The organism is Dyadobacter flavalbus (genome assembly GCF_006149045.1).
Taxonomy (GTDB): domain Bacteria; phylum Bacteroidota; class Bacteroidia; order Cytophagales; family Spirosomataceae; genus Dyadobacter; species Dyadobacter flavalbus.
In genome coordinates, this window is record NZ_VBSN01000027.1 from 173015 (window position 1) to 230685 (window position 57671).

Annotated in this window: 54 protein-coding genes, 2 tRNA genes and 2 pseudogenes (2 of these 58 running past the window's edge); 25 read left to right on the plus strand and 33 right to left on the minus strand. The window is 43.5% G+C overall.

All coding sequences use genetic code 11. The features are described from left to right. On the plus strand, positions 1-775 hold the 3' end of the coding sequence (locus FEM33_RS05970) for a fumarate reductase/succinate dehydrogenase flavoprotein subunit (protein ID WP_139011181.1). The gene continues 1214 nt to the left of window position 1, outside the view; only the last 775 of its 1989 coding nucleotides appear in the window; its start codon lies off the left edge, out of view; the stop codon is at positions 773-775. Positions 776-882: 107 nt separating this feature from the next. Further along, entirely contained in the window at positions 883-1647 is a 765-nt protein-coding gene (locus FEM33_RS05975) for a succinate dehydrogenase/fumarate reductase iron-sulfur subunit (protein WP_138283743.1), read from the plus strand. A gap of 50 nt (positions 1648-1697) precedes the next feature. Here the strand turns inward: FEM33_RS05975 and FEM33_RS05980 are convergent, their stop codons facing one another. The 5 genes from FEM33_RS05980 to FEM33_RS06000 all read right to left on the minus strand — a co-directional run bounded on the left by FEM33_RS05980 (position 1698) and on the right by FEM33_RS06000 (position 7832). Beyond that, a complete protein-coding gene (locus FEM33_RS05980) occupies positions 1698-3353 on the minus strand; it encodes a hypothetical protein (protein WP_139011182.1) in 1656 nt (551 codons plus the stop codon). A gap of 170 nt (positions 3354-3523) precedes the next feature. Next, positions 3524-4147 carry an OmpH/Skp family outer membrane protein gene (locus FEM33_RS05985; RefSeq protein WP_139011183.1) on the minus strand — a complete coding sequence of 208 codons (624 nt, stop codon included), beginning with the start codon at positions 4145-4147 and terminating at the stop codon, positions 3524-3526. Positions 4148-4242: 95 nt separating this feature from the next. Then, positions 4243-4599, minus strand: coding sequence for a hypothetical protein (locus FEM33_RS05990; RefSeq protein WP_139011184.1), 357 nt, complete (start codon positions 4597-4599; stop codon positions 4243-4245). Positions 4600-4609: 10 nt separating this feature from the next. Next, positions 4610-7066, minus strand: a complete 2457-nt coding sequence (locus FEM33_RS05995) for a penicillin acylase family protein (RefSeq protein WP_139011185.1) — start codon at positions 7064-7066, stop codon at positions 4610-4612. Positions 7067-7100: 34 nt separating this feature from the next. Beyond that, complete coding sequence (locus FEM33_RS06000; RefSeq protein WP_139011186.1) at positions 7101-7832, minus strand: copper homeostasis protein CutC; 732 nt, start codon at positions 7830-7832, stop codon at positions 7101-7103. Positions 7833-8237: 405 nt separating this feature from the next. On the opposite strand from FEM33_RS06000, the gene FEM33_RS06005 reads away from it, so the two are divergent. Both FEM33_RS06005 and FEM33_RS06010 read left to right on the plus strand, forming a co-directional pair. Beyond that, complete coding sequence (locus FEM33_RS06005) at positions 8238-8459, plus strand: DUF2795 domain-containing protein (RefSeq protein WP_013927448.1); 222 nt, start codon at positions 8238-8240, stop codon at positions 8457-8459. Positions 8460-8645: 186 nt separating this feature from the next. Further along, complete coding sequence (locus FEM33_RS06010; RefSeq protein ID WP_139011187.1) at positions 8646-9299, plus strand: AlbA family DNA-binding domain-containing protein; 654 nt, start codon at positions 8646-8648, stop codon at positions 9297-9299. Between the two features lie 8 nt (positions 9300-9307). Here FEM33_RS06010 and crcB read toward each other — a convergent pair whose 3' ends face one another. From crcB to FEM33_RS06025, 3 genes are all read right to left on the minus strand, one after another. Continuing rightward, entirely contained in the window at positions 9308-9691 is a 384-nt protein-coding gene (crcB, locus tag FEM33_RS06015) for a fluoride efflux transporter CrcB (RefSeq protein ID WP_139011188.1), read from the minus strand. 38 nt (positions 9692-9729) lie between these two features. After that, on the minus strand, positions 9730-10089 hold the full coding sequence (locus tag FEM33_RS06020; protein WP_139011189.1) for a DUF3127 domain-containing protein: 360 nt from the start codon (positions 10087-10089) through the stop codon (positions 9730-9732). Between the two features lie 80 nt (positions 10090-10169). Next, a complete protein-coding gene (locus FEM33_RS06025) occupies positions 10170-11312 on the minus strand; it encodes a cystathionine gamma-synthase (RefSeq protein WP_139011190.1) in 1143 nt (380 codons plus the stop codon). Between the two features lie 189 nt (positions 11313-11501). Between FEM33_RS06025 and FEM33_RS06030 the strand changes: the two genes are divergently transcribed. The 3 genes from FEM33_RS06030 (at position 11502) to FEM33_RS06040 (ending at position 14920) form a co-directional block, all read left to right on the plus strand. Beyond that, positions 11502-12179: a TVP38/TMEM64 family protein gene (locus FEM33_RS06030; RefSeq protein WP_229214108.1), complete on the plus strand. Its 678-nt coding sequence runs from the start codon at positions 11502-11504 to the stop codon at positions 12177-12179. Positions 12180-12311: 132 nt separating this feature from the next. Continuing rightward, complete coding sequence (locus FEM33_RS06035) at positions 12312-13895, plus strand: sodium:solute symporter family protein (protein WP_139011191.1); 1584 nt, start codon at positions 12312-12314, stop codon at positions 13893-13895. 56 nt (positions 13896-13951) lie between these two features. Next, a complete protein-coding gene (locus FEM33_RS06040) occupies positions 13952-14920 on the plus strand; it encodes a dihydrodipicolinate synthase family protein (protein WP_139011192.1) in 969 nt (322 codons plus the stop codon). A gap of 129 nt (positions 14921-15049) precedes the next feature. On the opposite strand, the gene FEM33_RS06045 is transcribed toward FEM33_RS06040, so the two are convergent. From FEM33_RS06045 to FEM33_RS26970, 7 genes and pseudogenes are all read right to left on the minus strand, one after another. Continuing rightward, positions 15050-15484 carry a DoxX family protein gene (locus FEM33_RS06045; protein ID WP_139011193.1) on the minus strand — a complete coding sequence of 145 codons (435 nt, stop codon included), beginning with the start codon at positions 15482-15484 and terminating at the stop codon, positions 15050-15052. A 109-nt stretch (positions 15485-15593) separates the two neighbouring features. After that, entirely contained in the window at positions 15594-16883 is a 1290-nt protein-coding gene (locus FEM33_RS06050; protein WP_139011194.1) for an MFS transporter, read from the minus strand. Between the two features lie 23 nt (positions 16884-16906). After that, positions 16907-17683: an alpha/beta fold hydrolase gene (locus tag FEM33_RS06055; RefSeq protein WP_139011195.1), complete on the minus strand. Its 777-nt coding sequence runs from the start codon at positions 17681-17683 to the stop codon at positions 16907-16909. Positions 17684-17695: 12 nt separating this feature from the next. Then, positions 17696-18079 (minus strand): annotated as a pseudogene (locus tag FEM33_RS26655) (type II toxin-antitoxin system VapC family toxin). Then, a complete protein-coding gene (gene vapB / locus FEM33_RS06070; RefSeq protein WP_161597074.1) occupies positions 18076-18285 on the minus strand; it encodes a type II toxin-antitoxin system VapB family antitoxin in 210 nt (69 codons plus the stop codon). Before vapB ends, FEM33_RS26655 begins: the two are co-directional and overlap by 4 nt. Positions 18286-18378: 93 nt before the next feature. Further along, positions 18379-19453 (minus strand): peptide chain release factor 2 gene (gene prfB / locus FEM33_RS06075; protein ID WP_139011199.1). Its coding sequence is split into 2 segments (ribosomal slippage): positions 18379-19392 and positions 19394-19453, totalling 1074 coding nucleotides; the frame shifts between segments, so codons are not numbered across the junction. 108 nt (positions 19454-19561) lie between these two features. Then, positions 19562-19983, minus strand: a pseudogene (locus FEM33_RS26970) (four helix bundle protein). 342 nt (positions 19984-20325) lie between these two features. Between FEM33_RS26970 and lpdA the strand changes: the two are divergent. Together lpdA and FEM33_RS06090 are read left to right on the plus strand one after the other, a co-directional pair. Continuing rightward, positions 20326-21723, plus strand: coding sequence for a dihydrolipoyl dehydrogenase (gene lpdA, locus FEM33_RS06085; protein ID WP_139011200.1), 1398 nt, complete (start codon positions 20326-20328; stop codon positions 21721-21723). 320 nt (positions 21724-22043) lie between these two features. Further along, complete coding sequence (locus FEM33_RS06090) at positions 22044-22523, plus strand: DUF6036 family nucleotidyltransferase (protein WP_139011201.1); 480 nt, start codon at positions 22044-22046, stop codon at positions 22521-22523. Positions 22524-22557: 34 nt separating this feature from the next. Here FEM33_RS06090 and FEM33_RS06095 read toward each other — a convergent pair whose 3' ends face one another. Further along, positions 22558-24330, minus strand: a complete 1773-nt coding sequence (locus FEM33_RS06095) for a DUF4153 domain-containing protein (RefSeq protein ID WP_139011202.1) — start codon at positions 24328-24330, stop codon at positions 22558-22560. Between the two features lie 132 nt (positions 24331-24462). On the opposite strand from FEM33_RS06095, the gene FEM33_RS06100 reads away from it, so the two are divergent. Further along, complete coding sequence (locus tag FEM33_RS06100; protein WP_139011203.1) at positions 24463-25443, plus strand: DUF6268 family outer membrane beta-barrel protein; 981 nt, start codon at positions 24463-24465, stop codon at positions 25441-25443. 23 nt (positions 25444-25466) lie between these two features. Here FEM33_RS06100 and FEM33_RS06105 read toward each other — a convergent pair whose 3' ends face one another. Genes FEM33_RS06105 through FEM33_RS06115 form a run of 3 tightly spaced genes read right to left on the minus strand, consistent with a single transcriptional unit; the run spans position 25467 to position 28167 of the window. After that, positions 25467-26444: a bifunctional heptose 7-phosphate kinase/heptose 1-phosphate adenyltransferase gene (locus FEM33_RS06105; protein WP_139011204.1), complete on the minus strand. Its 978-nt coding sequence runs from the start codon at positions 26442-26444 to the stop codon at positions 25467-25469. Positions 26445-26494: 50 nt separating this feature from the next. Continuing rightward, positions 26495-26923, minus strand: a complete 429-nt coding sequence (locus FEM33_RS06110; RefSeq protein ID WP_139011205.1) for a GNAT family N-acetyltransferase — start codon at positions 26921-26923, stop codon at positions 26495-26497. Beyond that, positions 26920-28167, minus strand: a complete 1248-nt coding sequence (locus FEM33_RS06115; RefSeq protein WP_139011206.1) for a bifunctional 3,4-dihydroxy-2-butanone-4-phosphate synthase/GTP cyclohydrolase II — start codon at positions 28165-28167, stop codon at positions 26920-26922. The genes FEM33_RS06110 and FEM33_RS06115 overlap by 4 nt, the downstream gene beginning before the upstream one ends. A 185-nt stretch (positions 28168-28352) precedes the next feature. Here FEM33_RS06115 and FEM33_RS06120 point away from each other — a divergent pair, with 185 nt between their 5' ends. The 4 genes from FEM33_RS06120 to FEM33_RS06135 all read left to right on the plus strand — a co-directional run bounded on the left by FEM33_RS06120 (position 28353) and on the right by FEM33_RS06135 (position 33833). Next, positions 28353-30296, plus strand: coding sequence for a T9SS type B sorting domain-containing protein (locus FEM33_RS06120; RefSeq protein ID WP_139011207.1), 1944 nt, complete (start codon positions 28353-28355; stop codon positions 30294-30296). Positions 30297-30468: 172 nt separating this feature from the next. Further along, positions 30469-32394 carry a T9SS type B sorting domain-containing protein gene (locus tag FEM33_RS06125; protein WP_229214110.1) on the plus strand — a complete coding sequence of 642 codons (1926 nt, stop codon included), beginning with the start codon at positions 30469-30471 and terminating at the stop codon, positions 32392-32394. Positions 32395-32448: 54 nt separating this feature from the next. Beyond that, positions 32449-32796 carry a YbaB/EbfC family nucleoid-associated protein gene (locus FEM33_RS06130; RefSeq protein ID WP_139011208.1) on the plus strand — a complete coding sequence of 116 codons (348 nt, stop codon included), beginning with the start codon at positions 32449-32451 and terminating at the stop codon, positions 32794-32796. 11 nt (positions 32797-32807) lie between these two features. Further along, the gene (locus FEM33_RS06135) at positions 32808-33833 is read left to right on the plus strand and encodes a glycosyltransferase family 2 protein (RefSeq protein ID WP_139011209.1); all 1026 of its coding nucleotides are present in this window, start codon (positions 32808-32810) and stop codon (positions 33831-33833) included. On the opposite strand, the gene FEM33_RS06140 is transcribed toward FEM33_RS06135, so the two are convergent. Beyond that, the gene (locus FEM33_RS06140) at positions 33817-34038 is read right to left on the minus strand and encodes a PspC domain-containing protein (RefSeq protein WP_138283716.1); all 222 of its coding nucleotides are present in this window, start codon (positions 34036-34038) and stop codon (positions 33817-33819) included. The genes FEM33_RS06135 and FEM33_RS06140 overlap by 17 nt on opposite strands. A 351-nt stretch (positions 34039-34389) precedes the next feature. On the opposite strand from FEM33_RS06140, the gene FEM33_RS06145 reads away from it, so the two are divergent. Continuing rightward, positions 34390-34584, plus strand: a complete 195-nt coding sequence (locus tag FEM33_RS06145) for a cold-shock protein (RefSeq protein WP_026629450.1) — start codon at positions 34390-34392, stop codon at positions 34582-34584. Positions 34585-34646: 62 nt separating this feature from the next. Here the strand turns inward: FEM33_RS06145 and lysS are convergent, their stop codons facing one another. Continuing rightward, positions 34647-36362: a lysine--tRNA ligase gene (gene lysS / locus FEM33_RS06150; RefSeq protein WP_139011210.1), complete on the minus strand. Its 1716-nt coding sequence runs from the start codon at positions 36360-36362 to the stop codon at positions 34647-34649. 220 nt (positions 36363-36582) lie between these two features. Between lysS and FEM33_RS06155 the strand changes: the two genes are divergently transcribed. Then, entirely contained in the window at positions 36583-39075 is a 2493-nt protein-coding gene (locus FEM33_RS06155) for an AsmA family protein (RefSeq protein WP_139011211.1), read from the plus strand. A 1-nt stretch (position 39076) separates the two neighbouring features. Here the strand turns inward: FEM33_RS06155 and FEM33_RS06160 are convergent, their stop codons facing one another. Together FEM33_RS06160 and FEM33_RS06165 are read right to left on the minus strand one after the other, a co-directional pair. Then, complete coding sequence (locus tag FEM33_RS06160; protein WP_139011212.1) at positions 39077-39784, minus strand: response regulator transcription factor; 708 nt, start codon at positions 39782-39784, stop codon at positions 39077-39079. Positions 39785-39871: 87 nt separating this feature from the next. Next, positions 39872-40711, minus strand: coding sequence for an SdiA-regulated/phytase-like domain-containing protein (locus tag FEM33_RS06165; protein ID WP_139011213.1), 840 nt, complete (start codon positions 40709-40711; stop codon positions 39872-39874). On the opposite strand from FEM33_RS06165, the gene FEM33_RS06170 reads away from it, so the two are divergent. Continuing rightward, on the plus strand, positions 40710-42041 hold the full coding sequence (locus FEM33_RS06170) for an AI-2E family transporter (RefSeq protein WP_139011214.1): 1332 nt from the start codon (positions 40710-40712) through the stop codon (positions 42039-42041). The two genes, FEM33_RS06165 and FEM33_RS06170, sit on opposite strands and share 2 nt — an antisense overlap. Before the next feature lie 7 nt (positions 42042-42048). Here FEM33_RS06170 and FEM33_RS06175 read toward each other — a convergent pair whose 3' ends face one another. The 4 genes from FEM33_RS06175 to FEM33_RS06190 all read right to left on the minus strand — a co-directional run bounded on the left by FEM33_RS06175 (position 42049) and on the right by FEM33_RS06190 (position 45405). Further along, positions 42049-42528, minus strand: a complete 480-nt coding sequence (locus FEM33_RS06175; protein ID WP_139011215.1) for a gliding motility lipoprotein GldH — start codon at positions 42526-42528, stop codon at positions 42049-42051. Positions 42529-42572: 44 nt separating this feature from the next. Continuing rightward, on the minus strand, positions 42573-43073 hold the full coding sequence (locus tag FEM33_RS06180) for a hypothetical protein (protein ID WP_139011216.1): 501 nt from the start codon (positions 43071-43073) through the stop codon (positions 42573-42575). Between the two features lie 163 nt (positions 43074-43236). Further along, on the minus strand, positions 43237-44034 hold the full coding sequence (locus FEM33_RS06185; protein WP_139011217.1) for a (Fe-S)-binding protein: 798 nt from the start codon (positions 44032-44034) through the stop codon (positions 43237-43239). A gap of 27 nt (positions 44035-44061) precedes the next feature. Continuing rightward, positions 44062-45405: a 4Fe-4S dicluster domain-containing protein gene (locus tag FEM33_RS06190; RefSeq protein ID WP_139011218.1), complete on the minus strand. Its 1344-nt coding sequence runs from the start codon at positions 45403-45405 to the stop codon at positions 44062-44064. A 241-nt stretch (positions 45406-45646) separates the two neighbouring features. Between FEM33_RS06190 and FEM33_RS06195 the strand changes: the two genes are divergently transcribed. Continuing rightward, positions 45647-45719 (plus strand) — tRNA-Phe (locus tag FEM33_RS06195). 134 nt (positions 45720-45853) lie between these two features. Here the strand turns inward: FEM33_RS06195 and FEM33_RS06200 are convergent. Beyond that, positions 45854-46408, minus strand: a complete 555-nt coding sequence (locus tag FEM33_RS06200) for a dihydrofolate reductase family protein (protein ID WP_229214111.1) — start codon at positions 46406-46408, stop codon at positions 45854-45856. Between the two features lie 451 nt (positions 46409-46859). Here FEM33_RS06200 and FEM33_RS06205 point away from each other — a divergent pair, with 451 nt between their 5' ends. Further along, entirely contained in the window at positions 46860-47231 is a 372-nt protein-coding gene (locus FEM33_RS06205; protein ID WP_139011219.1) for a hypothetical protein, read from the plus strand. 138 nt (positions 47232-47369) lie between these two features. Here FEM33_RS06205 and FEM33_RS06210 read toward each other — a convergent pair whose 3' ends face one another. Then, the gene (locus tag FEM33_RS06210; protein ID WP_139011220.1) at positions 47370-47951 is read right to left on the minus strand and encodes a DJ-1/PfpI family protein; all 582 of its coding nucleotides are present in this window, start codon (positions 47949-47951) and stop codon (positions 47370-47372) included. Positions 47952-48489: 538 nt separating this feature from the next. Here FEM33_RS06210 and FEM33_RS06215 point away from each other — a divergent pair. Continuing rightward, positions 48490-50343 (plus strand): alkaline phosphatase, encoded by a 1854-nt coding sequence (locus tag FEM33_RS06215; protein WP_139011221.1) that lies wholly within the window; start codon positions 48490-48492, stop codon positions 50341-50343. Positions 50344-50427: 84 nt separating this feature from the next. Here the strand turns inward: FEM33_RS06215 and FEM33_RS06220 are convergent, their stop codons facing one another. After that, the gene (locus tag FEM33_RS06220; RefSeq protein WP_139011222.1) at positions 50428-51015 is read right to left on the minus strand and encodes a hypothetical protein; all 588 of its coding nucleotides are present in this window, start codon (positions 51013-51015) and stop codon (positions 50428-50430) included. Positions 51016-51282: 267 nt separating this feature from the next. Here FEM33_RS06220 and FEM33_RS06225 point away from each other — a divergent pair, with 267 nt between their 5' ends. Beyond that, positions 51283-52005 carry a hypothetical protein gene (locus FEM33_RS06225; RefSeq protein ID WP_139011223.1) on the plus strand — a complete coding sequence of 241 codons (723 nt, stop codon included), beginning with the start codon at positions 51283-51285 and terminating at the stop codon, positions 52003-52005. Between the two features lie 37 nt (positions 52006-52042). On the opposite strand, the gene FEM33_RS06230 is transcribed toward FEM33_RS06225, so the two are convergent. Then, on the minus strand, positions 52043-52813 hold the full coding sequence (locus tag FEM33_RS06230; RefSeq protein ID WP_139011224.1) for a hypothetical protein: 771 nt from the start codon (positions 52811-52813) through the stop codon (positions 52043-52045). Between the two features lie 141 nt (positions 52814-52954). On the opposite strand from FEM33_RS06230, the gene ubiE reads away from it, so the two are divergent. From ubiE to FEM33_RS06245, 3 genes are all read left to right on the plus strand, one after another. Next, complete coding sequence (ubiE, locus tag FEM33_RS06235) at positions 52955-53677, plus strand: bifunctional demethylmenaquinone methyltransferase/2-methoxy-6-polyprenyl-1,4-benzoquinol methylase UbiE (RefSeq protein ID WP_139011225.1); 723 nt, start codon at positions 52955-52957, stop codon at positions 53675-53677. Next, a complete protein-coding gene (gene porT / locus FEM33_RS06240) occupies positions 53650-54360 on the plus strand; it encodes a type IX secretion/gliding motility protein PorT/SprT (protein WP_229214112.1) in 711 nt (236 codons plus the stop codon). Before ubiE ends, porT begins: the two co-directional genes overlap by 28 nt. A gap of 108 nt (positions 54361-54468) precedes the next feature. Next, a tRNA-Val gene (locus FEM33_RS06245) sits at positions 54469-54543 on the plus strand. Between the two features lie 493 nt (positions 54544-55036). Here FEM33_RS06245 and FEM33_RS06250 read toward each other — a convergent pair. Next, a complete protein-coding gene (locus FEM33_RS06250) occupies positions 55037-55936 on the minus strand; it encodes a sugar phosphate isomerase/epimerase family protein (RefSeq protein WP_229214113.1) in 900 nt (299 codons plus the stop codon). A 65-nt stretch (positions 55937-56001) separates the two neighbouring features. Continuing rightward, the gene (locus FEM33_RS06255) at positions 56002-57159 is read right to left on the minus strand and encodes a Gfo/Idh/MocA family protein (protein ID WP_139011227.1); all 1158 of its coding nucleotides are present in this window, start codon (positions 57157-57159) and stop codon (positions 56002-56004) included. Between the two features lie 119 nt (positions 57160-57278). On the opposite strand from FEM33_RS06255, the gene FEM33_RS06260 reads away from it, so the two are divergent. Beyond that, positions 57279-57671: the start of a bi-domain-containing oxidoreductase gene (locus tag FEM33_RS06260; protein ID WP_139011228.1), read on the plus strand. Its footprint extends 1713 nt past the window's final position; the window shows 393 of its 2106 coding nt (coding positions 1-393); the start codon lies at positions 57279-57281; its stop codon lies off the right edge, out of view.

Genomic DNA, 57671 nt, shown 5'->3' on the forward strand with positions numbered 1-57671 from the left:
GTACAAGCAGATTACCGGAGAAGATCCTTATGAAGTGCCGATGCGGATTTATCCGGCGGTGCATTATACGATGGGCGGACTTTGGGTTGATTATAACCTGATGACGACAGTGCCGGGATTGTACTCGCTTGGAGAAGCCAACTTTTCTGATCACGGAGCAAACCGCCTGGGAGCATCTGCGCTGATGCAGGGACTTGCAGACGGATATTTCGTTATTCCTTACACAATCGGTGCTTATCTGGCAAGTGAAATCCGTACCGGGAAGATTTCCACGGATCATGAAGCTTTTGTAAGAACTGAAAAAGAAGTAAAAGACCGGATTGACCGATTGCTGAGCATTCAGGGAAAAACATCTCCTGAAACGTTTCACCGCCGTCTGGGCAAAATCATGTGGGACAAATGCGGAATGGCAAGAAACGAAAAAGGCCTTAAAGAAGCCATTGCTGAAATCCGGCAGTTACGCGAAGAGTTCTGGAAAGATGTGAAGGTAATGGGCACGGCCGGATACTTTAATCCCGAGCTGGACAAAGCCAACCGCATTGCAGATTTCATGGAGCTTGGTGAGCTGATGTGCATTGATGCGCTGGATCGCAACGAATCGTGCGGCGGCCATTTCCGTGAAGAATACCAGACAGAAGAAGGAGAAGCTTTACGTGATGACGAAAACTACATGTATGTTTCTGCTTGGGAAAATTTAGGTAACAACAAATGGGAACTTCACAAAGAAGAACTCGTTTACGAAAATATAAAGATTGCACAAAGAAGTTATAAGTAAGCGCTTGAATCAAAGCTGCATAATTGTGCAGCTTCGGAAAAGTAATCTTGCTTGCAGCAGTAAATTGGTAGTTTGTAGAAAAGTAATCTTAGTAAAAGAATATAGGTATGGAAGGAAATATGAATTTGTCGCTCAAAGTGTGGAGACAAAGTAATAAAGATACAGCGGGCGGTTTTGAAAATTACAATCTCGATAGCGTTTCTCCTGATATGTCGTTTCTTGAGATGTTCGATGTATTGAATGAAAAGCTTGTCGTTGAAGGAAAAGAACCCATTGCATTTGATCATGACTGCCGGGAAGGAATATGCGGTTCCTGTGCCATGTATATTAATGGCCGCCCGCACGGCCCGTTGAAGGGCGTTACAACCTGCCAGCTGCACATGCGTTCTTTTAACGACGGAGATACGATTGTTGTGGAACCATGGCGTGCAAAGGCATTTCCGGTATTAAAAGATCTTGTTGTTGACAGAGATGCATTTGACCGGATTATGTCATCCGGAGGCTTTATATCTGTAAACACAGGAAATGCGCAGGATGCAAACAGCTTACCGGTTCCGAAAGAAGCGGCGGATGATGCGTTTTCTGCGGCTGCATGTATTGCATGCGGAGCTTGCGTGGCAGCTTGCAAGAATGCTTCGGCAATGCTTTTTGTTTCTGCCAAAATTTCCCAGCTGGCATTGCTGCCGCAAGGACAGGCAGAACGCAGCATCAGGGCAGAAAAAATGGTTGCGCAGATGGATGCAGAAGGTTTCGGAGCTTGTACCAACACAGGCGCATGTTCAGCTGAATGTCCGAAGGAAATCAGCATGTCCAACATAGCGCGTATGAACCGCGAATACATTGGTGCGAAGTTCTCATCGACTGCGGTGTAATTAACTAATTTATATTATAAATGCCCTATAATATTTCTTAATCAGGAATGTTATAGGGCATTATTATCATTAAACCATCGAAAAGAAAGCCATTGTGGGGCATTCTTGTCAATAACCAAATTATTCTGAATCGGAACCATCGTTTTTTTACCAGGAAAATATACACAAGCGTTATAACTTCCTTTTGGAAGCCAGTCAAAGAAAATACTTACTTGTTTGATGCCTGAATAAAACTGACCTTTATGCCTTACAAATGTAATAACATCATTTGTAACATTTCTGACCGGAAATACAGCACTTCCATTACCTGATTTAAAAACCAGATAGGACTCACTATCATTGAAAGAATCTTCCTTCCAGGTAACAGTATACTTATTATTTACTTCGGAAATCTTTAACTGCGGCAGGATTAAATCTTTCTTTAAAGTACTTGTTACAAATGTCTCTTGAATCAATGAATCATCAAGAGAATTTATTCCAAGTTCATCCAAATTGTTGAATCTGTATTGAAATGATGACTGAGCTTTGGAAGGATTATTTACAATAGAAAGGTATTCTGCTCTTCTGGCATAATTATAAGCCAACATTTCAGGGTAATAGCTCCAAAAAAACAATAGCCACAAGCCAAGACAAACCGCATTGATAAAATTTATCCGGACTATGTTTTCCCGGTATGTAGAATAAACCAAAACTGAATTGTATGTGGCAAGAAGACATAGTGTTGATACGATTTTATATCGGTTTTCGATATAAGAACTTCTGCCAACGCCAATGGTCATAGCTAAAAGAAATCCAAAAGCAAATGCTCCAAGTAAAAACAGCATTGCAGGATTTTTACGAAGATTGCTTATTCCCATTCTCCACAAGCAACAGCTGAATATTGCCGTAAGAATAAATCCTGCCAGAACCGGCCACAAATAATTTTCTTTTTCCTGAATATCAAAAGTTCCGCCAATTACTCCAAATATAACTTCAGGTAAATTGAAGAATTTTTCTGTTAAGCTAGTATTACTGGTTAAGGTAATATGATAATTATGGAAGTATAGAAAAAGGGAGCATATGCTTATTAGCAAGGCAATGAAGCATTTGGTAATATTACCCTTTGCAACTGCAATAAGTAATACTACCAACCATATTACCGGTCCCGAGCCACTTGAAAAGTTGGTAAGAAATGCAAAGACAAGTCCTGAAAATTGAAAAAAGGTATTTTCTTTTGTTAACAACCAAATAGTCAGACAAGCAAGTGCAATAACACCTATATTCTGAAGAGAACTTGTTGTCCAAAGCAGGTTATTGATATGCTGAAAATTAAATGTCAGAAGAATGACAGGAACAATTGCTAAAAGATTTTTTCTGACCTTATATGCTTCTATACTGAAAATACCTGCAATTATGATCAGATTGATACTGCCAAGTAAAGCCAGATGCCGAAAGCTAATGCTATTGCTGATATAATAATTCAGCAAAACGATCAACCGGGCAAAAGCAATTCTGTGTTCATTGTGTTGCCTGAATATGAAATGTATTTTCTTCTGTATAGATTCAGCCTTTGCATACTGAATGATAAAGTCTATCAAACCATTATAATCATCAATAAAAGGAACATTAATAGCTGATTTAAACGTATAATAAAAGAGTGTTCCCGTACAAAGAAAGGCAATGAACAACCAGATAAAAGGGCGAATGTATTTCAGGCAAGCAAGCATTAACGTCTAATTATAAGTATTTACAATTCATAATGAGACGCTATTAACAAAACATCAAGGCATAAGATACAAACGGATTATTGAACGACGAGTTTGATTTAGCAAGAGGGAAACACAAAACAGGCGGCCCATTAATGAGCCGCCTGTTTAGCTTTTTGATATTATATAAGTTACTTCTTCTTCGTAGAATCAGCAGCAGCAGATTTGTTTGAGCCTTTGTATTCTTTGTTCAGGCCGTCGATGATTTTCTGGGTTACGTCCAGAGAAGGATTGGCAAACAGGATTCCGCCGCCGAGTGAATAGCCCAATACATATTCGTAGCCGTTTTCCTTGTTGTATTTTTCAATATACGAACGGATATTTTTATACAGCTCTTCATTTTTCTTCGCTTCTTCCATCCCCAGCGCCTGTGCCGACTGATCTCTGTATGCAACAAGGTCCTGCTGTTTTTTCATCAGCTGAGCCTCTGTGGAACGTGCCTGTTCCGGAGTCATGGTTTGTGCTTTTTGCTGAAAGAAAGCAACTTCGTTTTGCAGTGAACGGCCTTTTGTAGTCAGTTCATTTTCCAGTTGGAAGTTCTTGTTTTCAAGTTCTTTTCGGGTATCCTTGAAAAAATCGTAATTTTTTAACAGCGAATCAACCTGAACATAAACGGTACGACGGCCGGGAACCACATTTCCGTCTGCTGCCACGCCTGCATCTGCCGAAGGTTTGCTTGAAAAATGTAAAAAGAATAACACCGCAACTGCAAGCGTAAGCACGATGTTCCAAATTAACGAAGTATTGTTATTCACGTTTGTAAAGTTTTATTGTTTTTTGAACGAGCCGCAAAGATAATGATTTGTGTTTAAGTACCATGAATATCGGCAACGCGCTGTCAATTACATAATTAATTTAGAGAAGAAGCACGCGATAAGCTCCCCGGCAAAAGCCCTTTTACCAGAAATCCGGATAATCCCGACAATCCGCCAACCAGTCCGCCGATGAATGCAGTAACGAACAACAGTATATATCCGTTTGAAAGTGAGAATATTTCTGCAATTCTGTTTGACATGGCGCCGTCGGAAATCAGATGAAGATAAAATCCGTACGCCAGCCATACGAATGCAACCGCAGCAAAACTGACCAGAAAAGGAGATTTGCCCGGGCGCCAGAAATAAACAGCAAACGGAACAACGGCCACAATCCACCACGGCATAAAAAGCTGCATTACAGCTGATATAATAACAATGATAATGAAATTCATATCCGGAAATTTATTTCTTGTGTAAAGTCAGGCGTGTGGTCAAACGCGGATCCGTCTGGTCCGGGGAAGACAGAAAAACCAGTTCATTCAATTCGCCGTTTTCCCATTTTTTCAGCAAATTCATGTAATAAGGACTTCCCGGATTTCCCGATTGCCCGCCGGGATAAATGCCATATGCTTTTGGTTCCGGTCCCAGTTCCACAACCATCCGCCACGACGGGCCGTGCCTTTTTGTAGTTGCATTGACTACGCTGCTTCCGCCGCCGGTTGTAAGCAGAGGCGCGTTGAAAGGTTTCAGGCTTCTGCTCAAATGCCGGATTTCCGCTGCTTTTACTTTCGACCATTGCCACGCAGGGCTCATAGCGCCATGTCTGTTGTTCAGCGTATCCAAAGCAGCCTTGAAGCTCGAAAAAGCAACATCGGGCAATGTTTCCTTTTCAGGCGTATTTACGTTGTCAAACCACTTTTCGCCGGGCTGTTTCAGGATCAGATACATCGTACGGTCGCGGGAAGGAAGTTCCAGCGGCTTGCCGGCAGAACTGAATTCGTCGTTCCAGATTGCACTGCGTAGTGCCGGCATCCATTCCTCGAAAATAGAAGCTGCAATGGATTCAGGATCGTTCTGATAATTCCAGTTTGCCAGTGTAATGAGTGAAGCCTTTTGTGACGGGGTCAATGCAGCCGTATTCAGAATACGCAAAAGTTCAGGTAAAATCGTTCGGGCCGTTACATTGTAATTGTCATTCTGAAGTTTTCTCAAACTGTCCGCATTGGCTTTTGACATGGCAGACAAACGTTCATTAATGCGTATGGCGCGTTCAGAAGGCGAGAAAACCCAGTTGATATAATAAGGATACGACGGATCGGTTGAGGATTGATTGGCGCTGCTTACAAAGCCTCTTTTCGGATTTTTCACAAACGGGTTCTGCCCGGCAGGAATCCAGCTTTGCCAGTCATCCGTTGCTTTACTTCCGTCCAGCAGAAATTTTCCCTGGTCTTTGTATTTCAAAGGAAGTTTTCCGCTTACCGTAATGGCAATATTTTTACTGTTGTCGGCAAAAACAAAGTTCTGCGCCGGGCCAACGAAATAAGTCATTGCTTTTCGGTAATCGTCGTAATTTCTGGATTTGTTCAGTTCATAGAAAGTCAGGAAGCTGTTTCCCGGCTCATGTCCGATCCATTTGACAGCCAGCGTAGGAAATTTCCCGGAAGTGTTGTCAGAATCCGTTACCGGGCCGTGATGCGTATAAACGACTTCTTCGCGAACCGGCTCTTTTTCTCCTTTGACATAAATCAGTTCTTCCCGCTTGCGCGTAGGCTTCCATTGATTTTCATACCAGTAAAAATTGCGGGAATCATCTTTAAACCGGATTTTATAGAGGTCAAAAACATCCGCGTCCACGTTGGTTACGCCCCATGCAATGTCTTTGTTAAAACCGATAATAATGGCAGGAACGCCCGGCAAAGAAACGCCGTAAACGTTTGTTTCAGGAGAATGCAGCTGCACCTGATACCAGATGGAAGGCAATGAAAGATCAAGATGCGGATCGTTGGCAAGTACCGGATAGCCGGTTATGGATTTTTCCGGCCCGATCGCCCAGTTGTTGCTTCCGATTCCTTCTATTTCAGGCTCCCGTTCGGGAAGGGAATTTTTGGGTTTTTTAAAATTTGATAAAGAATCGGAGAATTCAGTTACAGAAGCTGCTGCCGGAACCGGAAGCCGTTTGAAATCCCATTTGGTTCCTGCCGGGATAACCGGACTTTCCTGCAGCATGGGGTAATCCGGGAAAAGCTGGTCTGTTATTTCTTTCCCGTATTTTTCCAGCAAATTGGACATATTAACTTCGTTGGATCTTCCGGCGAGGTTAAGCGTCATCTGTTCCAGCATATACATCGTATTGATTGGCTCCCAGCGTTCGGGTTTATAGCCGAGTAACTTGAATTCCACCGGATAATCTTTGCTTGAAAGCTGCTGAATGTAAGCATTTACACCGGCCGTATAGCCCAGCAAAGCTTCCCGTGAGCGCGGATCGCTCATGGCCAGTTTCAGATTGGCCTCGGCGCCGTAACCCATTCCAAGCCGGCGGCTTTGCAGATCTATTTCCAAAGTTGCTTTTCCCAGTATTTCCGAAAGCCGGCCGGAAGCTGCGCGGGTCTGCAGGTCCATTTGCCATAAGCGGTCCTTTGCCGTTACATATCCCTGCGCATAATAAAGGTCAAAATCGTTCTCGGCAAAAATGTGCGGCACACCCGTATCGTCGTAGCGGACTACAACGTCTTTTTTCAGGCTGTCAAGCTTCAGAACCTGTTCACTTTCGGGATCAACCGGTTTTTCGCCATTCTGCCAGACACCGGTGAACGGGCTTAGAAAAGGACCCAATGCCGGTGCCGGGCCAAGCGGCCTGTTGAGAACGTAGACGAGAGTAACAGTTGCCAAAAAGCAAATCAGCGCCTTTGCCATTTTCATAGAGAACGGGTTAAGTCAGGTTAAAAGCAGGGATTTATGCCGAGACTACTTGTACAATGGCTTCCACCAGTCCCAGATCGCTGTAAAGCACGGAGCGTTCGTCCGGAATTTCACCTGCCATGGATATTTCGGCAGGAAAATATTTCTGACGGCCGGGCCTGAAAGCCTTGGCTGTAAGATGCAGCGCATGTACGCCGGTTTCTGCAAGCTGTTTTGCATTGGTGTGATTTACGCCGCCTCCGGCCATGATTTCAATGGATTGTCCGGCTTCTTTTGCCAGTTTTTTCAAAAGCTCGGTTGCTTCAATGGCGGAAGGTTTCTGACCCGATGTAAGGATTCTTTCGGCGCCGGTTGCAATCACTGCTTTCAATGCTTTCACGGGGTCCGGCGTTAGGTCAAAAGCCCTGTGGAATGTAACTTTCATCGGATAGGCATAATCGACAAGTGCTTTGGTCCTGGCGACATCCACTTGCCCGTCTGCCGAAAGAACGCCGAGTACCACGCCGTTTGCACCAAGCTGTTTGGCAAGATTGATGTCTTTTCTCATGATTTCTTCTTCAAAAACATCGTATACGAAATCGCCGCCGCGCGGCCGGATCATCACATATACCGGAATCTGAACGTGCTTTCTTACTACTTCGATCAGTCCTGCACTGGGTGTAGTTCCGCCTTCTCCCAATCCGCCGCACAGTTCGATTCTTCCTGCTCCGCCCGCCTGCGCATTAATGCAGGACTCGAGGGAATAGGCACAAATTTCAATGGTCATAATCTAACTTTTAAAATGATTGGGGAAATTACAAAAAGGTTTTGCTGTAAAGAATCCGAATTTGAATAATTCATGAAACTACGGCCATTGCAGCACCGGGATTTTAAAGGGAAAATAGTTTGCGGACAGATTCAAAGCCTGTTCTGTAAATACGCAGGAAATTTCAGTCCTCCGTTTTCAATTTGTACAAACTGCTCAAATAAAGTAAGAGATCGAAAGCAGGCATAAGCAAAAATGAATTCGGCTACTAGCTACTTTATTGATTTATAGCTAGTTAAGTAGTTGATTCAAATTAAATTTTTAATAAAGCAATTATTTTTCTTTTTTTTCGCTTTAAGCTTTTAAAAGATGTCAAATTTTTTACTTTTGCAGAAAAGTAAGTAACTATTAATAGGCGAAAATATTATGTACTGGACTCTCGAACTCGCATCATATCTTGAAGATGCTCCTTGGCCAGCTACCAAAGACGAGCTCATTGACTTTGCAATCAGAACAGGCGCTCCGTTGGAAGTAGTTGAAAACCTGCAGGAGCTTGAAGATGATGGTCAGCCTTATGAAAGCATTGAAGAGATTTGGCCTGATTACCCAACCAAAGATGATTTCTTTTTTAATGAAGACGAATACTAGATAAAAGACGGCACTAACAAGTGTCGTTTTTTTTGGTTTTATAGTAGGAATATTACAAAACTATTGTTTAATATTTTTTTAAATATGACAAAAGGAATGTATATTGTTAGCGTTATCAATAAGAAAGACAAGGAAATTACCAACAAGTGATTTTGTCATTATTCAGATATCTTTCCATTCCAACTGATGGAGCTTCGATTATTGAAAGAACTGGTAAAGAAAGGTGAGGGTGAGCACGTGGAGTTCAAATTGAAATCCAATCATCCTGAAAAGATTGTCCGCGAAGTAGTAGCATTTGCTAACTCAGGAGGCGGAAAATTGTTCGTTGGCGTTGGTGATGATAAAACCATTAAGGGTCTTAAAGATGCAGAGGAAGACGAATACACACTTACCAAAGCAATCGATAAGTACATTTTCCCGAAAATCAGCTTTAAAAAAGAACGGGTTCCCATCAGTACTGACCGGGATGTGCTGGTACTGACTATTCCCCGCAGTGTTGACAAGCCACATTATGTTGTGGATGATACCGGAAACCGTCAGGCTTATATACGCGTAAATGACAAGTCTATTCAGGCCAGCCGCGAAATGAAGGAAATCATGCGCCGCGGAAGAGGGGAAAGGGATATTCGTTTTCAGTATGGCGACAAGGAAGAAAAACTGATGAGGCTTCTTGACGAAAAAGAATCAGTAACCGTTGATCTTTTTGCTTCTTTTGCCGGAATCCCGCGTAAAATTGCATCCAATACGCTTGTTGTCATGGTGCTTGCCAGGATTCTGGAAGTACACCCGCAGGAAATGATCGACAAGTTTACGATGTCAATGGCTTATCAGTCGAACTAGAAGCCGTTTTATACATTCAGCAGCTGCTTTCCGAGCCACATTCCAAGTACAGTCGCACAAAAGCAGGAAATCAGACTTGCAAAAATGTTGAAAACAGCATCCGTCCAACGGTTGGCTGCCATCAGCTGGATTGTATCATTGCTGAAAGTCGAAAATGTGCTGAAACCTCCGCAAAAACCAACAGCAATGAATGCTCTGTAAGTCGCTGCGGAATCAGGCGTACGAAAAGCGGCCCATCCCGTAAAAACTCCCAGAATCAGGCATGCTAAAATATTGGCCGTCAAAGTTCCGTACGGAAAATTTGACGGCCATACTGAAGATGCTTTTCCTGTTCCGTAACGCGCCAGACTACCCAATCCTCCTCCGATAAAAACGAGAATAAGGTGTTTCATACATTTACGCGCAGCTGCGCTTTCAGAATTGAATTAACCTAAAAAGGAAGATCGTCCGATTCGTCCTCGTTGAAAGTTGTTACCGGTGGCAAAGAGCTGCTTCCGCTGTTTGAAGAAGAAGAATTGCTGCTGCTTCCTCCTTTGTCCAGTTTCCAGGCTTTCACTTCTGTATACCAGCGCGAATTGTACTCGCGGCTTTCCACATCTATTGAAGCCGTTACGGTTTCATTAACCTTCAGATTAGCCTGGTCTATTTTATCGCCCCACAATGCGATGCATACTTTCTTGGGATATTGGGAAGGAATTTCCAATATGAATTCCTGCTTGCGCCAAGTTCCGTTTTTACCTTGTCCGCTTACTTCCGGAAGCAAGGCAATGACTGTTCCTGTTAACTCCATTTATATATTTAATTTTTAGTGCCTGAAAAGTAGTTTCAAAAGTAAGCTTTTTGAAGTTTGATTGCAAAGCCTGCAATCAATCAATCGCCAATGGCCTGTTTAAGGTCTGCAATGAGGTCTGCAACATCTTCAATGCCAACGCTCAGCCTGATAAGGGTGTCTTTGAGGCCAGCTTTCAGGCGTTCTTCTTTGGGTATACTTGCGTGTGTCATGCTGGCCGGATGTGTACAAAGTGACTCCACGCCGCCGAGCGACTCGCCAAGCGAAAATACCTGAAGTAGCTCCATGGTCTTTACAGCATCTTCATAAATATCTCCTTTCAGCTCGAATGAGAGCATACCGCCAAAATCCTTCATCTGCCGGCTTGCCAGTTCATGGCCCGGATGGGAAAGAAGTCCGGGGTAATATACTTTTCCAACTTTCGAGTGATTTTCCAGATACTGCGCCACTTGCATCGCGTTTTCACAATGCCGCTGCATGCGGATATGCAAGGTTTTGAGCCCTCTCAAAACGAGAAAGCAATCCTGCGGGCCGGGAACTGCTCCGCTGGCATTCTGTATAAAAGCAAGCTGTTTTGCAAGTTCATCGTTGTTTGTAATCAGTGCACCCATAACGGTGTCGGAATGTCCGCCCAGATATTTGGTAACGGAGTGCATTACGATGTCGGCTTCCATATCAAGCGGATTCTGCAGACAGGGCGAAGCAAATGTGTTGTCGACTACGCTGTGAATATTGTTTTCTCTGCAAAGGCTTGTTATTTCTTCGATATCCAGAATTTTCAACAGCGGGTTTGTAGGCGTTTCAATCCAGATCATTCTTGTTTTATCTGAAATGGCATCTTTTATATTGGCTGTTTCACTCATGTCTACAAACCGGAATACCAGTCCGAAAGGCTCAAATACCTTTTTCATGATGCGGTAAGTGCCACCGTAAATATCGTTGGTCACGATGATTTCGTCTCCGGGCCGATACAGTTTCAGTACGGCATCTGTCGCGGCCAGTCCGGAGGCATAACAAATTCCATGTTTTCCGTTTTCCAGAGCCGACAGCGCATTTTGCAGGGCTGTCCTTGTGGGATTGTGTGTACGTGAGTATTCGTAGCCTTTATGTTTGCCCGGACTTTCCTGCACGTAGGTGGAAGTCTGATAAATCGGCGTCATAATGGCACCGGTTGTTGGATCTGGTTCTACGCCTGCATGCACAGCCTTTGTTCCGAATTTCATAATAATCAATTGTATATTGCCACGAATCCACCAATACACACGAATCCAATTAAAGCATTCGTGTCGCTCCGTGTATTCGTGGCGGAAGATGAATAAACCATATGATAAAGGTAAGATTATAAAAAACCTTTTATTCAAGCAAGCGGTTATGCCCATACCGGAACAAAGGCATCATTTAACAAAATCATTTTGGAGACATCGTCCCGCAGGAAATTTTCTCTGCCCGTTGTAATAAGCATCTTACTTGCAGTTGTGCCGTTGCTGACCACCTCACTGGCAACCGCCTGGGCAGTTAACCATGAAAGTATGCTGAGAAGCTGGCCATTTGAATGGTGGGTGGGAGTGACAATCGTATTAACCCTCGCATCTTCCCTGGCACTTACGCCGCCAACGTTTCTGGCTCTTGTCTACGGATATTTTGTAGGCTGGGCATCATTGCCATTGCTTTTCGGGCTCAATCTAGGAGCAATTGCCATTATTTACGGCCTGGCCGGTTTTATGCAGGCGTCATTGATCCGTGGTTATTTGGTACAGGTTTATCCCCAGACGGCCGGACTTTTAAGAAGATTTCAGAAAAACGAATTCCGACTGATTTTTTTCGCAAAACTTTCACCGGTATTGCCCTTTGCCATTACCAATTTATTTTTTGCCATGGCAGGCGCACGGTTCAGACAAGTACTGATTGGAGGAACCCTGGGCATGATTCCAAGGACCATTCTGGCAGTGTGGGCAGGAAGAGAAGCACAAAATATCCGTTATTTGCTGGAACATCCGAATGAAGGGTTATTTACCAAAATTGTTCTGATTATATTGATAGTCATTTCCACGCTGGGTATCGGCTACTTCTTCAAGGATAAAAACGAATAAAGTAGCATTCCGGTTTTTTATGCTTTTTCAGGCACGGGCTAATATCCTGCAATAATCAGGATGTGAAAAGCCGGAAATTGACCGATTGATCTTGCTTTTTTGTGATACAATCATCCTTCTGAACAAAGCGGAATGAAATCTTTGCCCTTCATTGACCTGACTATTGTATTTGCCTATCTCGCAGGAATGGTCGCAGTCGGTGTTTATTTTTCCAGAAATAACAGCAATGCCGATCAGTTTACAAAAGCATCGGGCAAGATACCCGGCTGGGCAATCGGGATTTCCATTTATGCTACTTTTCTGAGCAGCAACACATTTCTCGGCGTTCCGGGAAAAGCATTCGGAAGTAACTGGAACTCGTTTGTTTTCAGTTTGTCAATGCCCTTTGCAGCATGGATTGCAACACGCTTTTTTATCCCTTTTTACCGGCATACCGGAGAAGTTTCAGCATACACACACCTTGAAAACCGTTTCGGGCCCTGGGCGCGCACATACGCAGTTGTCTGCTTTCTGCTGACGCAGCTTGCAAGAATGGGTTCCATTTTCTTTGGTATTGCACTGAGTTTACAGGCATTGACCGGTTATCCGATGTCCGCCATCATGATCGTAGTCGGGATCTGCATCATTTTATACACCGTTATGGGCGGCATGGAAGCAGTTATATGGACGGAAGTTGTTCAGGGAGTTATCAAAACAGTCGGAGCACTTGTCATTCTTTATCTTGTCGTTTCCGGCATGGAAGGCGGTTTTACGCGCATTGCCGAAATCGGCTGGGAAAATGACAAATTCAGCCTCGGAAGTTTTCGTCCGGATTTCACCCAGTCATCGTTCTGGGTGGTGCTGCTATACGGGTTTTTTATGAACCTCAACAATTTCGGCATGGACCAGAATTACGTTCAGCGTTATCATACAACTTCCTCTGTCCAAGAAGCTTCGCGTTCCGTATGGCTTTGCGTTTACCTTTATTTGCCCGTTTCACTCATTTTCTTCCTTTTGGGATCATGTCTTTATGCCTATTATCAGAGCAATCCGCAGTTGATTGATATGCTTAAAATGCAGGTTGCCGCTGAAAGACTGCCAAATGGATCTTCACAGCAAATATCAAATCTGGCCTCAACGCTTACGCCTGCCGATTACGGGGATAAAGTAATGCCTCATTTCATGGTAACAAGCGTCCCGCGCGGGTTGCTCGGACTCATTGTTGCCGCCATCATGTCCGCTGCGATGAGCACAATCAGTTCCGGAATGAACGCTTCCGCAACGGTTTTTTCAGTCGATATTTACAAGAAATACATCAAGCCAGATTTAACTTCCACGCAATCCATGCGGCTGCTCTACATCGCTACAACAATCTTCGGTTTGCTCGGCATGCTCACTGGCATTGCCATGATCGGCGTGAAAAGTGTGCTGGATGTATGGTGGTTGTTATCCGGAATTTTTGCCGGCGGAATGCTCGGCCTTTTTCTACTGGGAATTATTTCAAAAAACACAAAAAATGCAGAGGCGCTGACTGCTACGATAATCGGCATTCTGGTTATTATATGGATGACTTTCTCGATGCAATTGCCCGAAGAGTACGCTTTTTTCAAAAACCCGCTTCATCAGAATATGATTATGGTCGTTGGTACGCTGTCCATATTTTTAACAGGTCTATTGCTGACAAAGCTGAAAGGCCGCGTTTCCAGAAATGAAAAAGTGCTGCTGGACAATGATTGATCATACTTTAAAATCCGGCAATATTCCGGCAAGTAAATTATAAAAACCAGATTTAAATGACATCCGCTAATCATTCCTTGTCCTTGCCAAAAGGATTTATTCCGGTAATGCTTACTCCTTTTCTGGATTCGGGAGAAGTCGATTTTGAAGGGCTGAAATTGCTTACAGAACTATACATAGAAGCGGGTTGCGCCGGTCTTTTTGCCAACTGTCTTTCCAGTGAAATGTATGAATTGAATGAAGAGGAAAGGCTGCAGGTAACACAAATGGTCGTAAATCAGGCTGCGGGAAGAGTTCCGGTAGTTGCTACGGGCACGTTTGGCGGGCCGGTTCCATTGCAGGCGGATTTTGTAAAGCGCATCTATGAAATCGGCGTACAGGCTGTAATTATTATCACAAGTTTGCTGGCCGATGAAAATGAATCCGATGACATATTTCTTTCAAGAGCAAAGGAATTGATTGATCTGACAAACGATGTTCCGCTCGGATTTTACGAATGTCCGGTTCCTTACAAAAGACTGATAAAAAGCGGATTGCTTAAAGAACTGGTTCAGACAGGCAGAATAATTTACCATAAAGACACTTCGCTCGACATTTATGAAGTTACGGATCGCATTAAAGCAGCAGAAGGGTTTCATTTCGGGCTTTACGATGCGTATATGGTCAATGCCGTGCAGTCGCTGCTTGCAGGCGCAGCCGGATTATCCTGCATTCAGGGCAATATTTATCCGGAACTGATTGTCTGGATCTGCAAACATTACAATGATCCTGAACGGCAGAATGATGTGAGCCGCTTGCAAGAATTCTTTACAGATTCAATGGATCTGGTGCATACCGCTTATCCCGTCATCGCCAAATACAGTCTCCGGAAAAGAGGTTTTCCCATTTCAACATTTACCCGCCGGAAAGTAGATCCGTTAACTGATGAATTAAAGAAAAAAATGGATGAATTACTGCAAGAAGTTGAAATACTCAGACAAGAACTGGACATACCGGATATTTTTGAGAAATACGCGGTCAAGTAAAGATCAGCTTACGTAAACAGCTTTTGGCGATTGGCTTTTAGCTACTAAGAAATATGTAATTGACAATAAATCAATTCCATATCACATTTCATTTATTACATTTTACTTTTTACCAATAACCCATTGCAATCAACGATCATGTTTTCTCATCCATTCATCGGTAGAATAACGTCCTGATCCGATGATGCTGAATGTAATAACCAGAACAAGCGTCAGCATGGAAAGCCAGAGTTCAGAATTCAGATAGGAAAATCCGGCCCGGATATTGACGAAGAATACCGCAACGAGCAGAATAGGAATCTGAAAAATAGAAGCTGTTCGCGTATAACAGCCAATTGCAATCAGAAAACCGCCGAAAATGTGCGAAAAAGCAACGTAATGCACCGCCATAACCGACCACAGATCAATATTCAGGCTGTGCAGAAGCCTTGTCAGATTTCCGGTATCGCTGATAAAACTGACCCCTTTACCAAAAAGAAGTATTCCCAGGACAACTCTGAGTGCATCCATGTACGCAGGATGATGCGTGTCGCCCCAATGCTCGATTCTGTCAATCATATTCATAACAGTGAAAGTTTTGGTTTCCAGAAAGTTATGATATTAACAGGATTTTGTCAAGAGATAATTTATCTATTCTAAGAGCATTTGATCCTTACAAAAAACAGCTTTTTTATTAATCGATCAGTGAAGTATGCTTGGTATCTTTCATTCGTGCATACACAATAAGGGAAATGAAAATACAGATGGTTACATACCAGTAATAATAGCTTTCATGACCAAGGTTTTTTGCCCAGAGCGCAAGGTATTCGGCAGTTCCTCCGAAAATGGCGACGGTTAATGAATAGGGAAGTCCCACGCCAAGCGCACGCACTTCCACGGGAAACAATTCTGCCTTTACAACGGCATTGATGGAAGTATAGCCACTTACAATAATGAGTGCAGCCATTAACAAACCAAAAGCCGCCCACATCGTAGTGACATGGCTCAATGTCGTCAGCAGCGGAACCGTAAACAAGGTTCCCGAAATACCAAATCCGATCAGTAGCGGCCGCCGCCCGATCCGGTCGCTCAGCATTCCGAAAAGCGGCTGCGATAAGGCAAAGAGCAGCAATGAGCAGAAAGTAAGCATGGTGGATTGGTCTTTGGACAAACCAACCGTATTTACCAGAAACTTCTGCATGTAAGTGGTGTAGGTATAAAATGCAAGCGTTCCGCCCATGGTCAGTCCTACAACCGTTGTAAGCGCCTTCGGATGTTTCAGCAATTCGCGTATAGAGCCTTTCTTTTTCACATGCTCTTCTTTATTCTGAAAAGCTTCGGTTTCGTGCAGATTGCTTCGCAGGTAAAGCGCCACCAAAGATAATAATGCGCCAATCACAAACGGAATCCGCCAGCCCCATTCATGCATTTCCTGATCGGTAAGAAAAATTCTCTGAAGAATAAGCTGTAAACCCAGTGCAATCAATTGTCCGCCGATAAGCGTTACGTATTGAAAACTGGAATAAAAACCACGTCTTTCTTTGGTCGCAACTTCGCTGAGATAAGTCGCAGAAGTTCCGTATTCCCCGCCCACGCTCAATCCCTGCAGCAGCCGCGCAATTAAAAGCAGAACAGGCGCAGCAATGCCGATGGTATTATATCCCGGCAGAAAGGCAATCAGCAGCGAGCCGAACGACATCAGCAGCACGGATAACGTCATCGCCAGTTTTCTGCCTTTGGTGTCGGCCAGCTTTCCGAAAACATAACCGCCGATGGGCCGCATCAGAAAACCCACTGCAAATATGCCGGCGGTATTGATAAGCTGAACAGTAGGATTGGAATCAGGGAAAAAGCTGCCGGCAAAGTACAGGGAAAAAGCAGAGTATGCATACCAGTCGTACCATTCGACGAGGTTTCCGGCAGAACCGCCAATAATGGCTTTCAGTCGCCAGTTTGTATCATTTTTGAGTAAATCCTGCTGCATAAATCATCGGAGTGATTCACAAGTTACTTAATTAAAGCACATATCTGCAAACAGGCTTGTTCAACCAGCTGTGTATGTCCGCTTTTAAGCACAACATATTGGGTTTGCGGAAGCATTTCGGCCAGTTTTTTTACATGGGCAGGTTTCAGGAGCTTGTCATATTTTCCGGCAAACAAAAAGATGGAAACATTGTTTTGCAAAGCAGTTTTGTACAGTGCGGAAATGTCAAATTTCAATTTCCTGAAGCCGGTCCAGGATTTGTAAATGGTCTGTCTTTTCTGAGGTGTGTCAAGAAGCTGTTGTGTGAAGCGGAACAGACTTTTATTAACGAGTCCGGCTTTCTGTAAAAATCCAGCAGTACGTAGAAAGGTTTCGGGACGCCGCATGGAATGCCGGAAAAGCCATCGTGCCGGCTGAAACCGGGAAGCCAGGGTATAAAGCGGATGTTCTGAAATGCCGTCGGGTGCTATTAAAAATACATTTCCGATCCGTTCCGGAAATGCTTCCAATGTTGCCAGCGCAAATCTTCCGCCCATGCTGAAACCGGCCACATCAAAATGCAGGATTTTGTTTTCATCTAGAAATTCCTGAATGAGTTTTGACCAAAATCCTTTGGTAATCAATTGCTTACCTAACGATTGGCTTTTGCCATGAAAAAACAGGTCAAATGCATAAACAGTATAATGATTTCCGAGATTTTTCTCAAAGGGTTCAAAACAGCTGATGCCGTCCTGACCAATGCCGTGAAAAGCGAGCAGTACATTGGGGCCGCCGCCCAGCTTGTGACAATGAAGTTTCATAAACTCTGTACTTTACCAATACAGATTAACCTGATATAGTGGAAAGTTCGGGTCCTTGGATATAATACTAAATCCTTCTTCTAAACCTTGCGCTATAATGATCCGGTCAAATGGATCTTTATGTAAATAGTCCATTTTGCTGATTTGTAAAATATGAGCAAATGTTATAGGCAGAATTTTGATAGAGGTTTGAGTAAGTTCAGCCAAAAATGACTAAAGGGACCTTGTAAGAACCAGCTTGCCCAAGCTAATCTTGATAGCAATTTCCCAAAGGGATGCAATGCTGATATATTTTGTAGAACTTTCGTTTTCAATTGCTTTTTTTGCCGGCTCAGAGAGATTATTGCTTCCTTCCATAAACCAGATCAGTGCATGTGTATCCAGTATATAATTCACGGCATGTATTCTTTAAAATCATCCAATGGCTCGTCAAAGTCACTTTTCATTTCGAATGTTCCTTTCATCATGCCAAATTGCAATGTCTTGCCGGAGGATTTTTTATTCAAATATTTGCCGATCAAAAAGTCTACATAATCTGAAACTTTCACTTGGAGATTTTCCGGAAGTATAGATACACGGTTTATCAACTCTGTTTCACTCATTGTTTCCCTCATTTGAAAGAAAGATACTAAAAATCAGAAAAACCTCCAAGCATGCTTCTGATCAGAAGTTGCCCGGAGGTTTTTATTATAATATTACGATTCCATTAAGTATGCCTTGATAAAATCGTTGATCTCGCCATTCAGTACAGCTTCTGTATTGGAAGTCTGATAATCGGTGCGGTGATCCTTTACGCGGCGGTCGTCCAGTACGTAGCTCCGGATTTGCGAGCCCCATTCGATTTTACGCTTGGAAGCTTCCACTTCTGCACGTGCGGAATTTCTTTTTTCCAGTTCAATCTGGTACAAACGCGATTTCAGAAGCCGGATGGCCACTTCCTTGTTCATCAGCTGCGAACGTTCCTGCTGACAGGCAATAATGATTCCGGAAGGCTTGTGGTGCAAGCGAACGGCCGTTTCCACCTTGTTCACGTTCTGGCCGCCGGCGCCTCCGGAACGGTAAGTGTCCCACGTAATATCGGCCATGTTTACGTCAATTTCGATATTGTCATCCGCCAATGGATACACATAAACCGAAGTAAACGAGGTATGACGCCTTGCATTGGAATCAAACGGTGAAATGCGCACAAGCCTGTGCACGCCGTTCTCGGATTTAAGATTGCCGTATGCATACTCGCCATCAATCTCGAGTGTAACCGATTTCACGCCGGCAACGTCGCCATCCTGCAAATCGACTTCACGTACTTTGTAGCCGTTTTTTTCAGCCCACATGATGTACATCCGCATGAGCATGGAAGCCCAGTCCTGCGACTCGGTTCCGCCGGCCCCGGCATTGATCTCGATAACTGCCGGCAGCTCGTCGCCTTCTTCTCCCATCATTTTCCGGAACTCTACTTCTTCCAGCTTATCCGAGAGTTTTTTGCCTTCTTCGTCTACTTCTTCTTCTGTGGCTTCATCTGCTTCATAAAATTCCCAGATGGTATCCAGATCGTCACGCAATCTGGCGAGTTCTTCATATCCGTTTGTCCAGAATTTCAGTCCGCGGATTTCGCGCATTGTTTTTTCGGCACGTTCTGAATCGTTCCAGAACTCCGGCTGAACAGTCTGCTGTTCAAGGTCTTCTAGCTGTCTTTTTCGGTTATCGTAGTCAAAGATACCTCCCCAAAGCCTCTACACGGGCCTTCAAGTCTTTCAATTGCTCTGCTGTCATTTGAAGTTTAAACGGTTAGTTAATAATTAAATGTAAATATTGGAAATGATTGTTGAGTGATTTTTCAGTCACTTATGGTCATTAATTGTCACTTGTAGTCATTTTTTGTCATTGATAGTCACTTACAGTCATTAATGGTTTGTTGTGTTTATCAATTATCAATGATGGCTGGACTTTGCCGGCTTTGCCAATTGTTTTGATGTAATTATTGAGCTTTACTGACAATGTTTCGCAAAGGTGACTTAATTCTTCGAATTTTTCTAAGGTAATGAGATTTCTGTATTTGGCCTTTGTCAGCCACGTCAATGTCTCTCTTAAAGAACCACGGGAATAGAAGCAAAAGTTCAGGTTTTCTTTATAATGATATCGTCCAAAACCTTCTGATATATTGCCGCAACCGAATCCGCAGACCGGACAAGCTGCTTTCCAAGGGTATCTTTCACATAATAACTCCAAGGCTCAACCAAACTCCAGACTTCCTCGCCAAGCTGCATCGCCATTTTATAAATCTGCAAATCTTCCAGTTTCATATTATCATTTCTGTTGTATCACCCGTCAGCTTCCTTGATACGAACTAAAACAGCAGAAGTAACATCAGAACATTTAAACAATCAGAATTCCATATCCATAAATCAATACACTTTTCAACAATCCATAACTATTCAAGACAATCAATAACAATTCCTGACTACCAATGACAACTCATGACAATCCATATCAATCCTTGACAATCCATAACAATTCTTTCCATTTATACCCGTAACGGACAATCCTTGACTATCAATGACAATCGCTGCCGATTTCCAGACTATATTTATTACCTTTGCGTGAAAATTCTGTCAACCCATTTCGTACAATAAAAATACCTGAAAATGGCTCAAACATATGATGTGATTGTAATTGGTAGCGGCCCCGGAGGTTATCCCGCAGCCATTCGTGCTTCCCAATTAGGACTTAAAGTAGCAATTGTTGAAAAAGAAAGTTTAGGTGGAATATGCCTTAACTGGGGCTGTATTCCCACCAAGGCACTTCTGAAAAGTGCTCAGGTTTTCGAATACATCAAGCATGCAAAAGATTATGGTATCAATGTTGGTGATTCTTCGGCTGACTTCGGCGCAGTGATCAAACGCAGCCGCGGTGTGGCCGACGGTATGAGCAAAGGCGTTTCTTTCCTGATGAAGAAAAACAAAATCGACGTCATTATGGGCGCCGGTAAAGCAAAAGGAAACAAAACGGTTGAAGTAACAGACAAGGATGGCAAAAAAACGGATTATACTGCGAACAAAGGTGTAATTATAGCCACCGGCGCACGCGCCCGTGAATTGCCGAACATCAAAATTGACGGAAAAAAAGTTATAGAATACCGCAAGGCCATGAGCCTTGATTTTCAGCCAAAGAGCTTACTGGTAGTAGGCTCCGGTGCAATCGGGATGGAATTTGCCTACGTTTATGCAGCCATGGGCACGAAAGTTACCGTTGTTGAGTTCCTTCCAAACCTTGTTCCTGTTGAGGATGAGGAAATTTCAAAAGAAATTGCAAAACAATACAAAAAGCTGGGCGTAGATACTTACGTTAACTCTACGGTTGAAACAGTTGATACATCCGGAAACGGCTGTGTGGTTTCTGTGAAAACGCCGGACGGACAAAAGACGTTTGAAGTAGACGTAGTACTTTCAGCAGCAGGAATCGTTTCCAACATCGAAAATATCGGTCTGGAAGAAACAGGCATCAAAACGGATAAAGGCAAAATTTCGGTTAACGAATGGTATGAAACCAGCGTTCCCGGTTTTTATGCAATCGGTGACTGTACGCCGGGACCGGCTTTGGCGCACGTAGCAACAGCAGAAGGTATTATCTGCGCTGAAAAAATTGCAGGCCACAAGACAGAAGCACTCGATTACGGCAACATTCCGGGATGTACTTACTGCCAGCCTGAAATCGCTTCCGTAGGCTTCACTGAAAAGAAAGCACGCGAAGCGGGTTACGACGTTAAAGTGGGTAAATTCCCGTTCAAAGCTTCCGGAAAAGCCTCAGCTGCCGGCGCAACAGACGGATTTGTGAAAGTGGTTTTTGATGCCAAATACGGTGAATTCCTCGGAGCGCATATGATCGGGACAAACGTTACCGAAATGATTGCCGAGGTGGTTGTAGCCCGTAAACTGGAAACGACTTCACACGAAATCCTGCGTTCTATTCACCCGCACCCGACTATGTCCGAAGCTTTGAAAGGAGCAACAGAAGCGGCATACGGCGAAGCAATAGATTTGTAAAAGGCTGTGTAAGCGATTAGCTGTTAGCTATCAGCGGTTAGCTTTTTCTGAAATGAAGTTTTAAAAGCTAATTGCCAAAAGCTAAGAGCCAATAGCCACAATCCAATGCCCGGAATTTAAATTCCGGGCTTTTTTGTACATGGAATTTGTGCTAGTTGTTTGGGTTTTTTATTTAAATTTATAGAAACTGACTAGTTAAACTTATGTCCGTTAGCAATTTACATCATCGTTATTCTGAAAATATTGAAGCACTTGGTCGTTTGAACAGGTTGGCTGGAAAACTTTATCGTTCCAATCCGTTAAACAAAAAAGCGCTTTTTATGGATATTAGTAGTAATGATGTATTACATCTTCTTGAAAGTCTCAACAGGTTTGATGTAAAATATTTGCTGGTCGGCGGAATGGCGGGCGTTGTTCACGGCCACATCCGAACTACGCTGGACATGGATCTCTGGATCAAAAATGATTCGGGGAATATGCTGGCGTTGGTTCAGGCATTAAAGGAAAACGAGGTTCCGGGATCGGAATTACTGAAAGGCATGCCGCTGATTTTCGGCTGGACTTCCGTACGTTTTGGATTATCAGGATTTGAGCTGGATATGGGCCATTACCTGCGGGCATTTTCCGAACAGGATTTTGATGTCTGTTACAAAAGAAGTTTACAAGCCGATTTTGAAGGTGTGCCGTTTAAAGTAATCGGCTTATCGGATTTGATTACTGAAAAAAAGGCAACTGCACGAGCCAAAGATCTTGCAGACGTAGAGGAACTTCAGCGCATCTGGGAAGATCAGCAAACCTGATCTTAAAATGTCGTAAAAGTCTGTTTGTGCTATTTCAGCGTTTCAGATTACTGTACAGAAATACGCCTTCGCATGAATAATACCGGCCATTCAGGGATAATGATTTAAAAACAACCCGAATCCTGTTTTCCGAATTCTGACTATCAATAAAAAGCCGGGAAGCAGGAACTTCCGTGCTGTTTCTTCCAAAGTCTTTATTCAGCTCCTTGATTTTTTTGTCAATATCAATACTGAAAACTTTTTTGTTTGCTTTATAAACATTCAGAATCCTGCCCTGATCTTCTGCTTGAATTTGCCATTCACGATGCGTTGTAATCATACTTTCCACGCCGTCGAAGAAAAACAGATGTTCATATCCTTCAATCGTGAAATCTGACTGCATTCCCGAAGCATTGCGTGAAGAATAGGTCATGTAATTGTCATAATTTTCGGCTTTACTGCTGGTGATATGTTCCCTTAGCCGGTCTTCTATTGCATTATCGAGTTGGTAAGCATGTTTTCGCTTTTTTGGCAAATTGGAAAAATAACCCGCAAGTGCTTCCTTGTCGCGCGAAGTAAAAAACCGGGCAATGGAAAAAACCTGCTCGTAATCCTCCGCGGGCATTTTTGCTTTTCCTGTAATTTTTCCATGGTTATCCAGCAATTTGTATTCTGTAAGCAAATCATGAAATTGCCGAAGCTGACTGTTTTTGGCAACCGTAAAAATATTCCATGGACCAATTGGCAGTACAAAGCAAATGATCGACAACGTAACCGGTATCCAGCGAATGTCTTCTTTTTTGCCGAACAGAAAATAAACCGTAATGCCAAGCAGCCAGAAGGCAAGTACCGCAACGAGATACCTGTTTTCCGTAATGCCGTAATCATTGATCCGGCGAAAAATTCCGGTAAAAAGAAGTAAAATCAGCGGCAGCAGTGCAAGGTAAAAACGACGGCTGAAAAGGTTGATCCAGCGCTCATGCTGATTGTTCTGTAACGGATAAAGCAGCAGCAATGCCAGAATTCCGGCTGTTGAAAATGCAAGTACAAGATAAGCAACGCCGCCTTCCGGCAATTTCCACTGCACAAGGATTTTGCCCGTATAAACGTATAAAATAACGAGGTAAATAACTTCAAGCGGAAGCAGCACGTACTGCGTAAATATTTTCAGTCCGGACGGATAGCTTGTTTCCTGTTCCAGGCCGGCAAGCGGCTCGGGAATTTTGCTCAGGAAAAAGAGCGTATGAAAAAGACTGAAAGTAACGGCCATCAGATCCTGTTCTATTTGAAACGAAAATCTGATGTTGAACAGGAATTTCACCGTTTCTACGGCAATGAGCAACCCTATATAAAGTGTAACGGCATACAAAGTAGCATTAAGGATCTGGAGAAAAAGCGATTTGTTGAATTGCCAGAATCCGTTGGGTTCATTAAATCCCAAAAACGGCGCAAAAGAGACGAGCAGATGTGCGCCAGCCATGAACAGGAAAAAACGGTACAGATCATCCTGATCGGGTTCGGGTGCAAGCGTAAAGAAAAACAAAGCCAGCAGCGAAGCCAAAATGGCCATAATTGCAATTTTCACTGATGTTTTCCACAACCGTCTTTCCGCTGCAAGCTCAACGGCAAGTGCGAGGGGAAGTGCGATAAAAGCCGTAAATATTGCTCTTAACAGCAGGTATCTTGAATTTTTATCGTCAAACGCTGTTTCATTATGCCAGATTAACAAAATGGTTTTAACAAAAACGATCAGTACGATCCATTTGTACCTTGTAAAAGTGTGAAAGAGACTTTTTGCAAGTGTCTGCAGAGAAGGTAATTGAAACATGTATTTAGCTAGTGTAAGTGCGGTGTTTGTAAAAGAACATATTTTTTGTCAAAATAGCATACAAGAATTTGTCACACAATAGGTCATAAATTTTGACGTTATTTGCCAAATCCACGCACCTAATTTCTTCGCATGATCTCTTTCCGCTGGCTGTCTGCCTGTTTTTTACTCGCAAGTGTAACTTCTGTAAATGCACAGCATTTTGCCCTGAGCAGGCTTTTTTATCCGAACGTTACGTTAAAAGCAGATTATGCCGTTCCTTCAAGCCTAAACGGAACGCAGGATTTCGGAATGACCCGGACCGGGTTTTTAGGCATTATTCCGGTCCAGAGTGAAGTTCAGCTTGGATATAGTCTGAAGAAAAAGTTTGACCTCAGGGCTGTTCACACGGTTATGCTGGCGCAGTATAATCAGATCCAGCCGACTGTTGAAGGAAAAAACAGTCCCGAAAACGGCTACAAAACACTTTCATTGGGCGTTATACGCTTGCAGGCCAGTATCAAAGACCGGCTTTGGGTATACGGCGGCGGATTGGGGATTACAGAAACGAACGAAACATTTTTCAGCCCGCAGCCTTTTTTCTGGGGAGGTGCTGCCCGGATGCATATTCTGGGCCTGCGTACGCAGATCATGTACGGTTCTGTTCTGACATATAATCAAAAGCTGCGTTTTATTCCGGTCCTGGGGGTTAATAAAGGATTGGGAAAACATTGGCGCGCATCCGCGTTGCTCCCGTTTATGGCCAACGTAAATTACAAAGCGACCAAATGGTTTAATGTGGATATGCTGGCCGGCCTGAATGGTTACAGCGGCGGTTTTCAGGTGCAGACACCGGAGGAAAAAAAGCTGATGCGCGAAAATTACAGGCACATAAAAACCGGGATTTCTGCTAACGCACATTTGTTTACAGCACTGAATATTTCCCTTGAAGCCGGCGTTTCCACTTTCCGCCAGTTACGGACTTTCAACAGCGCACGCCAGAATCTTTCTTCTGAAAACCCGGCGGTTACGCCTTACATCGGCGCAAGCGTACGTTATATAACAAGCCGTTCCAAGCTTTCTTCCAAGTTCACACGCAGAATGGGACTCGGGCAATCGGGCGTAAACTGGTAAAAGGAAGTGAAATACGTTTTCGCTTAAAACAGTTTTTGAGCTTCTGCTTTCAATAGATTTTTATCAATCGGAACGACGCCTACAAGCTCGCACACGAGACCGCCGCCCAGATTTGAAATGGCAGCAATGGCTTTCGGAGGCAAGTTCAGCGCGATGCAGCATGCCGCAATGCTGATCACGGTGTCGCCGGCGCCGGAAACGTCCGCAATATGACGGATGTGCGCAGGAAGTTTGTGGATTTCTTCTTTAAAATCAATAAAGACGCCTCGTTCCGAAAGCGTGATCAATGCACCGTTTATATGCAATGTTTCTTTCAGTTGCTGAACAACTGACTGCAATTCCTCCGGATTATCCACATTGAATTCTACTTTCAGTCCTTCGCGAAGTTCTTTCAGGTTGGGTTTAAAAAGCGTGGTATGATGATAGGAAAGAAAATTGCGCTTTTTAGGGTCCACAACGGTTGGGACATTTTGTGCATTGGCAAAGGAAGTGATTTCTGCAATGGATTCCGCCGTTAAAACGCCTTTGTCATAATCTTCAAAAATAATGACCTGACATGAAGGAATCAGCTCTTTGGCTTTTGCAACCAGTTTTTCACTTTCTGTTTTTGATACCGGCTTGTCTGTTTCCGTATCTATACGCACAACCTGCTGGGAACCGGCAATGATGCGTTCTTTAATGGTTGTAATCCGGTTTTCGCTCCGGATCAGGCCTTCACAGTTGAGACCTTTTGCGCGAAGGCTTTCTTGCAGCAAGTCACCTGAACTGTCCGTTCCAATAACTGAACATATAATGGCTTCTGCTCCAAGCGATTGAACGTTTAACAATACATTTCCTGCTCCGCCGAGCCTGTATTCGCGTTTCCGGACATTGACAACTGGAACAGGCGCTTCCGGCGATATTCTTTCTACTTTTCCCCAGACATACGAGTCCAGCATGACATCTCCGATAACCAGTACACGCAGGGAATTAAATGCTTCAAAAACCTGATTAATATCCATTTAAGTTGATACCGCTGTTAATAAATCCAATTGAAAAGCCTGAATACAAGTCAGACTCTGGTTACAAAATGCATACTGGTTATCTGGAATCTCTTGTTCAGATAAAGTCTGTGTGCATTTGTGCGTGCTTCGTTAACGCCGGAATCAAGATGAATCTCGTTGTAATTTTCCTGCTTTGCATAATTCATGATCCAGTCCAGCAAAATTCCTGCATATCCCTTTTTCCGGTGAGCAGGAAGTGTGGAAAGGTCATCAATGTAAATATATTTTCCACGGAACAAATTGTAACCTGTTTCAAAAACGGATATGGCCACCGCTTCGTCTGCTTCTTCAATGAAAATGATCTGCCGGTTATCCGCCAACGTTTTTTGTACAGCTTCCATGTAAAGATCGCCGGTGAGCAATGGCCGCAATGCCTGTATTGCACTGCGGCATTTCAGAATATCGTTTTCATTGGTTACAATCTGAACGGCTGTCATCCTTGCGTCGTGGAAATGGTAAGATTATTCAGGTTATGCCCCATTTTATCTCTTTTTGTCAAAAGATATTTTTCGTTATGCGGATTTGACAAGATTTCGATATTGACGGATTCCACGATTTCCAGTCCATAACCGATCAATCCCGCACGTTTCTTAGGATTATTGGTAATCAGTTTCAGCTTTGTAACATTCAGGTCTCTTAAAATCTGAGCGCCAACGCCGTAATCCCGGTCGTCCATCGGAAACCCGAGTTCAAGATTGGCTTCCACGGTATCGCGGCCCATTTCCTGTAATTTGTAAGCCCTTAACTTATTCAGCAGACCAATTCCGCGGCCTTCCTGATTCATATAAACGATAACACCTTTTCCGGCTTTATCCACCATATCCATCGCAGCATGCAGTTGCGGGCCGCAGTCGCAGCGGCACGATCCGAAAATATCACCGGTTACGCAGGAAGAATGAACGCGTACGAGTACAGGCTCATCTTTTTCCCAGGTTCCTTTAACCAAAGCCAGATGCAGATCACCCGTATTGATCTGACGATAGGCGATAAGGTCAAAATGGCCCCAGTTCGTAGGCATATCGACACCGATTTCTCTTTTGATAAGCGATTCTTTCCGAAGCCGGTACTCAATCAGATCTTTGATACTGACCAGTTTAAGTTTAAGGCGATCAGCAATTTCACGAAGCTGCGGAAGGCGCGCCATAGAACCGTCTTCATTCAGGATTTCCACCAGAACGCCTGCCGGAGACAATCCCGCCAGACGAGGGAAATCAATCGCAGCCTCGGTATGTCCTGTACGCCTCAGCACACCGCCTTTTTTAGCCCTTAAAGGAAAAATATGTCCCGGACGGCCAAGATCAGCAGGTTTCGTTTCCGGATTGACAAGTGCAAGAATGGTCTTGGCACGGTCACTGGCGGATATGCCCGTTGTACAGCCATTGCCCAGCAAATCAACCGAAACGGTAAAGGCAGTTTCATGCAGCGCGGTATTATTGCCGACCATCATTTCCAGTTCCAGCTCGGCACAACGCTCTTCTGTAAGCGGTACGCAGATCAGGCCGCGGCCTTCACGCGCCATGAAATTCACTATTTCGGGTGTGACAAGTTCGGCGGCACAAATGAAATCACCTTCATTTTCGCGGTCTTCATCATCGACTACCATAATCAATTCACCTCTGCGGATGGCTTCAATGGCTTCTTCTATGGAATCAAGCACAATCGGATTGCTATTGTTGTTCATTAATAAGGTCGATAAAAAATAGTTTTATGCAAAAACTCGTTTTTACACTGCAAAGGTACAGTGTTAATATTGAAAGTTCTATTTTTGAACCTCCGTTGCATTTAAACAAAGGATTCTCTGGTTCCGTTTCAAAAACCTTTTTCAATCACAGGCTCCTTATTTCGGATACAACTTTTACTCAACTTATGAAGATCAGACTACTACTATTTTTCTTATTCGGCATATTCACACTTTTTCAGAACGAGGTTTCAGGACAAAATTGCGGAACTACAGGCGGGTTTTCAATCAGTGCGGCGCAAGGCTGTGCGCCTTTGACCATTTCCGTTCAGAATGAAGTAGCCGGCGCGGAAAATATAAGTTATGCTTTCAATTTTGACAGGTCAAAAGGATCGCCGGACGCGGGTGACGTTACGCAGGATTCTTCCTATGTCTATACGAGCCCGGGTACTTATACCATTTTACAGTTTGGAAGCGCCAACGGAACAGGTTTCAGCCAGTGCCAGGATATTGAAGTTCTGGAAACAAGAGCACCCAGAGCCAATCTGATCAAATGCCCCGACGGAAAAGCACAGTTGTCGATTATCAATGACAGCATTTCAAAATCGTATGACTTTATTGAAGTAAACTGGGGCGACGGTTCAAAAGAGTCGGTAACCTTGACGGGGAGCAATAATGTAGTGATAAATCATTCCTATCCAAACGGAAATATACCGGATATTATCGTAAGCGGAAGATACAATAGCGGACAATGCCAGCAAAATTCGGTTTCGACCACATTTACCGGCCCGTTTGTACCGCAGCCACTGACAGAAGTCGGAATCCGGACCGTTGAAATGCTTGCATCCGGAGAAGCCAAGATTATATACGACGGCATGGAAGGCGTCCCGACCGAAATTCTGATGGACGGCGGAAACGGCCAGTTTGTGCCAACCGGGAAAACCAGCCAGTCTGCAGGCTCACATTCTGTAACCATCGGCAATCTCAATCCTGCACAGATTTACAGGTTCAGGCTGTCTTCCACGGATATTTGCGGCAATACAATCGAAAGCCCGATTGTCAGCAGCATGTTGCTGAAAGAAGGCGATTTTTCACTGGATGAAATCATATCCGTTTCGTGGGAGCATCTGACGTTTTCCGGCAATGTGCTGCAATATCAGCTGGTGCGTAACGGAACGGTGGTTTTTGTTACCTCGGATCAGCTTTCTTACCTGGATACGGATGTAAAATGCGGGACATTGTATGAATACGTGATTGTGGCGGTTGTTTCCGATGATGTACGTTCGTATTCTGCGCCTGTCAGTCTTCAGCCAAAAACAGTAGCACCGGAAGTGATCAATACAGCCAGTGTGACGGTTAAGGATGAAAAAACCATTTCGACGCAAGTTGAACTTACGGGTGAAGGACTTACAAGCACTTACGATCTGATTGTGGAAAGGGCTTTGCTCGGAAGTACGGATTTTCAGCAAGTTTCACCGTTGGATAATCAAAGCCTGCAGTTTGAAGATTCAGGCGTGAATACAAATGAAAGTTCGTATTGTTATCGCTTTATTTATGAAAATGCCTGTAATGTGCGGGGGCCGGATTACAGTTCGCCGGTATGCTCCATATTTCTGGAAAACAGTACTTCCAGGATTTCCTGGAACGGGAATTCTCCTTTTACACAAGGAATAAGTTCTTATGATCTTGTGCAGACGGATGCAGCAACCGGAAACGTTCTGGATGAAATTCCAAAGCAGCTGGAAACAAGCCACACACTGGATCTGGAAGCGCAGTCGGCATTTTCTTTTCAGGTAAAAGCGAACTCGGCAAGCGGGAATCTAGTGAGTTACTCCAATGTGCTCAACTTTTCGCAGAATGCCATTTTGCTGATTCCGGATGCATTTACGCCAAACGGAGATGCATACAATGAAAGGTTTGAAGTGAAAGCATATTTTGTAACCGATTTCAGTATGTCTGTATTCAACCGCTGGGGAGAAGTGATTTTTCATTCCAGAAATGCCGCGGAAGGATGGGACGGCAACACGTCGGGCGGAAAAGCGCCGGCAGGATATTATCTGTACAAAATTGACCTGACGGATTCTGCCGGTAAGGAAGTCAGGAAAGAAGGAAGCTTTTTACTGATCCGGTAATGAACGTGTCTGGATGTAAGAAGTGAAAAGTAAGAGGTGAAAAGTTATTAGTGAAGATTTTTAAAGGTTTCTGGATCGGAGAGAAGTTGCTTTGGTCATAAGCCGGATTTCGTGATGCTCAACGTTAATTTTAATTTTTTGAAAAAGTTATTATTAAATGTTGCACACACTTATGAAATTGAACTTGCTGTTTGTCTTGCCATTGTTGGCTTCATACCTGAGTAATTCCGTACAAAGCCAGGGTTTGTGTGATGTCGGCGGAGGCGGTTTCGGGCTTGATAAAAGTGAAGGCTGCGCGCCGCTGCTTGTCAAGATCAGCAATACGGTTCCCGACCCGATTGCAGTGGAATATGTACTGGATTACAAGGGAAATGCCAATCCTGGCTATATAAATCTTTCTTCATACCAGTACAATACAGCGGGAAATTTCACTATCCTTCAGCGGGTATTTCTTTCTTCCGGAAAAATAGCAACTGCATGCCGGAATGTTAAAGTTTATGAAAGTCAGCCGGTTAATGCGCAATATACTTCCTGCGGCGGCGGGAAAGTAAATCTTGTTATTCAGGACAACAAAATATCTCAGGCATACGATCAATACGAAATCAATTGGGGCGATAACAGTCCTGTCGAGATTGTTGCGAAAGGAGCAGTGATGGCAGCTGAACATTATTATAACAATACTTCGGCAAGTCCGGTCGTAAAAGTAATCGGGCTGTATAATTCCAATTCGGCCTGTACGCGCGGCCGTCCTTACTCAGCAACCATTTCCTTTCAGCAGGCGCAGCTCGGCAATATTCAGATTAAAGCAGTAGAAATGCGCGGGGACGGCTCGATCCGGCTTCATTACCTGGGCTTAACCGCAATCCCGACTAGCATTCAGTATAGTACGGACGGTATTTCCTATATTACGGCAGGAAGCAGATCTTCCGGCGGAACGCAGCCTTACGATATAAAAGGATTGAACGCAAAGCAGGTTTACCGTTTGAAATTGTCCTCGGAAGATTTGTGTTCCGGGAAAATGGACAGCAAAGTCATCAGCTCCATGGTGCTTACAGGAAAATCCGAAGACGGGAAAAATGTGCTTACATGGAATCAGTACGGCAGTCCCGACGGATTTAAAAGTTACGATCTGCTGCGGGACGGAACAGTTATCAAGTCATTTACATCCGTTTCGGAAGTTACATATACCGATGAAGATGTACAATGCGGAAGTTATTCGGAATATCAGATTGTCGCCCGGATCAATGACGTAACGTCTACTTCGGCTCCAATAGGAATCAAGGCAGAAATAGCGGTTCCAAAACCGATTCAGCAGGCTTCGGTTTCTGTAATGAGCGACAATTCAGTAACAATAAAGGCAAAAATTCCAGGTTCTGGTCCGAACAGCACGTATGATTTATCCATAGAAAAAGCAGAAGCGGGCAGCAGTGATTTCAAGAAAATAATTACTTTATATAATCAGAACGAGTATTCGGATCTTTCTGTAAAAACGGATGAAAAATCGTACTGCTATCGTTTGAGCTATCAGAATTCGTGCGGACAAAAGCTGCCGCCAACTCAGCCGATCTGCACGATATTGCTCAAAAATGAATTGACAAAACTTTTCTGGAACTCAGAACTTCCGATTTTGGGCGGGTTGAAAGAGTACAGCATAATACAAAAAGGTACAAGCGGAACACAGCAGGAAATTCCGGTTCAGAAAAGCCACGGATATTTTATAAAGCTGGATAAGGAAAGTGAACTTGAATTTGATTTTCAGGTTAAGGCAATTTCCAGTGTACCCGGTTTCGAGAGCTTTTCCAATATCATCAGTTACAGGCGGAATGCCGGTGTTTTTGTTCCGGATGCTTTTACGCCTGACGGCAACGGGTTTAACGACGTGCTGCTGGCAAAGTCTACGCAGCTGAAATCCTTTGATTTTTCCGTATTCAACCGCTGGGGAGAAGTGATTTTCCGCTCAAACGCCCTTGCGGATGGTTGGGACGGCAAAATAAACGGGGCCGATGCACCGACGGGTTCATACATTTATAAAGTTACATTCACAGACGATATCAATCAAACTGTTGAAAAAAGTGGTACATTTATGCTTCTGAGATAGGAACCATTTTACTTGGAATGGTCTTATATCAGCGTAAAACTTAACAGCAGAGATATGTTTGGAAATATGGCAGATATGATGGGGCTGATGGGTAAAATGAAAGACCTTCAGTCCCGTATGAAAGAAGCTCAGGATGAGCTGGGAGGAATTACACAAACTGCAGAATCCGGAGGCGGAATGGTAAAAGCAACCGTTAACGGACAAAAGGAACTGATCGGCCTTGAACTGGATAAAGACCTGATTAATCCGGATGACAAGGAAATGCTTCAGGATCTTATTGTTGCTGCGGTTAACAAGGCATTTGAAAATATTGAGCCCAAAATCAAAGAGCACCTGCAGAAAGCAACAGACGGCGTACTGCCCAATATCCCGGGACTGGATCTTGGCGGGTTTATGAAATAAAATAATACCTGATGGCTTCCACGGTTGCGATTGTAATCCTGAATTATAACGGTCAGCATTATCTTGAAAAGTTTCTTCCATACGTAATCCGGTATTCAGAAGGCTATGATATCTGGGTTGCAGATAATGCTTCCACGGACCATTCGCTTAGTTGGCTGCACGAAAATTATCCTGAAATACGGAAACTTTCCATTTCTGAAAACCGCGGGTATGCAGGAGGCTACAATGAAGCCCTCCGGCATATTTCGGCGGATTATTATATATTGCTGAACTCGGATATTGAGGTCACCAGCAACTGGATCGAGCCTGTCATTTCCTTTATGGACTCGGATCAGAGAATTGCAGCATGCCAGCCTAAAATCCGTTCCTACGATCTTCCGACACATTTTGAATATGCCGGCGCAGCCGGTGGCTATATGGACTATCTTGGCTATCCGTTCTGCCGCGGACGTATTTTCGATACGCGGGAAGAGGACTCTGGCCAGTATGATGATGAAAAAGATGTGTTCTGGGCCACGGGCGCATGCCTGTTTGTAAGGTCCAAAGCTTTTCATGAAGCATCCGGGTTTGATGAACAGTTTTTTGCCCACATGGAAGAAATCGACTTGTGCTGGCGATTGCTTAACATGCAGTACAGAGTTACTTATTGCGGGAAATCAGTCGTTTATCACGTCGGAGGAGGAACGCTCCACAAATCCAATCCAAGGAAAACCTTTCTGAATTACAGGAACAATCTCATCATGCTTTTCAAAAACCTGCCGAAAGGCCGCAGATGGAAAACGGTTTTCATAAGATTGGTTCTGGATGGGATTTCCAGTGTACGGTTTATGGCAACAGGCGCATGGCCGGATGTAATTGCCATTATCAGGGCACATTTTGCTTTTTACGCAATGATACCGGCTTTGTTAACATCAACAAAAAGAACAACTTACCGTGCTCCGTTATATTACAGAAGTGTCGTATGGGAATATTTTGTGTTGGGAAAACACAGGTTTTATCAGCTTACAGGAATCAGGAATTCTATAACTCCCAAATAGTGGGACTGTTATGTCTGCGCCAGTGCTGGCGGATCTCCATCCAGAAAGCCATGATCAGGTACAGGATAATAGGCGACCCGAAGGTCATGAAGGTTGCATAAATAAAGTACAGCCGTATACTGCTGGCAGGGAAATTAAGCTTTTCGCCCAACTTCGCACACACGCCAAATATCTGGTCTTCCACGTAATACCGAAGTCTGTTCATACCTTTTATAGCAATATTTAATTCATAATTAAGGAATTTAGCTTTGAGATACAATCCGAATACTGAATTTTATTCAAATTGACTTCCCGGACTGCTTTACCGCTTACTCGTAAGTTTTCAAATTCTTTATTCAAATAAATTGTTTTACAAACAATTTTTGTTTCTTTGTGATTGAAGGTTTTGTAAGTTGTTCATTATAATCAGCATGTCCTGACTAAAAATACCAAAATTTCTTTTGCCATTGGGTTGAGCCTCCCTCAATTATTTGGTAACGTTATGAAAGGTTTAATCTGAAACGCTTGCAACTCCTTTGTATTTTCACCTTATTTCAATTTTTTTATTTCAACTATTATGCCAACAGGTACTGTAAAATTTTTCAATGAAGCTAAGGGATACGGCTTCATCGTGGAAGACGACACAAACAGAGACATTTTTGTCCATGTGACAGGATTGGGAGGACTTACTATCCGTGAAAACGATCAAGTAGAATACGAAGTCGTTGAAGGCAAGAAAGGACTAAACGCTGTGCAGGTAAAAAAGATATAGTTGTATTTTTTTTGCGAAAAGTAAAAATGCCGCAATCCGTTGCGGCATTTTTACTTTTATAGCTATTCAACCCATGCTTTTATTTCGTCCAGCAAAGGCATTTTTTCTTCTATTTTAAGCTTCTTCCGCATGCCGCCAAGATCATTGAAAATTTTGTTCGGACTGGCTGCTTTCAGCTGTTCAATGGTCAGAATGTTCATTTTCTGCAAAGCCGGAATCCATACTGCGGGCACGCCTGCTTGCATATAATCCGTTTCTTTCGCCATTTCCGGCTTCTTTTCAGGACGCATCTGCGGGAAAAAGATCACTTCCTGAATGCTTGAATTGTTGGTCAGCAGCATCGTCAGGCGGTCAATTCCGATTCCGATTCCCGATGTAGGCGGCATTCCGTATTCCAGCGAGCGCAGAAAATCGTCATCCATTTCCATGGCTTCGTCATCGCCGCGTTCTTTCAGTTTAAGCTGGTCTTCAAAGCGTTCGCGCTGCTCGATCGGATCATTTAACTCGGAGTAGGCATTTGCAATTTCCCTGCCGTTAACGAAAAGTTCGAAGCGTTCCACCATGCCGCTTTTGGTACGGTGTTTCTTTGTAAGCGGAGACATTTCAACAGGATGATCAATGATGAATGTCGGCTGGATAATATTTTCCTCAACTTTCTCACCAAAGATTTCATCAATAAGCTTTCCTTTGCCCATACTTTCACTTACTTCCATTCCCCATTCCCGGCACTGGCTGCGGATGGCCGCTTCATCCAGCTCGTCCACATTGAGCCCGGTGTACTGAAGAATGGCATCCGTAATGCTCAGGCGTGGGTACGGACCGGCAAAGTTCAGTTCTTTATCCCCGAATACGGCTGTTGTGGTTCCGTTAACAGCTATTGCGACTTGTTCCAGCACTTGTTCGGTCATCTGCATCATCCACAGATAATCCTTGTAAGCGACATACAATTCCACGGTTGTAAACTCCGGGTTATGCGTGCGGTCCATGCCTTCATTCCTGAAAAGCTTGCCGAATTCATAAACGCCTTCAAAACCGCCTACAATCAATCGCTTCAGGTGCAGCTCGGTAGCAATGCGCAGAAACAGATCGACATCCAGTGCATTATGGTGCGTTTCGAACGGCCTTGCTGCTGCGCCACCGTGAATGGACTGAAGTACGGGCGTTTCCACTTCCAGCCAGCCTTTTGAATCAAAGTAAGAGCGCATGGTTGTAATAATCCTGGCTCTTTTGATGAAAATAGCACGGATTTCCGGATTTACGATCAGGTCTACATAACGCTGGCGGTAACGCAGTTCCGGATCGGTAAAGCCGTCGTATATGTTTCCGTCTTCGTCCCGTTTTACAACCGGCAAGGGACGGAGCGATTTATTAAGGATTTTAAATTCCTGAACATGAACAGAGATTTCACCCGTTTGCGTAGTAAAAACAAAGCCTGTGATGCCAATGATATCACCAATATCCAGCAATTTCTTGAATACGGTGTTATAAAGTGTTTTGTCTTCGCCGGGGCACAAGTCGTCGCGGCGGAAGTAAAGCTGGATTCTGCCCGTACTGTCCTGCAACTCTGCAAAAGCCGCGCTGCCCATGATACGAAAACCCATCAGCCTTCCGGCCATCGTTACATACTTGTAATCAATCTTGTTGTTCTCGTAATTCTTGGTAATGTCCGATGCATAAGTATTTACCACAAATTCTTCGGCAGGATAAGGTTCAATACCTAACCGCATCAGTTCTTCCCGTTTTTGACGACGTAATATTTCCTGTTCGCTCAATAGCATTTTACAGCAGTAATTAAAATAACAAATGTCTGTATTTCAAAATAGTGCGCAAAATTAGTACATTTTGACGTGAATATCGAAACTGAAACCGGCAAGATCATGTATCCAGCGAACGGTATGATTTCTGGCACGTTATTAATGGCCTTGCGTATGAGGTATACAGTAACCGGCTGTTCAGTAGTTTAACACATACATCTATTCGTTAAATCCTTCTCCGTTCATGTTTGCAAGAATTTTAAAAATCTTTGGTATAGTTGCTTTATGTGCGTTCTTTTTGTTTGGCGCCGTTGAAATTTGGGTTTACAGAAATAAAGAAAAATTTTTCCGGACGGTTCAGGAAATGGTCAATGAAAACCTGAACGGACATCTTGAAATTGAGGATTTTAAATTCCGGCCGTTTAAAGGTCAGTTTGGGCTGAACTTCACCATGGAAAATGTGAGACTGACGGATAGCCTTTATCAGATTCATAAAAAGCCGTTCCTTGAAGCGGAATACATGCAGGTTGCACTGGACCTGCAGAACTTTTACAAAGGGGATATAAAAATCAAAAACCTGATCCTGCAGAACGGCAGCCTGAAAATGTTTGTACAAAAAGACGGGTACTCCAATATGACCATTTTCAGGTCGTCGCCGCAGGATTCGGCCATTAACCGTGACGTGGGCCATCGCGACGGAATTGTAAAGAAGCTTGGAAACCTGAGATTCATCAACTTTGCTGTCAGCTATTCCGATTCCGTCAAGGAAAAATACTACGGCGCCCTTTTTCATGATGCTGTCAACATAACGAATGTAACGGATACTGCCACAAATGCCCGATTTACCGGATCTGTTTTCTTTAACGGGCTTACATTCAAGCCCCGGAAAGGCGGATTTCTGGTCAGGCAGGAAGCCATGCTTGATCTGGCCCTTTCGTACAATGAAAATACCAAAAAACTCCTGATCGCTCCTTCTTCGCTGGAAAGTGCAACGCATGACAAAATCGGCATAAACGGAGAATTTGACTTTTCGGACACGACAAGAGCTTTCAAGCTGAGTTTTGGCGTAAAGAAAATAGCCGTCAAGAATGCATTGCCGCTTCTGACACGAAGACTTCGGGAACAGCTTGATTCCATCGGCATTCAGGCAAATGTAGATACGCAGGTAAAAATAGACGGAAAATTAAACGGCGAGCAGCCGCGTGTTGACGTTTTTTTCAAGACAGAACCGTTCAAATACGAATTGCCCGTCGGCGTATTGCGGAATATGCAGACTACGGGACATTTTACAAACCAGGCCGATACCACGCAGTTTCCAAGCATTTACAATTCGCGGATTACTGCTCCGAACGTTATCGGAATGTTTGAAAAAATACCGTTTAAGTTTTCCCTCGCAGTAACCAATTTCTTTAATCCCGTAGCCAAGCTGGACGGTGTCGTTTCTGCGGATTCAAGCAATATGAACGAACTTCTGGACCCGGTTCGTTACCGGTTTCGCAACGGAACGGCGAAAATTGATTTTCACTTTGACGGAAGCCTCAAAAACTTTTATGATCCGAAAAAAGAACGCTTTAACGGGAAACTGAGCGGAAAAGTAGCGCTCAATAACATATCCATGGATTATTTGCCGCGGCAAGTAAGATTGGCAAAAATCAAAGGTGATTTTACATTCAATGAAAAAGTACTCGTATTCCCGGCCATAAGTGTTTTCGACGGACAAAATATGATGTATTTTCAGGGGACAGTCGTGGACCTGGTTCCTTATCTGTTTGGTTCGCCGAGGCTGCTGACAGCAAATGTAAATATCAACATTCCGACCTGGAAGCTGAACTGGCTTGAAACCTTGCTGGCGCCGAGAAAGACAACGGTAAGAAGGAAAAAGAAACTGAAACTTTCGGAGCTGCTGGATGAAGCCATTGATCAGATGCAGATTGTGGCGAAGCTGGACTCCAAAAACCTGAAATACCGGAACTTTAACGCCAAGGATGTAAAAGGCCAGTTTACAATCAAAAACAATGCCGTAAGCATAGAATATTTTATGATGAAAGCATTTGGGAAAGGCAGCGTAAGGGTTTCAGGCGAAATGGATAATTCGGGCGCTAGTCCTTTGCCGCGCCTTGCAGTAAGAGGAAATATTAAAAATGCAGACGTACATTCGGTTTTTTACTCTTTCGATAATTTCGGCCAGAAAACGTTTACGCATGACAATCTGAAAGGGATACTGAGTACGGATTTCAATTTTGAATCGAGGCTGAATAACAATGTAAGGCTTGTTCCTTCTACGATGAAAGGAAATTTGCGGATTGATTTTACAAACGGCTACATCATTAATTTTGAACCGTTCATGAAAATGAAACGGCTTATATTTAAAAAGCGCAATTTTGAAAGAGTAAAATTTGCGCCTATTCGCACAGACTTCATCCTGAAAGGGCAGGAAATAGAAATCCAGCCGATGGAAATTGAATCCAATGTACTTACGCTTTACATTGACGGCATTTACAGCTTTGGTACCAAAACGGACATCAATATTCAGATACCGCTCAGCAATCTTAAAAAAAGGGATTCCACTTATGTTCTTGATCCCAATAATGAAGAGAAAAAAGACGGTTCAAAGATATTCCTCCGTGCCATTGATGAAAATGGCGAGGTAAATATAAAACTGGCTTTCCGCAAGAAGAAAGACAAGGAAAAAGATAAGGATAAAGACGATAACCAGCCGGAAGAAATTGAAAAATAGTTTACTGTTCCGTACTGAACATGTAACCGACTCCTTTCAGCGTTTTGATGTATCTGTCGCCCAGCTTTTCACGCAGTTTACGTATATGGACGTCAACGGTCCTTTCCAGCACGTATATGTCGGCGCCCCAGATTTTCTGAAGCAGTTCGTCCCGGCTGAAAACCTTGTCGGGCGTCTGGGCCAGAAAAAACAGAAGTTCAAATTCCTTTTTGGGCAGAACAACCGATTTTTCCGAATCCTGCGTAACCGTATAGTTTTTCCTGTTTATAGATAAATCAAGAATGTCGATCTGATCTCCGGATTCGGCTTTTTGTGCTTCACGGCGGAACAAAGCGTTGATGCGGCTCATCAGCGCACGCGGCTTGATCGGCTTTGTAATATAATCGTCAGCACCCACTTCAAAAGCCGCAACTTCCGAGTATTCTTCGGAACGGGCCGTAAGAAAAAGAATATACGTATTTCTGATGTCCGGGTTCTGGCGCAGCATCCGTCCGGTTTCAATGCCGTCCATCTGAGGCATCATTATATCCAGAAGGATCAGGTCCGGAATAAATGTTTTGGCAATTTCAATTGCTTTTTTGCCGTTGCAGGCAGTCAGAACGTTGTAACCTTCTTTATTGAGATTGTATTCCAGAAGTTCAACAATATCAGAGTCATCATCAACAACCAGTACTTTCGGGGCTGATGAGGCAGATTTAGCGGTGCTCATTGAGTTAATTATTAAAACGCAACATGAAATTAGCAGATGTGATGTTCAGATTACATGTTTCGGGCCAATGTTAACATAAACATAATATCAGCGATAAGTAATTCGGTAAATACTGCCTTGTTCGTTTGTAACCAGCAGGTCGGTATTATTCAGAAACAGAATGGCTTCATTCTGCATTTTCACCAGCCGGAAACAGCCAAGCGGCTTTTTAAAGTTGATTTCATTTCCGTCTACTCCGAATAAAAGTACTTTTCCATAAGTCAGCACAGCGAAAGTTTTACCGTCCGGGCTGATGTCTGCAGAAGTAACGAGCGCATCGATATAAATGCTGTCAACAGGCGAGAGGCTGTGATTTCCTTTTTCCGCAGGCAGGCGGTACAGTTTTACCTGTTTGTCTTTGGTCCAGTTTTTTGAAAAAAGGTATAAATTTTTATTGTGATAAAAAAATGCCTCGCAATCGAATTCCGGTATGTCCGAAGCTCCGGATGTGCCTTTCTGGGCGGCGTATTCAAAAGTGATTTTTTCCGTAGCGTTCTGATCGGGCGGAATCCTGTAAATGTCAAAAGATTTTCTGTTACCTGCGTTATTGCCGAAATCTCCGATATAGATGTTGTTTTCCGGGTCTTTTGCCAGGTCTTCCCAATCTGTATTTTTTGCGCCGGGAACAGTTTTTGTTGAAAGCAGTTTTCCGGAAAGATCAAACTCGTAAAGTTCTGCTTTTCCGCCACTGTCATTATGAGTCCAGAATGAATTTTTTCCGTTACCTGCAGCAAGCCCCGAACTTTCAGCAGCAACCGCCGGGAGCGTACCGATCTTTTTGATCTGATAATGAGATTTTACCTTTTCGAAATTATTGATGCTATGATCCGGCTGACAAGTACACAAAACAGTTTTTACCGCATACCACAGATACATTAATTTATTCATGAATTCAACATTACGTCCACTCCCAAACAAAGATAGAGAAACACCCGCTTACCTGAAGCTGGCCAGTATACTTGTGGCGCTTATTGCAACGGTGTATATCCTGTTTACATTGCGGGAAACAATCATTCCACTTGCATTTTCGATTTTGCTGGCCATTCTGCTGCATCCGGTCTGTGCATGGCTGGAACGTCACCGCGTGCCTCGTATCGGGGCTATTCTGCTCAGCATACTGGCTTTGTTCGTTGTGATCACCATTCTGGTATATGTCGTTTCGATCCAGATCGGGAGTTTTGCAGAGGAGCTTCCCAGAATTACCGAAAAAGCAGAAACTATTCTGGATCAGGCGCTTACCATGGGCGAGCGTTATCTGAACGTCAGCCGGAGCCAGCAGGTTAGCGAGGCCAAAAGGTATCTGATCAATGCATTGAGCGAAGGAAGGGCCGTTTTGCTGAATACGCTGGTTACGACTACGGGAGCCATTTCCACATTCATCCTGATTCCTTTATATATCTTCTTTTTCCTTTTGTACCGTGATTTTTTCAGGCGTTTTGTTCACAAGGCCGTTACCAATGTATCCAATGATGAACTGAATCTGCTTCTGAAAAAAATCTATGAAGTAATCCAGAGCTATCTTTCCGGACTGTTTCTTGTCATTCTTATTGTCGGCGTTCTGAACAGCATCGGCTTGCTGATCCTCGGCATTCCGCATGCCATTTTCTTCGGGTTTCTGGCCGGGTTCCTGATTCTGATTCCTTATATCGGCATACTGATCGGTTCCATACTTCCTGCATTGCTGAGCATTGTTACCATGGATTCGCCGTGGTATGCAGTCGGCGTTATCGGCGTGATGAGCTTTGTGCAGTTTCTCGAAGGGAATTTTATTACGCCCAATATTGTCGGATCAAAAGTGAGCGTGAACCCGCTTGCGGCCATTGTTGCCTTGTTTCTGGGCGGACAGTTGTGGGGACTTTCCGGGTTAATCCTTGCATTGCCCGTTACTGCCATTCTGAAAGTAGTTCTGGATACGATTCCGAGCCTTGAACCTTACGGCTTTTTACTCGGAGAACCTGTTCACGAAGTAGCGGAAGAAAAAGCAGAACGGAGAAGGGAAGGAGAAAGGGTAGAACGGAGAAGGGAAGAGAAAAGGGTAGAACGGAGAGAGGAAGGAGAAAAGGTAGAGCGGAGAAAGGAAGAAACCGATGTAAAGGCAGAAGCAGTTCCGGAATTCAAGAAAAAGCCTTACCGCCGCTACCGCAACAAATCCAAAAAGAAGAATGAATCCGGTAATCCGCCTGCGTCTTCTTCGCCCGCAGCCAATGTAGAAAATTGATTGCAGATTATTCTGTTTTTACTTTTTCAACACAGATTCCGACGCTCATGATAAAAGGAAGCGGGTTCTGCCGCATGGACTGCGAAAGTGTAAAAGTGTAAATTCCTGCTTTTTTAAACCTGTAATTTTTCTGAAAAGGGATTTTATGATCAAACAGATCACCAAGCCCGTGGCCGTAAGGCTTCCCGGATACTTCATTGGAAAGATAAACTTCTTCCAGCGTATTGGAAATCTGTTTATTGTCCGGACCGATTACATTTCTGGTCAGATATAAATTGTAATACGGATACTGAAATGCATTTCTCAGCACGTAATACATGTTGTAAGTGCTTACAGTATCCGTTATTTCAACCTTGAAAGAAGGCTTGTTGTTGATATACCAAAGACCGTCCTCTATATTTTCATGCGCTTTATAAACGACATTTTCATTGCATCCGGGCAGTAACAGGCAAATTAACGACAGCCGGACAAAGGGCAGAAATTTCATTCGGAATTCGGGTATTTGATTTACAAAAACAGGTATTTTTAAACTTATGAACTTGTCTGCTGCGCAAAGTAACGGCTTAGCCAAGAATCGGAAGCACGTATTTTCCATCTTTTCAGCCATTGCGCTTTATTGGCCACCTGATTGTCAAAAATGGTCGTATACGGCGTAATCAGTTCATTCATGACAGCTTGTTTGATTTTCGGCACAGCCACAGTCTGAACGGTATTGTTGTCGTCAAAATAAGCCAGTGAGCGGTCAAAAAAATCAATGTTCATGCGCTGACCAATTTCTTTCAGCCAGTGAACGGAAGTATCAATCGAACATCCGCTCGGCAGTTCATCGCTTTCGTCCACGGCAATCACGACAAACCGATGTTCAAATACTTTTGCCGAAGCCGTAAGCGGCTTGCCGTGCGCTTTCCATTCATCCAGAGAAGCTTTGAGCGTTTCGGTAATAATACCCGCTTCTTCATTGGTTATGGTTCTGTCGGCCTGATAAATCCAGACTCTTGACTGTAAATCTATATCGCTGAATGGAATGTACATAACTTTGAAATAATTTAAATACTTGAAAAATCTGCTTCAAAAAAAGCCGGTTGCCAGTATTTTGAAACACTACATTTAAAAATAAGTTCTGTTATCCAGATTTCCGTATTGGTATTATCCAACAAAACATACATCTGACTGCTTACATTTACCATTTCACCATTCACAATCCTTCCGCCCGCGCAATCAGTTCCGCCAGATCGTACACTTTTACAGCATCCTCTTTTTCCTTGTTCTTGACGCCGTCCGTCATCATAACCATACAGAACGGGCAGGCAACTGCAATAGTATTTGCTCCCGTCCCGATTGCTTCTTCGATCCGTTCAATGTTGATGTCTTTTCGTCCGGGTTCCGGCTCTTTAAACATTTGTCCTCCGCCGGCACCGCAGCAAAGGCCTTTTGTGCGGCAGCGCTTCATCTCGACCAGATCGGCATCCAGCGCTTCCAGTACATGCCGCGGCGCTTCGTAAATGTTATTGGCGCGGCCAAGATAGCAGGAATCGTGAAAAGTAATCTTTTTGCCTTTAAACGTTTCGCCGCCTTCCAGCCGGACGCGGCCTTCATTGATCAGCTGCTGGAGATATTCCGAATGATGGATTACTTCATAATGGCCGCCCAGTTCGGGATATTCATTTTTCAGCGTATTGAAACAATGCGGGCATGCCGTAACGATTTTCTTGATCCCGTACATATCCAGCACCTGAATGTTGGACATGGCAAGCATTTGAAAGGTAAATTCATTTCCGGCGCGCCGGGCAGGATCGCCCGTGCAGCTTTCCTCCGTTCCAAGTACCGCAAATCGGATTCCTGCCTTGTTCAGTATTTTTACAAAAGCGACCGTCACTTTTTTATACCTGTCGTCAAATGCGCCCGCACAGCCTACCCAGAACAACACTTCCGGAGATTCATTGGCAGCAGCCATTTCGGCCATTGTCGGAACCTTGTATGTCAAATCACTCATGGAATTTCAATTTAGATTAATAGCTGCTTATCCGGCAGATTTCTGTTCAAGACCTTCCGTCCAGTTAAAGCGGTCTCCGGCAGAAAATTTCCACGGAGCCTGATTGGTATCCAGATTCTGAAACATCGTGTTCCAGGAACCGGGCGCCTGTGCTTCATCCATTATCTTGTAGCGGCGGAGCTGAAGAATGATATCCAGCGGGTTAATAAGCACAGGACATTCCTGCACGCATGCGTTACAGGTTGTGCAGGCAAGAATTTCTTCTTCCAGAATGTAATCACCAATCAGACTTTTCCCGTCATCGACAAATTTACCTTTGTTGGCCTGCATATTCCTGCCCACATCTTCGAGACGATCGCGCGTATCCATCATTATTTTTCTGGGAGAAAGCTTTTTGCCCGTTATATTGGCCGGGCAAGCCGCGGTACAACGCCCGCATTCCGTGCAGGAATAAGCATCCATCAGATTTTTCCAGCTCAGGTCCTGCACATCCCTGGCCCCGAATCGTTCCGGAACTTCGGCTGTTTCGCCTGAGGCATTTTCCAGTCCAAGCATCATTTTCACCTCGTTGGTAATTTCCGGCATGTTCTTCATTTCACCTTTCGGGATCAGCCTTGAAAAATACGTATTTGGAAAAGCGAGAATAATATGCAAATGTTTGGAATAGGTAACATAAACGGCAAACGCAAAAATGCCGAGAATGTGAAACCACCATGCAGCACGTTCGTAAATGATCAGCGCATTTTCATTCCAGCCTTCAAACAAAGGTTTTAAAAACTGGCTGAACCAAAAATTTCCGGTTTTGGGATAATGCGCACTGCCTAAATCCTGCAATACACTGTCGGCAGCGTTCATAGTCAGAATGGCAATCATCAGTACAATTTCAAAAATCAGGATCAGCTTGCCGTCCAGCGCCGGCCAGCCATTCATTTCACGGTGGCGGACAGGCTGTAAGCGTGCTACTTTCGCAACACTCCTGCGAAATAGAAATATAACGCAGGCCAGCAGTACAGCAACTGCCAGAAATTCAAAAAAGCCAATGAGAACCGGATAAAACGAGCCCAGAAATGAAGCGAAAAGACGATGCTTTCCAAGAATTCCATCCAGTACAATTTCCAGAACTTCCATATTGATCAGGATAAAACCGGCATACACGGCAAAGTGCAGGATGCCGACCAATGGCTTGTCAAACATCTTTTTCTGACCGAATGCAACGCGCATCATAATGGAAAGTCGTCGCTGCGGCTGATCGGTAAGATCTTCGGGCTTGCCAAGATTAATCGTGGATTTGATCAATTGAACGCGCTGAAAAACCAGCCAGCCGGCTATTCCAAGCACAACAATAAATATTACTTGCTGAATTACTTCCATTGCAGATGAATAGGTTTCTGGCAAAATCATTAGTATGCAAGCATACTACTAACAAATATGAGAAAAATGTGATTGGGTGACAAACTGTTTGTGCATAAAAATATTTTCGAGCATTTAATATCAAGACACTCAGGATAATACGTGATTTAAATACATTTTATAAAAAATAAATTCAACAAACAGTTTGTAAAGCTAAAACAGACTTCTATTTTTGCAGTCCCAAACGGGGCCAACTGAAAGCGGTGATGTAGCTCAGTCGGTAGAGCAAAGGACTGAAAATCCTTGTGTCGGCGGTTCGATTCCGTCCATCACCACAGAATGCAAATAAAGCCTGCTGATTAATTGCAATCAGCAGGCTTTATTTGTTTAGTACACTCTGTAGAAAGTTTTATAAAATAATGGATCAAACCGGCCATTTTAACTTGTTTGCAGCACATCTTGATTTCTTTTATTTATTGCTTCTCTCATAATGTAGCTGTACTAATCCGGTTTCAAAACTTTTCGAACTAATCAATTTCAAGTCAGTGCCGGGCCGCCCATCCTTGAAAAGACGGATGCCTTCTCCTACAAAAACGGGGATTACAGAAATGACAAATTCATCAATCAGACTGCGCTGTAACAGTTGATGTACAACTTCCGCGCCTCCGTCACAAAAAATGGTTTTGCCTTCTTTTGCCTGTAATTTTGTAACCAGTTCGCCAATATCGCCGGTATAGAAGTGTATATTGCCAATACTTTCCTGTGGTGTTCGCGTGATAATGTAAGTTTCCTTGTCAGCATGAATGAAATCCGGAACGTGCTGTATTACCCAGTTATACGTACGGCGGCCGACTATAACCGTGTCGACTTGTTCAATAAAGTCCGCGTAGCCATAATCTTCGCCTTCTTTCTCAACTTTTCCTAAAAATCCAAGGTCATCGCCCGGAGCAGCAATGTAACCATCCAGGCTCATCGCAATATAAAGCACGAGTTTTCGCATTGTTTTAATGATAGTTAATTTCATTGCAAGCCCTTGTTCGCTGCATTCTTCGGCATTGCAATTTTTACATTGCAACTTATGGAATCGAGCGTAATTGGCAAGTAAACCGAAGGCCGGATTTTTATAAAATTGAGTGAATGGATAAAAGAAAAGTATGCTTTTCCTGCGCTCTGTTTTCAATTACATGCCGTTAAAGCGTGGCAGTAATTATTGAAGTTAAGACGGCGAAGTTCCAGATTTGCTTTCTTGTAAAACTAGCTTCTGTTTGTATTATTTTAATAAATGTATTTGTGATAGGAAGATATTTAGGTGTCTTTTGTAATTCGTAAACTATTGATAGACAATAGTCGTTCATTATTGTGAATGTTGTAAAGATCATTTGTTAAGATGTAATCTTTGCTTTCACTTCATAATTATTTTAATATTACAAAAGCAGCTTTGAACAGCAGTTCTGAGCATAAAAACTGAAACTATAATGATACGGATACAAAAACACACAAGCGGAAACAAATCCGGAGAACGGAGCGAGGGATTTTCAAAGAACCGCTACTCGGTACTTTATACGCTGAAAGGACAGTACCAGCACGTGGGCTGTTCGTCGCAGGAAGAGGCGCAGCATGTGCTGGGTATGCTGATGACAGATGGCAACCGGATTCCAGTCGGAATTTATGATTCCGGAACAGACACTTTTGAATGGGAAATCATCGGCCAGTATTTTCACAGCCAGGATCCGATCAGCGACCAGCAGGAACGTCTTCATGAAATATTAACGATTTCCCGGGCACTTCGCCGCCGTGATGCCAGCTGGCAGCCGGGACATTTGCAAAAACCGGGCTTTTTTGCCTGATATCCTGATTTCGCTTAATTAAAAGTATTACCAATTATCACAGAAAAGCCCTTGACGATTCCTGCCAAGGGCTTTCTTGGTGATGATCCGTATGTAATTACATTAGTTATTTTGTAACCGGATTGATTCCTGCAAGCATTAAACGCCTGAAATCCGGATTCCTAAAAGATTGTAAAATTCTTTCAGAATGGCGGGATGGCCGGGCCATGCAGGAGACGTTACAAGATTTCCGTCCACAACAGCTTGATCGGCAGGAATATTTTTCCAGGTACCACCGGCAAGTTCAATATCGGGGCCAACGGCTACATAGGCCGTCAGTGTGCGTCCTGTCAAGACTTTTGCAGCCGTCAAGACTTGGATTCCGTGACATATGGCAGCTACCGGTTTGTTTGTCTCAAAAAAGTACTTTGTAATTTCAAGCACCCGTTTGTTGAGGCGGGTGTATTCCGGTGCACGCCCGCCTGCAATATACAAGCCGTCATAATCCTCAGGATTTGCCAGATCAAAATCAACAGTAATGGGAAAACGGTGACCCTGCGTTTCCTTGTAAGTCTGATCGCCTACAAAATCATGAACAGCGGTAGGAATGGTTTCTCCTTTTTTACGGTCCGGCGCAAGCGTATCCACATCAATTCCTACCGAAAGCATGGCCTGATATGGGACCATCGCTTCATAGTCTTCAACATAATCTCCTACGAGCATCAAAATTTTCTTTGGCATGATGGTGAAAGTTAACAGTTGAAATAAATAACGCTGCCAAAGTTACATACAAAGAAATTTTTGTACAGCTTTTCTCACAATTGTCATTGCGAAAGTTATAAACCTAACTTCTGCAAGCCAGCCTCTCTTGTAAAATAAAATGAATGGCTGTTTATCTTCCGTTAAACAGGTTTTTTGAAAGGCCGGAAATTTAACTTAACCCGATTGCGGCTCATTACTTAACATTTGGTTAAAGCAGCAGAATATATTTAAGCCTATTTTCGCCAAAAAATAAGTCTGCCGCAATCTGAAAGGATCAGGTTTCTGACTTTGATATAAGCCGGTTTGCCGCATTTATCGGGATGGAAATATTCCTAATCGAATCGGTGAAGATGATGAGCTGGTATTTGCCGTACTTTATCAGCATTATTTCAAAGTCCTTGTTGAACGATGTATTTTATCATTTTTCATCAAATATTTTCTGGTCAGAGATTTATTTGTTTTCTGAATGGCATTATTTTAAAACCCGTTATTTTTTGTCCGAAACGGCATTGCTTTTATGAAGTTCATTATTCCTGTTTTCTTCTGCACGTTCCTTTTCTTCCATGAAAATCTGGCTCAGAATGCCGTTTCTTACACGGCTGCCCAGGCGCATTCGCACAATGATTATGAACAGAATATTCCATTCCTGCGCGCTTATTATCAACAATTTGGTTCAGTTGAGGCCGATATATTTTTAAAGAACGACAGTATTTTCGTTGCACATGAAGCAAGCCGTATCAAACCGGCAAATACTTTAAAGGAGCTTTATCTGAAGCCGATTGCTGCCAGGATACAGGATAATAAAGGAAGTATTTATCCGGATAAAGACCTTGGTTTACAGCTGCTTATAGACTTAAAAACGCCTGCAAGGGAAACCCTGCCTGCGCTGATCAGGGAACTTCAGCCGTATGAAAGCCTGCTTGCGCCGAAAGGTACAGTGAAAATCGTATTGAGCGGCAACATTCCGGATGCAACGGAATTCAGTAATTATCCTTCCTACCTGTTTTTTGACGGCCGCCCGGAAGTGGCTTATACGAAACCGCAGCTGGAACGGATCGGGCTTATCAGCCAGTCTTTTACAAAGTATACCAACTGGAACGGCAAAGGCATTCTGACTAAAAATGATAAAGCTGCGCTGGAAAAAGTGATCAGAACTGTTCATGATCAAGGCAAAAAAATCCGTTTCTGGGCTACACCCGACCACGTTAATGCATGGAAAATGCTGATGAACCTCGGCGTTGATTATCTCAATACAGACAAAGTGGAAGAGCTCGGGCCTTATCTGCGAAACCGGAAAGATGCTGAATTTACTTCCGGCAAAACGCAGGTGCTTTACAAGCCGGCTTATCGGAACAATGACAAACGCAGCAAGGTCAAAAATATCATTCTGCTTATTGGCGACGGCATGGGCCTTGCGCAGATTTATGCCGGAATGACTGCAAACCATGGCGCACTCAATCTTTCACAATTTCTGAACACCGGATTTTCAAAAACCAGTTCTGCCGATAGCTATATTACGGATTCTGCTGCGGGCGGAACGGCCATGGCAACCGGAAAGAAAGCGAGAAATCGTGCCATCGGTGTAGACACCAACAACGTTGCGCTTGCCAATTTGCCCGATATAATAACTCCATTTGGCATAAAATCGGGCATTATTTCTGCCGGAAGCATCACGGATGCAACACCCGCTGCGTTTTATGCACATCAGCCAGAACGCAGCATGGAAGCTGAAATTGCGCATGACTTCTTAAAATCAAACGCAGCAATACTTATTGGCGGCGGTTCGGAGCATTTTGAGAAAACGAAAGTGGCGGATACCTTGCGCAGCCGTGGTATGGAGGTTTCATACAACTGGCAGGACCTTGAAAAAATGAAGATGCCGTTTGTGCTTCTGGACAATTCAAAAACCGTTTCCATGCTGAAAGGAAGAGGAAACTTTCTGACGGAATCGTTTAAAAAAGCTGCTGAATCCCTGCAATCAAACAAAAATGGGTTTTTTATGATGGCCGAAGGCGCGCAGATCGATTACGGCGGACATGCCAATAAAGTGCCTTATGTTGTTACGGAAATGCTGGATTTCGATCAGCTGATCGGTGAAGCCATGCGGTTTGCAGACAGCAATGGCGAAACGCTCGTGATCGTCACAGCAGATCATGAAACCGGCGGACTGACTTTACTTGACGGCGACCTGCAGAAAGGTTATGTGGACGGAAGTTTCAGTACCAATGATCATACTTCGGTTATGGTTCCGGTTTTTGCATACGGGCCGCATTCACTCGATTTTCGGGGCATTTACGAGAACACCGAAATTTTCAGCAGAATCCTGGATATTTTTAAGAAATACAATAAAGAAGTAAAACAGCTGAAATGAGTAAATCTGAGTATTATGAATCTGGACTGATACATTTCACATTTCACTCCAGACATTTCACTCCAGACATTTCACAAACACACTTTACTTTTCACCTCCAAAAATCTTGTAATCCGTAATTTTGCCACGATTATCCTCCACAAACTGGCAAAAAGCGTTAATCTGGGAAAGCTGATGCGAAAAGTCGAAAGTCTGATCGTATTCTTCGCTGTAAACCTCATTAAAATCAGTAATTACATATCTCAGCTTTCGGATCCCTTTTGAACGCAGCGCCGGCAGATAAAAATTCTGGTGACTTTTTGCATAGTTCCCGGCTTCGTATTTACCCGTTGTTTTAATATCGACGGCCATGATTTTGCCAATTACATCCACATAGCCGTAAAGCAGAACGTCATTAATCTGATATTCGCAGTAAGCCTGGGTTTTTACCATCGGGCGGGGCAGAAGTGCTCTTACGCGGGCCAGAATACCGGCATCAAACATTTCTTCATTAATTCCCTTGATGGCGGCATCCTCAAAAGAAGTTCCTTTTGCCTGCGCTTCCGTCTGAACGGAAGGAAGCCGGTTAATACGGTCAATAAGCTCTGTTTCTGTTACATAGCCTTTTTCGAAACTGTCGTAAGTATTCAGCAGCGTAGGGTAAAATTTATATTTGACGGGACTGGCATTCATAGCGGGCATGTTGAAATTTATAAGTCTGATGCTTTGGACTTTCAAAACGGTAAGTCAGGAAAACGGACAAAAATATACATAGCAGTATAGCCTTTTGGTAAGTTATGCAATCCTGTGGGTAATTGCTGATCTGTTCAGTAAATCAAGAATTATTTATTTACCCTTTATTAAATATGAACAGCCATTTGATTGTCAGTTAAAATGAGCCGCGCATGTTAAGAAAAGTTCCATAAGTATTCCTAAGCTAAACAATCAATGCAATAGCAAATGTCTGATCAGGAGTTTCATGTAAAGCTTGACGAATTAAAGTTCCTGCAGGAAAATGAGCGTAAAGTTTTTTGTTCAAAATTCGATTGCAGTTATCTGGAAAATGAACTGGAATTAGCCAGATTGAAATTACGGCATAAAAAGGAACTGGATAATTTGAATAAAAAAGTTGCTGATGCAGATCAGGATCAGCAATCCGAAATATGTCAGCTAAGGGCACTGCATGAGAAAGAATCGGAAGATTTTATGAAGGAAGTTGCATGCACTGATCAGCGGTATAAACTAAAATCGGATTATCTGAAATTACGTCAAAAAACAGAGTTTCTCGATGTAAAAAAGAAATATGAATCCGAAATAAGCCAGCTGAAAATGCTTCATCGGAGCGAACTGAAAACGCTGATGAAAAAAATTGAATACAATGAACAAACCTATATACCGGAATTGGATCAAATGACTTTACGCCATAACATTGAACGTAATACGCTGATCAAAACATTTGTATTTGCAAACAAGTTGTACAACATTGGCGACGTCATTTCTGATCATGCCGGCTCGATTTCAATTCGGTCGTTTTCTTCTTTTACAACTTACAATGATTCTTATAAAATGATTTACCGGGGGATTATATTAACAAAAAATGGAGAACACAGAAAAGACGGTGCATACCGGTGTATTTCTGAGCCTGACGTAAAATCCCATTATCGTCCAATAACCGGTAAATAAAGGCATGATAAATAAATTCCATCAAGTTGATACTGTTTTAATGCTTTGTTCCTTTAAAGCGGTAAGTCAGGAAAACAGACAAAAAGCTGAACTTGTCATTGGGCGTATCGCTGTACGATTCGCTTTCCTCCGGATTGATCAGCCGGCGGCCAGAAGTTGCGTCCATTTTATCCGTTCTCACAAAATAGAAGCGGTAATCTATTCCCATTTTCAAAGATTTGAACAGCAGAAAATCCAGAGAAGTACCCAAAGGCAAAATGCCTTCGTGCGTCTTTTTGATTCCGGCAGGACCTTTGGGCGGGCCCCATCGTAAAAATAAAGGATTGCGCGCGCTGAGCTTGCTGTTTGTAAACCGGAGCAAACGGTTGTCATCGGTTGCAAATGCATTTGCACTGAAACAGACAAGTCCGATGCCGCCGTACAAGTAAAAGTGTGCATTACCGGGTTCAAGCCGGCTGAACTGTTCCGTAAGGTTCCATTTTACATTCAGTTCCAGCGAGTTATATTCATTGATAAAATAGGATTTGAAAAAGGCCGCTTTCTCTCCGCCCAGCTTTCCGGCAGTATAGTCAAAAGTCAGCGCCAGATTTTTATTAAACGATTTTCCCAGACTTATGCCGGCCATTCCCTGCATGTCCTGCTCGTTCAGCTCGCCGTAAAACTGCGTAAGACCGCCGCGCAGGCTTACTGAAAAAGGAAAATGTTCTTTCCGGTCATAACTTTTTTTCCTGCTGATACCGTTGGATTTTTGTCCGTATGATATGGAAAAGCTGAAAATAAAAACAATAAAAAATAAACCTTTGCGCATGCAGAATTAATTTAGGATCTGCCTATTAGACGCACATTTCGGGTTCCGGTCAGCGCATTATCCAAATAAGATTGCATGCCGGTCATTTAACAATAAAATAACTGTTAGTTTTGTTTATAGTTGTATTTACAAAAAAGCAAAATGAGTGTAGTACCCTATAAGCACAAGGACGGAAGCAAAAGAGAGCAGGTAGCAGAAATGTTTGACAATATTTCTCCCAAATACGATCTGCTCAATCATCTTCTGAGTGCAGGCGTTGATATTTACTGGCGTAAAAGAGCCATAAAACTGCTGCGGAAACAGCAGCCGAAAACCATTCTGGACATTGCAACGGGAACGGGTGATTTTGCCATAGAAGCACTTTCTCTCAAACCTGAAAAAATAATCGGTGTCGATATTTCGGAAGGAATGCTGGCCGTCGGGCGCGAAAAAATAGCGAAGCTTGGAAAACAGGATGTCATTACGCTTCAGAGCGGCGATTCGGAAAGTTTGACTTTTGCCAACAATTATTTTGATGCAATTATCGTTTCGTTTGGAGTACGTAATTTTCAGAATCTGCTAACCGGACTAACTGAAATGAACCGTGTCATGAAGGCCGGAGGAACTTGCGTTGTAGTTGAATTTTCCAAGCCGCGCAGCTTTCCGTTCAAGCAGTTTTATAATTTTTATTTCAAATACATATTGCCGTTGATTGGAAAGACGGTTTCAAAAGACAGTTCGGCATATACATATCTGCCTGAATCTGTTCAGGCGTTTCCGGATGGAGAAGCTTTTCTTGAAATTTTTAAAAAAGCAGGATTCATAAATACCAGATGCATACCACTTACCTTCGGGATTTGTTCAATTTACATAGGGCACAAGTAATATTCGGCTTTCTTGGATTACTGCTTGCAGCTCAGGAAGTACAGGCTCAGGGAACCGGATACAGGCGGCGTCATCTGGAGTTCTACGATGACAAACCGATTCATTACGGTATTTTGTTTGCGGTTCCTTTCACACGCTTCAATATCAGTCATAGTAACGAGTTTGTGTCCAAGGATTCTGCCTTTGTCATTCAGTCGCCCAACAATGCGGCATTCCGGATGGGTTTTACAATCAATGCTTTTATGAACGAGCATTTTGACTTGCGCACTACGCCTTCGGTTTCCTTGTATGAGCGGCATGTTAAATTCAGTTATCCAAACGGCACGGATAAAACAGAAAAACGGGAGTCAACCTGGATTGAAGTTCCTTTGCTGCTGAAATACAAATCCTTAAGACGTGTAAATTCCAGAATGTACATGCTTGCCGGCGTAACCTTCGGAATAGAAACGAACGTAAAGCGAAACAGGGGAGGCGGCGGAGGCCGGCTGGACACGAAGTCCAGCGACTTCTCGATTGATTACGGAATCGGTTACGAGCAATTTTTTGAATTCTTCAAATTTGCACCGGAACTGCGCTTTTCACATGGTTTGATGAATGTTTTTCAGCCGACAAAAAATTCAGCAGGGATGGGAATAAACCGTTTGTCTACGCACACGGTAACGCTTTATTTAAATTTTGAATAAGGAATCCTGATAATCAATGCATTGCAAATTTTTTGATTTTTTTTCATTAAAAAAGTTGCAGTTACAAAATTAGTCGCACATATTTGCACTCCCAAACGACGGGAAAAAGGGAGTTTAGCTCAGTTGGTTCAGAGCATCTGCCTTACAAGCAGAGGGTCGGGGGTTCGAATCCCTCAACTCCCACGATTAAAAAAGCACTTACAGCGAAAGCGTAAGTGCTTTTTGGTTTTTATATGCTTGCTGATCGCATTTGTCCTAGGCCGCAGAGCGGCCTCTTGTTTGTAGCACTAAATGTTTCCATATACGATTCGGCCCCGGCGGGGCCTCCTGATTATCCGTAAACAGGATGCTCCTCCGAAGCCATGTACAACTTCCCTAATTCCTTTTGCTATAAACAGGATGCTCCTCCGGAGCGGTGTAGTTCTTCAGCGTACAAGTAGTTTCTATTTTTTGAGCTCCTGCCATTTCCGGCATTTGTCCTAGGCCGCAGAGCGGCCTCCTGTTTGTAGCACTAAACGTTTTCATACACGATTCGGCCCCGGCGGGGCCTCCTGACTATCCGTAAAAGGGGGCTCCTCCGAAACCATGTACAACTTCCTTAATTTCTTTTGCTATAAACAGAATGCTCCTCCGGAGCAGCGTACGATTCTTTGATCTTGATTCAATTTGTAGATTTTTATTGATAAGTCTTCAAAGCTTCCTTGTCATCCATTTGTTTCAGAACCTTTTTTAGCCCGCTTATATTCATCGTCAGGCCTTCTTCTGCATCCGGAGCAGTCTCTTCGTTGATGATTCCAACTGGACCGCGGTATGTGCTGTTTTTTACAATCTGCATCATTTTCAGTTCTGCATCTCCGTTGCCGACAGGAACAACTTTAACCGGATTGCCTTTTTTCAGCCCGGCAAGGTTCAATGCCATTAGGTGCGGAACAATCCGAGGAAAAAATTCCGGAAATCTGTCTATTTGTTCTTCGGCATGATGAAAGTTGTAGACGATTCCGATATTCGGTTTCTTCAGGTATCTGATAATTTCCAGCTGATTTTCCGGTTCGCCATACCAGCCGCCATGATTGTAAAGACCTACGCTGCAGCCAATCTCAGCCGCTTTGTCTGCGATATAAGCAATTGCCCTGGCATGTACCTTCACTTTTTCGTCCTGCGTCATGGAGTCAATGTCCTTTATGCCTGCAACCATGCACCAGATCTGTGTTTTTACTTTATGACGTTTCAGTAAATCAATGATAATATCCAGATTCTTATCGTTTTCAGGGTTTGGGCCTGAATAAAGCCAGAATGCCTGCAATGCAATATGATGTTTTTTCAGCTCGTCCAGCTCGGTATCAAATTCGGGAATATGCTTTTCGCGCCAGTCATATGCAAGCATTGTAATACCCAGTTTGTTGAGCATTTCCGCGCGTTCAGCCGGAGTTCTGTTTTTAACATCATATGGCACAATGCACCACGCAATCAGGTTTTCACGTGCAAAGATGCTGTTTGTTCGCCTGGCATTTTGTGCGTTTGAGCTTACTGCAGCAAGCAAAACAAGAAACGTCAGAATACTTTTTCTGCAAATCATGGTTGATAAACCATTTGAGTCAATTAAATAGGCAACCATGAATAATGAAAATTTAAATTGATAAATCAGAGCGTAACCTGCGATCCGGTTTCTGCAGAAACAATTCCTGCTTCCAGTACCTGAATGATTTTCAGACCATCGGCAAAGTCGGGTTTGATGGCAGTGTCTTCTTCAATGGCTTTGATAAAATCCGCAACGGCATGAACAAACGAGTGCTCATAACCGATAATGTGTCCGGCCGGCCACCAATTTGCGGCATATGGATGCACTGCTTCTGTTGCGAGTATAGTCCGGAATCCCTGCTGCCCGGCTTCATCGTCGTTGGAAAAATACTGAAGTTCATTCATTCTTTCCAGGTCAAAAACCAGACTTCCCTTACTTCCGTAAATTTCAAATGTCAGTCTGTTTTTTCTGCCGGTCGCAAACCGCGTAGCTTCAAATGACCCGATTGTGCCGTTTTTGAAAGTAACCATCATCAAGGCGGCATCTTCTACAGTTACTTCGCCTTTCTCATCTCCTTTGGTTGAGGCAGAAAGGTTGCCCGATGTCGTTTCATCCGCAAGCGGCCTTTCCTTGATAAAATGGGTGGTCAGTGCGGAAACCGTTGCAATGTCACCGATCAGATAATGAGCCAGATCCACGGCATGTGAGTTGAGGTCCCACTGCGGGCCGGCTTGTGCCGTTTCTTTTCGCAGCTGCCATGTAAGCGGAAATTCAGGATCAACGATCCAGTCTTGCTGATAAGCACAGCGCCAATGGAAAATACGGCCGATTTTGCCGTCATCTATCATTTTTCTGGCGTAGGAAACAGCCGGCGTTCTTCGGTAATTATGATTTAAATAGTGTTTTACTTTATTGTCTTCACAAACTTTCAGCATTTCCTCCGCCTGCTTGCTGTTCATGGAAAGCGGTTTTTCACAAAAAATATGTTTTCCTTCCTTCGCTGCCGCAATGGCTACGTCATAATGAAGCTGCTGCGGAAGTGCAATGTCTACAATATTAATATCAGGTCTTGCGACAAGCTTTTTCCAGTCCGTTTCTGTTTCTTCCCAGTTCCATTTTCCGGCAAATTCCTTTAAAGATTCTTCTTGTCTGCCGCATGCCGCTTTCAGTACCGGAACTGCGGGCAGGTCAAAAAACAGCGGTGCCTTCATCCATGCATTGCTGTGGGCGCGGCCCATAAATTTGTAACCTATAATACCTACGTTAAGATGTTTTTTCATTAGTAAAGAGCCTATACTTGGTTGCGAAATCTGCGGTATGTAAGTTATTAAAAATATTAAAGTTTTGTTATTGCGCGCAAGATTGTAATTTCCGCTACGAAACACACGCTATTTTATAAATGAAACAACTTACCCAGAATCTCCGGACGGGCGAAACCGCTCTGCAGGAAGTTCCCGCACCTTTGGTCAGAAAAGGCTGCGTACTGATCCGGATACATAAAAGCCTGATTTCAAGCGGTACGGAAAGAATGCTGGTAAAATTCAGCCAGGCAAATCTTCTTGAAAAAGCCCGGCAGCAGCCTGAAAAGGTCAAACTGGCCGTTTCAAAAATAAAGTCGGACGGCCTTGTTCCGGCGATCAGAACAATTTACAACAAACTCGATCAGCTGATCCCGCTCGGATACAGCAATGTGGGCACCATTATAGCCATTGGTGAAGGAATTCAGGATTTGAAAGTCGGTGACCGTGTGATCAGCAACGGGCCGCATGCAGAGATTGTTTGTGTATCCCGA

Bases quoted from the DNA above. Each gene is read 5' to 3' on its own strand.
- FEM33_RS06200 (WP_229214111.1), bottom strand. From the start codon at position 46,408: ATGAAATTAACTATCATTAAAACAATGCGAAAACTCGTGCTTTATATT.
- FEM33_RS05975 (WP_138283743.1), top strand. From the start codon at position 883: ATGGAAGGAAATATGAATTTGTCGCTCAAAGTGTGGAGACAAAGTAAT.
- FEM33_RS06215 (WP_139011221.1), top strand. From the start codon at position 48,490: ATGAAGTTCATTATTCCTGTTTTCTTCTGCACGTTCCTTTTCTTCCAT.
- FEM33_RS06020 (WP_139011189.1), bottom strand. From the start codon at position 10,089: ATGGAGTTAACAGGAACAGTCATTGCCTTGCTTCCGGAAGTAAGCGGA.
- FEM33_RS06040 (WP_139011192.1), top strand. From the start codon at position 13,952: ATGACATCCGCTAATCATTCCTTGTCCTTGCCAAAAGGATTTATTCCG.
- FEM33_RS06005 (WP_013927448.1), top strand. From the start codon at position 8,238: ATGTACTGGACTCTCGAACTCGCATCATATCTTGAAGATGCTCCTTGG.
- FEM33_RS06190 (WP_139011218.1), bottom strand. From the start codon at position 45,405: ATGGAAGTAATTCAGCAAGTAATATTTATTGTTGTGCTTGGAATAGCC.
- FEM33_RS06145 (WP_026629450.1), top strand. From the start codon at position 34,390: ATGCCAACAGGTACTGTAAAATTTTTCAATGAAGCTAAGGGATACGGC.
- FEM33_RS06205 (WP_139011219.1), top strand. From the start codon at position 46,860: ATGATACGGATACAAAAACACACAAGCGGAAACAAATCCGGAGAACGG.
- FEM33_RS06100 (WP_139011203.1), top strand. From the start codon at position 24,463: ATGATCTCTTTCCGCTGGCTGTCTGCCTGTTTTTTACTCGCAAGTGTA.
- FEM33_RS06000 (WP_139011186.1), bottom strand. From the start codon at position 7,832: ATGACCATTGAAATTTGTGCCTATTCCCTCGAGTCCTGCATTAATGCG.
- FEM33_RS06180 (WP_139011216.1), bottom strand. From the start codon at position 43,073: ATGTACATTCCATTCAGCGATATAGATTTACAGTCAAGAGTCTGGATT.
- FEM33_RS06105 (WP_139011204.1), bottom strand. From the start codon at position 26,444: ATGGATATTAATCAGGTTTTTGAAGCATTTAATTCCCTGCGTGTACTG.
- FEM33_RS06255 (WP_139011227.1), bottom strand. From the start codon at position 57,159: ATGAAAAAACATCTTAACGTAGGTATTATAGGTTACAAATTTATGGGC.
- lpdA (WP_139011200.1), top strand. From the start codon at position 20,326: ATGGCTCAAACATATGATGTGATTGTAATTGGTAGCGGCCCCGGAGGT.
- FEM33_RS06130 (WP_139011208.1), top strand. From the start codon at position 32,449: ATGTTTGGAAATATGGCAGATATGATGGGGCTGATGGGTAAAATGAAA.
- FEM33_RS06250 (WP_229214113.1), bottom strand. From the start codon at position 55,936: ATGATTTGCAGAAAAAGTATTCTGACGTTTCTTGTTTTGCTTGCTGCA.
- FEM33_RS06220 (WP_139011222.1), bottom strand. From the start codon at position 51,015: ATGAATGCCAGTCCCGTCAAATATAAATTTTACCCTACGCTGCTGAAT.
- FEM33_RS06110 (WP_139011205.1), bottom strand. From the start codon at position 26,923: ATGACAGCCGTTCAGATTGTAACCAATGAAAACGATATTCTGAAATGC.
- FEM33_RS05995 (WP_139011185.1), bottom strand. From the start codon at position 7,066: ATGAAAATGGCAAAGGCGCTGATTTGCTTTTTGGCAACTGTTACTCTC.
- FEM33_RS06140 (WP_138283716.1), bottom strand. From the start codon at position 34,038: ATGAACAGACTTCGGTATTACGTGGAAGACCAGATATTTGGCGTGTGT.
- FEM33_RS06120 (WP_139011207.1), top strand. From the start codon at position 28,353: ATGAAGATCAGACTACTACTATTTTTCTTATTCGGCATATTCACACTT.
- lysS (WP_139011210.1), bottom strand. From the start codon at position 36,362: ATGCTATTGAGCGAACAGGAAATATTACGTCGTCAAAAACGGGAAGAA.
- FEM33_RS06185 (WP_139011217.1), bottom strand. From the start codon at position 44,034: ATGAGTGATTTGACATACAAGGTTCCGACAATGGCCGAAATGGCTGCT.
- FEM33_RS06160 (WP_139011212.1), bottom strand. From the start codon at position 39,784: ATGAGCACCGCTAAATCTGCCTCATCAGCCCCGAAAGTACTGGTTGTT.
- FEM33_RS06210 (WP_139011220.1), bottom strand. From the start codon at position 47,951: ATGCCAAAGAAAATTTTGATGCTCGTAGGAGATTATGTTGAAGACTAT.
- FEM33_RS06115 (WP_139011206.1), bottom strand. From the start codon at position 28,167: ATGAACAACAATAGCAATCCGATTGTGCTTGATTCCATAGAAGAAGCC.
- FEM33_RS06230 (WP_139011224.1), bottom strand. From the start codon at position 52,813: ATGCGCAAAGGTTTATTTTTTATTGTTTTTATTTTCAGCTTTTCCATA.
- FEM33_RS06135 (WP_139011209.1), top strand. From the start codon at position 32,808: ATGGCTTCCACGGTTGCGATTGTAATCCTGAATTATAACGGTCAGCAT.
- FEM33_RS06090 (WP_139011201.1), top strand. From the start codon at position 22,044: ATGGATATTAGTAGTAATGATGTATTACATCTTCTTGAAAGTCTCAAC.
- FEM33_RS05980 (WP_139011182.1), bottom strand. From the start codon at position 3,353: ATGCTTGCTTGCCTGAAATACATTCGCCCTTTTATCTGGTTGTTCATT.
- FEM33_RS06010 (WP_139011187.1), top strand. From the start codon at position 8,646: ATGGAGCTTCGATTATTGAAAGAACTGGTAAAGAAAGGTGAGGGTGAG.
- FEM33_RS06170 (WP_139011214.1), top strand. From the start codon at position 40,710: ATGAATTCAACATTACGTCCACTCCCAAACAAAGATAGAGAAACACCC.
- FEM33_RS06055 (WP_139011195.1), bottom strand. From the start codon at position 17,683: ATGAAACTTCATTGTCACAAGCTGGGCGGCGGCCCCAATGTACTGCTC.
- FEM33_RS06175 (WP_139011215.1), bottom strand. From the start codon at position 42,528: ATGAAATTTCTGCCCTTTGTCCGGCTGTCGTTAATTTGCCTGTTACTG.
- FEM33_RS06165 (WP_139011213.1), bottom strand. From the start codon at position 40,711: ATGAATAAATTAATGTATCTGTGGTATGCGGTAAAAACTGTTTTGTGT.
- FEM33_RS06095 (WP_139011202.1), bottom strand. From the start codon at position 24,330: ATGTTTCAATTACCTTCTCTGCAGACACTTGCAAAAAGTCTCTTTCAC.
- FEM33_RS06025 (WP_139011190.1), bottom strand. From the start codon at position 11,312: ATGAAATTCGGAACAAAGGCTGTGCATGCAGGCGTAGAACCAGATCCA.
- vapB (WP_161597074.1), bottom strand. From the start codon at position 18,285: ATGAGTGAAACAGAGTTGATAAACCGTGTATCTATACTTCCGGAAAAT.
- FEM33_RS06225 (WP_139011223.1), top strand. From the start codon at position 51,283: ATGTCTGATCAGGAGTTTCATGTAAAGCTTGACGAATTAAAGTTCCTG.
- FEM33_RS05990 (WP_139011184.1), bottom strand. From the start codon at position 4,599: ATGAATTTCATTATCATTGTTATTATATCAGCTGTAATGCAGCTTTTT.
- FEM33_RS06045 (WP_139011193.1), bottom strand. From the start codon at position 15,484: ATGAATATGATTGACAGAATCGAGCATTGGGGCGACACGCATCATCCT.
- FEM33_RS06155 (WP_139011211.1), top strand. From the start codon at position 36,583: ATGTTTGCAAGAATTTTAAAAATCTTTGGTATAGTTGCTTTATGTGCG.
- ubiE (WP_139011225.1), top strand. From the start codon at position 52,955: ATGAGTGTAGTACCCTATAAGCACAAGGACGGAAGCAAAAGAGAGCAG.
- FEM33_RS06125 (WP_229214110.1), top strand. From the start codon at position 30,469: ATGAAATTGAACTTGCTGTTTGTCTTGCCATTGTTGGCTTCATACCTG.
- crcB (WP_139011188.1), bottom strand. From the start codon at position 9,691: ATGAAACACCTTATTCTCGTTTTTATCGGAGGAGGATTGGGTAGTCTG.
- FEM33_RS06050 (WP_139011194.1), bottom strand. From the start codon at position 16,883: ATGCAGCAGGATTTACTCAAAAATGATACAAACTGGCGACTGAAAGCC.
- FEM33_RS06035 (WP_139011191.1), top strand. From the start codon at position 12,312: ATGAAATCTTTGCCCTTCATTGACCTGACTATTGTATTTGCCTATCTC.